Source organism: Arthrobacter sp. Soc17.1.1.1, assembly GCF_036867195.1.
GTDB lineage: Bacteria > Actinomycetota > Actinomycetes > Actinomycetales > Micrococcaceae > Arthrobacter_D.
On sequence record NZ_JBAJII010000001.1, the window covers coordinates 511,158 to 568,828 of the forward strand.

General features: G+C 67.7%; 44 protein-coding genes, 1 tRNA gene and 6 rRNA genes (2 of these 51 cut by a window edge). 28 read left to right on the forward strand and 23 right to left on the reverse strand.

Features of this window, described 5'->3' with window-relative positions; genetic code table 11:
• The 9 genes from V6S67_RS02425 to V6S67_RS02465 all read left to right on the forward strand — a co-directional run.
• Positions 1–367 (forward strand): 16S ribosomal RNA (locus tag V6S67_RS02425); it begins 1,165 nt to the left of the window's first position.
• Positions 368–1,022: 655 nt separating this feature from the next.
• Positions 1,023–4,171: ribosomal RNA gene (locus tag V6S67_RS02430) — 23S ribosomal RNA — on the forward strand.
• 322 nt (positions 4,172–4,493) lie between these two features.
• A 5S ribosomal RNA gene (gene rrf / locus V6S67_RS02435) occupies positions 4,494–4,610 on the forward strand.
• Together the 16S, 23S and 5S rRNA genes form the textbook arrangement of a ribosomal RNA operon.
• 2,838 nt (positions 4,611–7,448) lie before the next feature.
• Positions 7,449–8,983 (forward strand): 16S ribosomal RNA (locus V6S67_RS02440).
• Between the two features lie 659 nt (positions 8,984–9,642).
• A 23S ribosomal RNA gene (locus tag V6S67_RS02445) occupies positions 9,643–12,798 on the forward strand.
• A 322-nt stretch (positions 12,799–13,120) separates the two neighbouring features.
• Positions 13,121–13,235 (forward strand): 5S ribosomal RNA (rrf, locus tag V6S67_RS02450).
• A gap of 174 nt (positions 13,236–13,409) precedes the next feature.
• Positions 13,410–13,958 carry a hypothetical protein gene (locus V6S67_RS02455; protein WP_334208728.1) on the forward strand — a complete coding sequence of 183 codons (549 nt, stop codon included), beginning with the start codon at positions 13,410–13,412 and terminating at the stop codon, positions 13,956–13,958.
• Positions 13,955–15,325 (forward strand): FAD-binding oxidoreductase, encoded by a 1,371-nt coding sequence (locus V6S67_RS02460; RefSeq protein WP_334208729.1) that lies wholly within the window; start codon positions 13,955–13,957, stop codon positions 15,323–15,325. The genes V6S67_RS02455 and V6S67_RS02460 overlap by 4 nt, the downstream gene beginning before the upstream one ends.
• Before the next feature lie 102 nt (positions 15,326–15,427).
• The gene (locus V6S67_RS02465; RefSeq protein ID WP_334208730.1) at positions 15,428–15,952 is read left to right on the forward strand and encodes a DUF4190 domain-containing protein; all 525 of its coding nucleotides are present in this window, start codon (positions 15,428–15,430) and stop codon (positions 15,950–15,952) included.
• Between the two features lie 58 nt (positions 15,953–16,010).
• Here V6S67_RS02465 and V6S67_RS02470 read toward each other — a convergent pair whose 3' ends face one another.
• From V6S67_RS02470 to V6S67_RS02485, 4 genes are all read right to left on the reverse strand, one after another.
• Entirely contained in the window at positions 16,011–17,372 is a 1,362-nt protein-coding gene (locus tag V6S67_RS02470; protein WP_334208731.1) for a DUF4032 domain-containing protein, read from the reverse strand.
• Between the two features lie 141 nt (positions 17,373–17,513).
• Positions 17,514–18,602 (reverse strand): ABC transporter ATP-binding protein, encoded by a 1,089-nt coding sequence (locus V6S67_RS02475; protein WP_334208732.1) that lies wholly within the window; start codon positions 18,600–18,602, stop codon positions 17,514–17,516.
• 133 nt (positions 18,603–18,735) lie between these two features.
• Positions 18,736–19,515 carry a trehalose-phosphatase gene (gene otsB / locus V6S67_RS02480; RefSeq protein ID WP_334208733.1) on the reverse strand — a complete coding sequence of 260 codons (780 nt, stop codon included), beginning with the start codon at positions 19,513–19,515 and terminating at the stop codon, positions 18,736–18,738.
• Entirely contained in the window at positions 19,505–21,001 is a 1,497-nt protein-coding gene (locus V6S67_RS02485) for an alpha,alpha-trehalose-phosphate synthase (UDP-forming) (RefSeq protein WP_334208734.1), read from the reverse strand. The genes otsB and V6S67_RS02485 overlap by 11 nt, the downstream gene beginning before the upstream one ends.
• Before the next feature lie 235 nt (positions 21,002–21,236).
• Between V6S67_RS02485 and V6S67_RS02490 the strand changes: the two genes are divergently transcribed.
• Positions 21,237–21,313, forward strand: a tRNA-Thr gene (locus V6S67_RS02490).
• A gap of 34 nt (positions 21,314–21,347) precedes the next feature.
• Here the strand turns inward: V6S67_RS02490 and rsgA are convergent.
• On the reverse strand, positions 21,348–22,397 hold the full coding sequence (gene rsgA, locus V6S67_RS02495; RefSeq protein WP_334208735.1) for a ribosome small subunit-dependent GTPase A: 1,050 nt from the start codon (positions 22,395–22,397) through the stop codon (positions 21,348–21,350).
• A 221-nt stretch (positions 22,398–22,618) separates the two neighbouring features.
• Here rsgA and V6S67_RS02500 point away from each other — a divergent pair, with 221 nt between their 5' ends.
• The 5 genes from V6S67_RS02500 to V6S67_RS02520 all read left to right on the forward strand — a co-directional run bounded on the left by V6S67_RS02500 (position 22,619) and on the right by V6S67_RS02520 (position 27,078).
• Complete coding sequence (locus V6S67_RS02500; RefSeq protein ID WP_334208736.1) at positions 22,619–23,011, forward strand: tRNA-dihydrouridine synthase; 393 nt, start codon at positions 22,619–22,621, stop codon at positions 23,009–23,011.
• Position 23,012: 1 nt separating this feature from the next.
• Entirely contained in the window at positions 23,013–24,191 is a 1,179-nt protein-coding gene (locus V6S67_RS02505) for a glutathionylspermidine synthase family protein (RefSeq protein WP_334208737.1), read from the forward strand.
• Between the two features lie 360 nt (positions 24,192–24,551).
• Positions 24,552–24,827, forward strand: a complete 276-nt coding sequence (locus tag V6S67_RS02510) for a hypothetical protein (protein WP_334208738.1) — start codon at positions 24,552–24,554, stop codon at positions 24,825–24,827.
• 26 nt (positions 24,828–24,853) lie between these two features.
• Positions 24,854–25,162 (forward strand): hypothetical protein, encoded by a 309-nt coding sequence (locus V6S67_RS02515; RefSeq protein WP_334208739.1) that lies wholly within the window; start codon positions 24,854–24,856, stop codon positions 25,160–25,162.
• 233 nt (positions 25,163–25,395) lie between these two features.
• Positions 25,396–27,078, forward strand: a complete 1,683-nt coding sequence (locus tag V6S67_RS02520) for a GAF domain-containing sensor histidine kinase (protein ID WP_334208740.1) — start codon at positions 25,396–25,398, stop codon at positions 27,076–27,078.
• Here the strand turns inward: V6S67_RS02520 and V6S67_RS02525 are convergent.
• Positions 27,044–27,715, reverse strand: coding sequence for a response regulator transcription factor (locus V6S67_RS02525; RefSeq protein ID WP_334208741.1), 672 nt, complete (start codon positions 27,713–27,715; stop codon positions 27,044–27,046). The two genes, V6S67_RS02520 and V6S67_RS02525, sit on opposite strands and share 35 nt — an antisense overlap.
• A gap of 323 nt (positions 27,716–28,038) precedes the next feature.
• Here V6S67_RS02525 and V6S67_RS02530 point away from each other — a divergent pair, with 323 nt between their 5' ends.
• Entirely contained in the window at positions 28,039–28,950 is a 912-nt protein-coding gene (locus V6S67_RS02530) for a universal stress protein (RefSeq protein ID WP_334208742.1), read from the forward strand.
• A 21-nt stretch (positions 28,951–28,971) separates the two neighbouring features.
• On the opposite strand, the gene V6S67_RS02535 is transcribed toward V6S67_RS02530, so the two are convergent.
• Together V6S67_RS02535 and V6S67_RS02540 are read right to left on the reverse strand one after the other, a co-directional pair.
• Positions 28,972–30,297 carry a multidrug effflux MFS transporter gene (locus V6S67_RS02535; protein ID WP_334208743.1) on the reverse strand — a complete coding sequence of 442 codons (1,326 nt, stop codon included), beginning with the start codon at positions 30,295–30,297 and terminating at the stop codon, positions 28,972–28,974.
• A 93-nt stretch (positions 30,298–30,390) separates the two neighbouring features.
• Positions 30,391–30,894, reverse strand: a complete 504-nt coding sequence (locus tag V6S67_RS02540; RefSeq protein WP_334208744.1) for a metallophosphoesterase family protein — start codon at positions 30,892–30,894, stop codon at positions 30,391–30,393.
• Between the two features lie 130 nt (positions 30,895–31,024).
• Between V6S67_RS02540 and V6S67_RS02545 the strand changes: the two genes are divergently transcribed.
• The 4 genes from V6S67_RS02545 to V6S67_RS02560 all read left to right on the forward strand — a co-directional run bounded on the left by V6S67_RS02545 (position 31,025) and on the right by V6S67_RS02560 (position 33,130).
• Positions 31,025–31,216: a hypothetical protein gene (locus V6S67_RS02545; RefSeq protein ID WP_334208745.1), complete on the forward strand. Its 192-nt coding sequence runs from the start codon at positions 31,025–31,027 to the stop codon at positions 31,214–31,216.
• Positions 31,217–31,257: 41 nt separating this feature from the next.
• On the forward strand, positions 31,258–31,638 hold the full coding sequence (locus V6S67_RS02550) for a hypothetical protein (protein ID WP_334208746.1): 381 nt from the start codon (positions 31,258–31,260) through the stop codon (positions 31,636–31,638).
• A 182-nt stretch (positions 31,639–31,820) separates the two neighbouring features.
• Positions 31,821–32,726: an SDR family oxidoreductase gene (locus V6S67_RS02555; protein WP_334208747.1), complete on the forward strand. Its 906-nt coding sequence runs from the start codon at positions 31,821–31,823 to the stop codon at positions 32,724–32,726.
• 131 nt (positions 32,727–32,857) lie between these two features.
• A complete protein-coding gene (locus V6S67_RS02560) occupies positions 32,858–33,130 on the forward strand; it encodes a hypothetical protein (RefSeq protein WP_334208748.1) in 273 nt (90 codons plus the stop codon).
• A gap of 59 nt (positions 33,131–33,189) precedes the next feature.
• Here V6S67_RS02560 and V6S67_RS02565 read toward each other — a convergent pair whose 3' ends face one another.
• Together V6S67_RS02565 and V6S67_RS02570 are read right to left on the reverse strand one after the other, a co-directional pair.
• Complete coding sequence (locus tag V6S67_RS02565; RefSeq protein ID WP_334208749.1) at positions 33,190–34,977, reverse strand: thiamine pyrophosphate-requiring protein; 1,788 nt, start codon at positions 34,975–34,977, stop codon at positions 33,190–33,192.
• Positions 34,978–34,980: 3 nt separating this feature from the next.
• Positions 34,981–36,135: a baeRF2 domain-containing protein gene (locus V6S67_RS02570; RefSeq protein WP_334208750.1), complete on the reverse strand. Its 1,155-nt coding sequence runs from the start codon at positions 36,133–36,135 to the stop codon at positions 34,981–34,983.
• A gap of 172 nt (positions 36,136–36,307) precedes the next feature.
• Between V6S67_RS02570 and V6S67_RS02575 the strand changes: the two genes are divergently transcribed.
• Positions 36,308–36,517: a hypothetical protein gene (locus tag V6S67_RS02575; RefSeq protein ID WP_334208751.1), complete on the forward strand. Its 210-nt coding sequence runs from the start codon at positions 36,308–36,310 to the stop codon at positions 36,515–36,517.
• A 117-nt stretch (positions 36,518–36,634) separates the two neighbouring features.
• Here V6S67_RS02575 and V6S67_RS02580 read toward each other — a convergent pair whose 3' ends face one another.
• Complete coding sequence (locus V6S67_RS02580) at positions 36,635–36,766, reverse strand: hypothetical protein (RefSeq protein ID WP_334208752.1); 132 nt, start codon at positions 36,764–36,766, stop codon at positions 36,635–36,637.
• Between the two features lie 124 nt (positions 36,767–36,890).
• Here V6S67_RS02580 and V6S67_RS02585 point away from each other — a divergent pair, with 124 nt between their 5' ends.
• Positions 36,891–37,415, forward strand: a complete 525-nt coding sequence (locus V6S67_RS02585; RefSeq protein ID WP_334208753.1) for a hypothetical protein — start codon at positions 36,891–36,893, stop codon at positions 37,413–37,415.
• A 52-nt stretch (positions 37,416–37,467) separates the two neighbouring features.
• Here V6S67_RS02585 and V6S67_RS02590 read toward each other — a convergent pair whose 3' ends face one another.
• A complete protein-coding gene (locus V6S67_RS02590) occupies positions 37,468–38,559 on the reverse strand; it encodes an alkene reductase (RefSeq protein WP_334208754.1) in 1,092 nt (363 codons plus the stop codon).
• A gap of 192 nt (positions 38,560–38,751) precedes the next feature.
• Between V6S67_RS02590 and V6S67_RS02595 the strand changes: the two genes are divergently transcribed.
• The gene (locus V6S67_RS02595; RefSeq protein ID WP_334208755.1) at positions 38,752–40,248 is read left to right on the forward strand and encodes an MFS transporter; all 1,497 of its coding nucleotides are present in this window, start codon (positions 38,752–38,754) and stop codon (positions 40,246–40,248) included.
• A gap of 79 nt (positions 40,249–40,327) precedes the next feature.
• Here the strand turns inward: V6S67_RS02595 and V6S67_RS02600 are convergent, their stop codons facing one another.
• The 3 genes from V6S67_RS02600 to V6S67_RS02610 all read right to left on the reverse strand — a co-directional run bounded on the left by V6S67_RS02600 (position 40,328) and on the right by V6S67_RS02610 (position 42,763).
• A complete protein-coding gene (locus V6S67_RS02600) occupies positions 40,328–40,795 on the reverse strand; it encodes a hypothetical protein (protein ID WP_334208756.1) in 468 nt (155 codons plus the stop codon).
• A 100-nt stretch (positions 40,796–40,895) separates the two neighbouring features.
• Positions 40,896–41,741 carry an NAD-dependent epimerase/dehydratase family protein gene (locus V6S67_RS02605; protein ID WP_334211501.1) on the reverse strand — a complete coding sequence of 282 codons (846 nt, stop codon included), beginning with the start codon at positions 41,739–41,741 and terminating at the stop codon, positions 40,896–40,898.
• A gap of 17 nt (positions 41,742–41,758) precedes the next feature.
• Positions 41,759–42,763 (reverse strand): aldo/keto reductase family protein, encoded by a 1,005-nt coding sequence (locus V6S67_RS02610; RefSeq protein WP_334208757.1) that lies wholly within the window; start codon positions 42,761–42,763, stop codon positions 41,759–41,761.
• 147 nt (positions 42,764–42,910) lie between these two features.
• Between V6S67_RS02610 and V6S67_RS02615 the strand changes: the two genes are divergently transcribed.
• Both V6S67_RS02615 and V6S67_RS02620 read left to right on the forward strand, forming a co-directional pair.
• On the forward strand, positions 42,911–43,984 hold the full coding sequence (locus V6S67_RS02615) for a lipid II:glycine glycyltransferase FemX (RefSeq protein WP_334208758.1): 1,074 nt from the start codon (positions 42,911–42,913) through the stop codon (positions 43,982–43,984).
• A 47-nt stretch (positions 43,985–44,031) separates the two neighbouring features.
• Complete coding sequence (locus V6S67_RS02620) at positions 44,032–45,720, forward strand: threonine/serine exporter family protein (RefSeq protein ID WP_442884682.1); 1,689 nt, start codon at positions 44,032–44,034, stop codon at positions 45,718–45,720.
• 30 nt (positions 45,721–45,750) lie between these two features.
• On the opposite strand, the gene V6S67_RS02625 is transcribed toward V6S67_RS02620, so the two are convergent.
• Positions 45,751–46,578, reverse strand: coding sequence for a uracil-DNA glycosylase (locus tag V6S67_RS02625; RefSeq protein ID WP_334208759.1), 828 nt, complete (start codon positions 46,576–46,578; stop codon positions 45,751–45,753).
• A gap of 109 nt (positions 46,579–46,687) precedes the next feature.
• On the opposite strand from V6S67_RS02625, the gene V6S67_RS02630 reads away from it, so the two are divergent.
• Together V6S67_RS02630 and V6S67_RS02635 are read left to right on the forward strand one after the other, a co-directional pair.
• Positions 46,688–46,987, forward strand: a complete 300-nt coding sequence (locus V6S67_RS02630; protein WP_104051863.1) for a DUF3263 domain-containing protein — start codon at positions 46,688–46,690, stop codon at positions 46,985–46,987.
• Positions 46,988–47,028: 41 nt separating this feature from the next.
• The gene (locus V6S67_RS02635) at positions 47,029–47,667 is read left to right on the forward strand and encodes a LytR C-terminal domain-containing protein (RefSeq protein ID WP_334208760.1); all 639 of its coding nucleotides are present in this window, start codon (positions 47,029–47,031) and stop codon (positions 47,665–47,667) included.
• 162 nt (positions 47,668–47,829) lie between these two features.
• Here the strand turns inward: V6S67_RS02635 and V6S67_RS02640 are convergent, their stop codons facing one another.
• On the reverse strand, positions 47,830–48,570 hold the full coding sequence (locus tag V6S67_RS02640; RefSeq protein WP_334208761.1) for a TM2 domain-containing protein: 741 nt from the start codon (positions 48,568–48,570) through the stop codon (positions 47,830–47,832).
• Positions 48,571–48,907: 337 nt separating this feature from the next.
• On the opposite strand from V6S67_RS02640, the gene groL reads away from it, so the two are divergent.
• Positions 48,908–50,542: a chaperonin GroEL gene (groL, locus tag V6S67_RS02645; RefSeq protein ID WP_334208762.1), complete on the forward strand. Its 1,635-nt coding sequence runs from the start codon at positions 48,908–48,910 to the stop codon at positions 50,540–50,542.
• Between the two features lie 176 nt (positions 50,543–50,718).
• Here groL and V6S67_RS02650 read toward each other — a convergent pair whose 3' ends face one another.
• From V6S67_RS02650 to V6S67_RS02675, 6 genes are all read right to left on the reverse strand, one after another.
• Positions 50,719–51,009: a WXG100 family type VII secretion target gene (locus tag V6S67_RS02650; protein ID WP_334208763.1), complete on the reverse strand. Its 291-nt coding sequence runs from the start codon at positions 51,007–51,009 to the stop codon at positions 50,719–50,721.
• 62 nt (positions 51,010–51,071) lie between these two features.
• Entirely contained in the window at positions 51,072–52,634 is a 1,563-nt protein-coding gene (locus V6S67_RS02655; protein WP_334208764.1) for a sensor histidine kinase, read from the reverse strand.
• Positions 52,635–52,643: 9 nt separating this feature from the next.
• A complete protein-coding gene (locus V6S67_RS02660; protein WP_105031248.1) occupies positions 52,644–53,354 on the reverse strand; it encodes a response regulator transcription factor in 711 nt (236 codons plus the stop codon).
• A 71-nt stretch (positions 53,355–53,425) separates the two neighbouring features.
• Positions 53,426–55,108: a DNA repair helicase XPB gene (locus V6S67_RS02665; protein ID WP_334208765.1), complete on the reverse strand. Its 1,683-nt coding sequence runs from the start codon at positions 55,106–55,108 to the stop codon at positions 53,426–53,428.
• Positions 55,101–57,542, reverse strand: a complete 2,442-nt coding sequence (locus tag V6S67_RS02670) for a helicase-associated domain-containing protein (RefSeq protein WP_334208766.1) — start codon at positions 57,540–57,542, stop codon at positions 55,101–55,103. The genes V6S67_RS02665 and V6S67_RS02670 overlap by 8 nt, the downstream gene beginning before the upstream one ends.
• Positions 57,543–57,634: 92 nt before the next feature.
• A protein-coding gene (locus V6S67_RS02675; protein WP_334208767.1) for a hypothetical protein crosses the window boundary here: on the reverse strand, positions 57,635–57,671 show its 3' end. 245 nt of this gene lie beyond the right edge of the window; only the last 37 of its 282 coding nucleotides appear in the window; its start codon lies beyond the right edge, outside the window; the stop codon is at positions 57,635–57,637.

The window sequence follows — 57,671 nt, forward strand, 5'->3', positions numbered from 1 at the left end:
AGGTGGGGACGACGTCAAATCATCATGCCCCTTATGTCTTGGGCTTCACGCATGCTACAATGGCCGGTACAAAGGGTTGCGATACTGTGAGGTGGAGCTAATCCCAAAAAGCCGGTCTCAGTTCGGATTGAGGTCTGCAACTCGACCTCATGAAGTTGGAGTCGCTAGTAATCGCAGATCAGCAACGCTGCGGTGAATACGTTCCCGGGCCTTGTACACACCGCCCGTCAAGTCACGAAAGTTGGTAACACCCGAAGCCGGTGGCCTAACCCCTTGTGGGAGGGAGCCGTCGAAGGTGGGACCGGCGATTGGGACTAAGTCGTAACAAGGTAGCCGTACCGGAAGGTGCGGCTGGATCACCTCCTTTCTAAGGAGCGCCTCGAATCTTTCGTCCTCGTCCACTGTGGTGGGGGTGGGGTTCGCAGGAGTCAGCCCATAGCGCGGGCGTTTGTTCCGCGATGGGTGCTCATGGGTGGAATATCAATGAATAGGTGTCGTCGCTGGTGTTGGTTCTACTCGAGTACGCCTGGTGGCCTGTGTCGTGTGTCCTGTCTGTCTTCCTGTGTGGGAGGTGGTGGGGTGTGCGGTGTGGGGTGCGGGGTTGGAATGGGCGGGTTGATGTTTCTGGTGGCGGGTATCGTTTGGCACACTGTTGGGTCCTGAGATAACAGGGCCCTTTCGATCGTGGTTGTCGTCTCTGTCCGGTGCGGGTTGTGCTGGGTGTTCGTGGTGTCTGTGTGGTCTGTCCTTTGCGGGGTGGGGTGCGCGGCTGGTGCGGGTGTCCTGGTGGGATCCGGTGTCCGGGGGTTCGGTGATCGTTGGTTGGGGGGTTTGGTTGTTTCTGGTTTCCCGCGCATGCTCTGTCCGTGTCCCGTGAGTGGGGGTGGGTGGGGGTGGACGGGGTTGTTGGTTGAGAACTGCATAGTGGACGCGAGCATCTTAAAAGAAGCAATTTCTATGAATAATCTGGTTTCGGACGTATGTCCGGTGCCTGGTTTTCTCGATATGTTTTTGATCTTAGTGGTCAAGTTTTTAAGGGCACACGGTGGATGCCTTGGCATCAGGAGCCGAAGAAGGACGTGGGAATCTGCGATAAGCCTGGGGGAGTTGATAACCGAACTTTGATCCCAGGATGTCCGAATGGGGAAACCCCGCCCGGCGCGCGAGTGACCGGGTGACCCGTATCTGAACACATAGGGTACGTGGAGGGAACGTGGGGAAGTGAAACATCTCAGTACCCACAGGAAGAGAAAACAATAGTGATTCCGTTAGTAGTGGCGAGCGAACGCGGAACAGGCTAAACCAGTGGTGTGTGATAGTACGGGCGTTGCATCACTGGGGTTGTGGGACTTTCCGTTCCAGTTCTGCCGGACTGGTGAAATGAGTGCGTGCGTATAGGTGAACGGGTTTGAAAGCCCGGCCGGAGAGGTGTAAGTCCCGTAACCGTAATGCGTGACGCCGTTTGGAGAGGATCCCAAGTAGCACGGGGCCCGAGAAATCCCGTGCGAATCTGCCAGGACCACCTGGTAAGCCTAAATACTCCCTGATGACCGATAGCGGACCAGTACCGTGAGGGAAAGGTGAAAAGTACCCCGGGAGGGGAGTGAAACAGTACCTGAAACCGTGTGCCTACAAACCGTCGGAGCAGACTTGTTTCTGTGACGGCGTGCCTTTTGAAGAATGAGCCTGCGAGTTAGTGTTACGTCGCGAGGTTAACCCGTGTGGGGAAGCCGTAGCGAAAGCGAGTCTGAATAGGGCGAGTAAGTGGCGTGATCTAGACCCGAAGCGAAGTGATCTACCCATGGCCAGGTTGAAGCGACGGTAAGACGTCGTGGAGGACCGAACCCACTTCAGTTGAAAATGGAGGGGATGAGCTGTGGGTAGGGGTGAAAGGCCAATCAAACTTCGTGATAGCTGGTTCTCCCCGAAATGCATTTAGGTGCAGCGTTGCGTGTTTCTTATCGGAGGTAGAGCTACTGGATGGCTAATGGGCCCTACAAGGTTACTGACGTCAGCCAAACTCCGAATGCCGGTAAGTGAGAGCGCAGCAGTGAGACTGTGGGGGATAAGCTTCATAGTCGAGAGGGAAACAGCCCAGACCACCAACTAAGGCCCCTAAGCGTGTGCTAAGTGGGAAAGGATGTGGAGTTGCCCAGACAACCAGGAGGTTGGCTTAGAAGCAGCCACCCTTGAAAGAGTGCGTAATAGCTCACTGGTCAAGTGATTCCGCGCCGACAATGTAGCGGGGCTCAAGTACACCGCCGAAGTTGTGGCATTCACATAGATCCCAAGCCGGAGACTTGTTCTCCTGGTTCAAGGATGTGGATGGGTAGGGGAGCGTCGTGTGGGCGGTGAAGTCGCGGTGTAAACCAGCGGTGGAGCCTACACGAGTGAGAATGCAGGCATGAGTAGCGAAAGACGGGTGAGAAACCCGTCCGCCGAATGATCAAGGGTTCCAGGGTCAAGCTAATCTGCCCTGGGTAAGTCGGGACCTAAGGCGAGGCCGACAGGCGTAGTCGATGGACAACGGGTTGATATTCCCGTACCGGCGAAGAACCGCCAATACTGATCGAGGGATACTAACCGCCAGAAGCATGACCGCCCACCCTTGTGGTGACGTGGTTTTTTGTGGATCGCGGGACCTGATCTCGGGAGGTAAGCGTATTAACAGGTGTGACGCAGGAAGGTAGCCGAGCCGGGCGATGGTAGTCCCGGTCTAAGGATGTAGGGCGAACCATAGGCAAATCCGTGGTTCTGGTTTAGATACCGTGCTTGAGATCTGATGGGACCCCCGTCAAGGGGGATTCGGTGATCCTATGCTGCCGAGAAAAGCATCGGCGCGAGGTTCTAGCCGCCCGTACCCCAAACCGACACAGGTGATCAGGTAGAGAATACTAAGGCGATCGAGAGAATTATGGTTAAGGAACTCGGCAAAATGCCCCCGTAACTTCGGGAGAAGGGGGCCCCAACTGTGAAGGCGACTAGCTCGCCGGAGCGGATCGGGGCCGCAGAGACCAGGGGGAAGCGACTGTTTACTAAAAACACAGGTCCGTGCGAAGTCGCAAGACGATGTATACGGACTGACTCCTGCCCGGTGCTGGAAGGTTAAGAGGACCGGTTAGTTTCACGCTTGCGTGGGACGAAGCTGGGAATTTAAGCCCCAGTAAACGGCGGTGGTAACTATAACCATCCTAAGGTAGCGAAATTCCTTGTCGGGTAAGTTCCGACCTGCACGAATGGAGTAACGACTTCCCCGCTGTCTCAACCATAAACTCGGCGAAATTGCAGTACGAGTAAAGATGCTCGTTACGCGCAGCAGGACGGAAAGACCCCGAGACCTTCACTATAGTTTGGTATTGGTGTTCGGTGTGGCTTGTGTAGGATAGGTGGGAGACTGTAGCGTGGACGCCAGTTCACGTGGAGTCATCGTTGAAATACCACTCTGGTCACTCTGGATATCTAACTTCGGCCCGTAATCCGGGTCAGGGACAGTGCCTGATGGGTAGTTTAACTGGGGCGGTTGCCTCCTAAAAAGTAACGGAGGCGCCCAAAGGTTCCCTCAGCCTGGTTGGCAATCAGGTGGCGAGTGTAAGTGCACAAGGGAGCTTGACTGTGAGAGAGACATCTCAAGCAGGGACGAAAGTCGGGACTAGTGATCCGGCGGCACATTGTGGAATGGCCGTCGCTCAACGGATAAAAGGTACCTCGGGGATAACAGGCTGATCTTGCCCAAGAGTCCATATCGACGGCATGGTTTGGCACCTCGATGTCGGCTCGTCGCATCCTGGGGCTGGAGTAGGTCCCAAGGGTTGGGCTGTTCGCCCATTAAAGCGGTACGCGAGCTGGGTTTAGAACGTCGTGAGACAGTTCGGTCCCTATCCGCTGCGCGCGCAGGAAATTTGAGAAGGGCTGTCCTTAGTACGAGAGGACCGGGACGGACGAACCTCTGGTGTGTCAGTTGTACTGCCAAGTGCACCGCTGATTAGCTACGTTCGGATGGGATAACCGCTGAAAGCATCTAAGCGGGAAGCCTGCTTCAAGATGAGATTTCCATACACCTCGAGTGTGAGAGGCCCCCAGCCAGACCACTGGGTTGATAGGCCGGACGTGGAAGCAGGGACTAACGACCTGTGAAGCTGACCGGTACTAATAAGCCGATAACTTACACCACACACCCACCCCCACCGATGGGAGGACGGGCTGTGACACCAGGGACCCAGGCAACTGGACACCCGGCGCCACACCCACCACCAGCGGTGACACACGGGGAGGGTGAAGATCACATGCTACGCGTCCACTATGCGGTTCCCAACCAACAACAGGAACCACCTCATAACTGAATACATCCACAACTGGAGACATCCAGCACACCGCACAAACCCTCCAAGGCACCACGCCCCACAGGGTTACGTGCGGGAGCGATGTAACCCCACAGATTTACCACCCGATCCGAACCCCCTGGGGGCGCCCGGACCGGGACCGGTAGCAAGGGTTACGGCGGTCATAGCGTGGGGGAAACGCCCGGTCCCATTCCGAACCCGGAAGCTAAGACCCACAGCGCCGATGGTACTGCACCCGAGAGAGTGTGGGAGAGTAGGACACCGCCGGACAACCATTACAGGAAACGAGGCCCCACCACCGGTGGGGCCTCGACCCCTTTAACCACCCCCAACACCCCCACCCACCACCCAGGCCTAGGCCAGTGGTAGGCACCCAGCCTGCAGGCATCCCCGGCAGCACGGCACCCCACGGTCCCGAACACGCAGGACGGCAGATGGCACACCCACTCGAACCCGGGTGGCACCCCACGCCAAGGTGCAGCATAAGACGCAGTGGCACGCATCCCGGGGCGGCATGCGGTGGGCGGCCGGGGAGCAGTGTCCTGCCGGGCGGGCTGAGCACGGGCAACGAAGCCGGGCTGCCGACGCTGCACGGTCGCCGTGCCCATGCCGGCTACCGGGAACCAGTACCCCGTCCGTTCGGCGGAGCACGGGCAACGAAGCCATGTAGCTCGGCGGCCAGCAAGGCTGGCATCCGGAGTAGGCCTCCGGCGCGGTGTCTGCGGTCGCGTCGGTGCACGAGGGGGACCTCCGGCGTTCTGGAGGCCGATGTGCCCCTTCCCTTCGACGGGACCGAGCGGCCCTGCCCGCCTCTTTGCGAGCGGCACGCGCCCATCGGCCGCGTGCGCGCGGAAGGACGGTGACAGCCTCGTGAACGCAAGGAGAGGCCTGCACCCTACAGGCTGGACCAGTCGGGTTACTCAAGAGCAACAGGCTCCTGGTAGCCGCCCTGTCCAGGAGCCTCCTGCCCCGTTTCGGCCGGTCTGCCTCGGTATCGTGCGGGCCTCGGTCGGCCGGTTTCGCCGTGCTCTGGCTACCAGCGAGAGGGTGCGGTTCGGGGGTGGCCAGGTATCGACCTGCCGCCTTCTTTTACCGAGGGAAGCTGCAGTGCGGTCGCCCCGGCTTTATGCGCGTCACCCTCGTGGACATCATCGGTGCAAAGAGTGGACACCATCAGGAGGAGGTGACGAGCAGCCACCAGCTGGCTGCCCAGCTTTCGAATGGCGCGGTCCTCAGCTGGGGTCGGGGGCGGGCCTGCCCGCTGGCGCGACCAGCTCGGGGAGTCATCAACCATCGCGCCAGTGGCAATCGAGTGGATAGTTGACGCTTGTCGCACTGTCCTCAGACAACGGGAGAGCTGATATCTCCTCGCGAGGCACAGGAGATTCGGGCGTGCTCCTGAACCGAATGAAGCCGACCACATCACGTCAGCTCCTGTCCTATGTTCATAGGCACTGCCCATGCTGCCTCGGCCGTTGTGGACCCAGGCGGTGATCGGTCGGCGGTGATCGAGGGAGACCGTCCGTCATCCGGATACCGCCGGTCACCCGGATGACGGTGAGGTATACGGCAAAAACTCTCCCGTGCCCTCGGACGGAAGGTGACTGCTGACCTTTCGGCGCAGAGAACGGTCGGAGTGAGGTCTTGTCCCTCGTGGATCGCAACGGGTCGACGGCACCACGTGTCGATCGCCACCGTTCGGCATCATGTATCGCATGGACCTCCACTCCGAGGGAGCCTCTATGCAAGGCAAGGCAAGGCAAGGCAAGGCAAGGCAAGGCAAGGCAAGGCAAGGCAAGGCAAGGCAAGGCAAGGCAAGGCAAGGCAAGGCAAGGCAAGGCACGGCACGGCACGGCACGGCACGGCACGGCACGGCACGGCACGGCACGGCACGGCGCGGCACGGCACGGCCTCGCACCGCACCGCAATGCACTGCACTGCAGTGCGGTGCGGAGCAGCGTACCGCGCGGCAGGACAGAACCCGGCGGCCCGGAGGAGCAGAGCTCGGCCGCCGTCAGAAGGTCCGAGCAGCAGAAGTTCACTGTTCTGAGCGAGCGGGGACTATGGCCGGAGGGCACAGGCCGCGGGCCAGGTGCTACTGGGCTGTACCACCGTCCTTCCGACCACAGCGGGGCATAGCCATCGTGCACGCTCAGCTGATCGGCTCGCCGAGAGACCTCTGACGAGCTAAAGATCAGTGCTGGCCCCGGGACCCCGTGGCGGCTCGCGCATCGTGGGCTTGCGGACCGAAGGGCCGAACGACCGGGCTTCAGGGCCGCGCATCAGGGACGACGTCCAGCCGACTGCTAGCCGGTCGCGACCTGCCGGCGGCGTCCGTCCCACCAGCGGGCCAGCACTCCGGCAGGGCACTGCCGGCTTCGAGGCTGCATCCACTCCTGGCGCAACTGCTCGAGGCGACTCCTTCAGGTGCACCGAGTTCGGATGTGCGGGAGGCGGGAGCCGGAAATCGGGATCAGGGGAGCAGGGGAGCCAGGCACAGGCCGGCGTTCGGCGGCCGGTGATCTGCTGCGCCATCGGGTGTCCCAGCCGGCGCGGAGCAACCTCCCGCTGGAGCGAAGCAGCTCCGCTACCGCGGAACATCTCCCAGGACGGTCGCCGACGCTGGGTGACGCAGGCAACGCCGCTTCGGTTTGCTCGCACGGAGAGTGGCGTGTAATGTTTTATGAGTTGCCCCGGTGAGGGCGACCAACCCCTTCAAAAAACTAGTGGTCGGTCCGTGCGCTCTAAAGCGAATCGGAATTAGGCCTCTAATTGTCATGGGATTGTCTTGTCGTACGTCTTTTTCGCAGGCAGTAAGCCAAAGCGGAGGATTTGACAAGAGAAAAGAGAATGAAATAAGCTGTAAACACAACGGCGAAGGAAAGCAGGCCGAGAAAGCGCGAAAGCGCTGGTCCTGCAAGTAATCGAACGTTCCTGTTGTTTGAGAACTCAATAGTGTGCCAAGTTTGTTGATACCGATTGTTTTTTGATTGGTTGAATTTGCTGGTTGCCGCACCCCGTGTGGTGGCTGGTTTTTTTGGCTGGTTTCGAATTTTGTGCAGCATGGTTCCCCGTTTTCCCGGGTTTCGGTGTTGTGTCTGTGAATCATTTACGGAGAGTTTGATCCTGGCTCAGGATGAACGCTGGCGGCGTGCTTTAACACATGCAAGTCGAACGATGAAGCCAGCTTGCTGGTGGATTAGTGGCGAACGGGTGAGTAACACGTGAGTAACCTGCCCTTGACTCTGGGATAAGCCTGGGAAACCGGGTCTAATACTGGATACGACCTTCCCACGCATGTGGTGTTGGTGGAAAGCTTTTGTGGTTTTGGATGGACTCGCGGCCTATCAGCTTGTTGGTGGGGTAATGGCCTACCAAGGCGACGACGGGTAGCCGGCCTGAGAGGGTGACCGGCCACACTGGGACTGAGACACGGCCCAGACTCCTACGGGAGGCAGCAGTGGGGAATATTGCACAATGGGCGCAAGCCTGATGCAGCGACGCCGCGTGAGGGATGAAGGCCTTCGGGTTGTAAACCTCTTTCAGTAGGGAAGAAGCTGATCTTTTGGGTTGGTGACGGTACCTGCAGAAGAAGCGCTTACTAACTACGTGCCAGCAGCCGCGGTAATACGTAGGGCGCAAGCGTTATCCGGAATTATTGGGCGTAAAGAGCTCGTAGGCGGTTTGTCGCGTCTGCCGTGAAAGTCCGGGGCTTAACCCCGGATCTGCGGTGGGTACGGGCAGACTAGAGTGCAGTAGGGGAGACTGGAATTCCTGGTGTAGCGGTGAAATGCGCAGATATCAGGAGGAACACCGATGGCGAAGGCAGGTCTCTGGGCTGTAACTGACGCTGAGGAGCGAAAGCATGGGGAGCGAACAGGATTAGATACCCTGGTAGTCCATGCCGTAAACGTTGGGCACTAGGTGTGGGGGACATTCCACGTTTTCCGCGCCGTAGCTAACGCATTAAGTGCCCCGCCTGGGGAGTACGGCCGCAAGGCTAAAACTCAAAGGAATTGACGGGGGCCCGCACAAGCGGCGGAGCATGCGGATTAATTCGATGCAACGCGAAGAACCTTACCAAGGCTTGACATGAACCGGAATGATGCAGAGATGTGTCAGCCACTTGTGGCCGGTTTACAGGTGGTGCATGGTTGTCGTCAGCTCGTGTCGTGAGATGTTGGGTTAAGTCCCGCAACGAGCGCAACCCTCGTTCCATGTTGCCAGCGGGTTATGCCGGGGACTCATGGGAGACTGCCGGGGTCAACTCGGAGGAAGGTGGGGACGACGTCAAATCATCATGCCCCTTATGTCTTGGGCTTCACGCATGCTACAATGGCCGGTACAAAGGGTTGCGATACTGTGAGGTGGAGCTAATCCCAAAAAGCCGGTCTCAGTTCGGATTGAGGTCTGCAACTCGACCTCATGAAGTTGGAGTCGCTAGTAATCGCAGATCAGCAACGCTGCGGTGAATACGTTCCCGGGCCTTGTACACACCGCCCGTCAAGTCACGAAAGTTGGTAACACCCGAAGCCGGTGGCCTAACCCCTTGTGGGAGGGAGCCGTCGAAGGTGGGACCGGCGATTGGGACTAAGTCGTAACAAGGTAGCCGTACCGGAAGGTGCGGCTGGATCACCTCCTTTCTAAGGAGCGCCTCGAATCTTTCGTCCTCGTCCACTGTGGTGGGGGTGGGGTTCGCAGGAGTCAGCCCATAGCGCGGGCGTTTGTTCCGCGATGGGTGCTCATGGGTGGAATATCAATGAATAGGTGTCGTCGCTGGTGTTGGTAGAAGCTCGAGTACGCCTGGTGGCCTGTGTCGTGTGTCCTGTCTGTCTTCCTGTGTGGGAGGTGGTGGGGTGTGCGGTGTGGGGTGCGGGGTTGGAATGGGCGGGTTGATGTTTCTGGTGGCGGGTATCGTTTGGCACACTGTTGGGTCCTGAGATAACAGGGCCCTTTCGATCGTGGTTGTCGTCTCTGTCCGGTGCGGGTTGTGCTGGGTGTTCGTGGTGTCTGTGTGGTCTGTCCTTTGCGGGGTGGGGTGCGCGGCTGGTGCGGGTGTCCTGGTGGGATCCGGTGTCCGGGGGTTCGGTGATCGTTGGTTGGGGGGGGTTTGGTTGTTTCTGGTTTCCCGCGCATGCTCTGTCCGTGTCCCGTGAGTGGGGGTGGGTGGGGGTGTGACGGGGTTGTTGGTTGAGAACTGCATAGTGGACGCGAGCATCTTAAAAGAAGCAATTTCTATGAATAATCTGGTTTCGGACGTATGTCCGGTGCCTGGTTTTCTCGATATGTTTTTGATCTTAGTGGTCAAGTTTTTAAGGGCACACGGTGGATGCCTTGGCATCAGGAGCCGAAGAAGGACGTGGGAATCTGCGATAAGCCTGGGGGAGTTGATAACCGAACTTTGATCCCAGGATGTCCGAATGGGGAAACCCCGCCCGGCGCGCGAGTGACCGGGTGACCCGTATCTGAACACATAGGGTACGTGGAGGGAACGTGGGGAAGTGAAACATCTCAGTACCCACAGGAAGAGAAAACAATAGTGATTCCGTTAGTAGTGGCGAGCGAACGCGGAACAGGCTAAACCAGTGGTGTGTGATAGTAGGCGGGCGTTGCATCACTGGGGTTGTGGGACTTTCCGTTCCAGTTCTGCCGGACTGGTGAAATGAGTGCGTGCGTATAGGTGAACGGGTTTGAAAGCCCGGCCGGAGAGGGTGTAAGTCCCGTAACCGTAATGCGTGACGCCGTTTGGAGAGGATCCCAAGTAGCACGGGGCCCGAGAAATCCCGTGCGAATCTGCCAGGACCACCTGGTAAGCCTAAATACTCCCTGATGACCGATAGCGGACCAGTACCGTGAGGGAAAGGTGAAAAGTACCCCGGGAGGGGAGTGAAACAGTACCTGAAACCGTGTGCCTACAAACCGTCGGAGCAGACTTGTTTCTGTGACGGCGTGCCTTTTGAAGAATGAGCCTGCGAGTTAGTGTTACGTCGCGAGGTTAACCCGTGTGGGGAAGCCGTAGCGAAAGCGAGTCTGAATAGGGCGAGTAAGTGGCGTGATCTAGACCCGAAGCGAAGTGATCTACCCATGGCCAGGTTGAAGCGACGGTAAGACGTCGTGGAGGACCGAACCCACTTCAGTTGAAAATGGAGGGGATGAGCTGTGGGTAGGGGTGAAAGGCCAATCAAACTTCGTGATAGCTGGTTCTCCCCGAAATGCATTTAGGTGCAGCGTTGCGTGTTTCTTATCGGAGGTAGAGCTACTGGATGGCTAATGGGCCCTACAAGGTTACTGACGTCAGCCAAACTCCGAATGCCGGTAAGTGAGAGCGCAGCAGTGAGACTGTGGGGGATAAGCTTCATAGTCGAGAGGGAAACAGCCCAGACCACCAACTAAGGCCCCTAAGCGTGTGCTAAGTGGGAAAGGATGTGGAGTTGCCCAGACAACCAGGAGGTTGGCTTAGAAGCAGCCACCCTTGAAAGAGTGCGTAATAGCTCACTGGTCAAGTGATTCCGCGCCGACAATGTAGCGGGGCTCAAGTACACCGCCGAAGTTGTGGCATTCACATAGATCCCAAGCCGGAGACTTGTTCTCCTGGTTCAAGGATGTGGATGGGTAGGGGAGCGTCGTGTGGGCGGTGAAGTCGCGGTGTAAACCAGCGGTGGAGCCTACACGAGTGAGAATGCAGGCATGAGTAGCGAAAGACGGGTGAGAAACCCGTCCGCCGAATGATCAAGGGTTCCAGGGTCAAGCTAATCTGCCCTGGGTAAGTCGGGACCTAAGGCGAGGCCGACAGGCGTAGTCGATGGACAACGGGTTGATATTCCCGTACCGGCGAAGAACCGCCAATACTGATCGAGGGATACTAACCGCCAGAAGCATGACCGCCCACCCTTGTGGTGACGTGGTTTTTTGTGGATCGCGGGACCTGATCTCGGGAGGTAAGCGTATTAACAGGTGTGACGCAGGAAGGTAGCCGAGCCGGGCGATGGTAGTCCCGGTCTAAGGATGTAGGGCGAACCATAGGCAAATCCGTGGTTCTGGTTTAGATACCGTGCTTGAGATCTGATGGGACCCCCGTCAAGGGGGATTCGGTGATCCTATGCTGCCGAGAAAAGCATCGGCGCGAGGTTCTAGCCGCCCGTACCCCAAACCGACACAGGTGATCAGGTAGAGAATACTAAGGCGATCGAGAGAATTATGGTTAAAGGAACTCGGCAAAATGCCCCCGTAACTTCGGGAGAAGGGGGCCCCCAACTGTGAAGGCGACTAGCTCGCCGGAGCGGATCGGGGCCGCAGAGACCAGGGGAAGCGACTGTTTACTAAAAACACAGGTCCGTGCGAAGTCGCAAGACGATGTATACGGACTGACTCCTGCCCGGTGCTGGAAGGTTAAGAGGACCGGTTAGTTTCACGCTTGCGTGGGACGAAGCTGGGAATTTAAACCCCCAGTAAACGGCGGTGGTAACTATAACCATCCTAAGGTAGCGAAATTCCTTGTCGGGTAAGTTCCGACCTGCACGAATGGAGTAACGACTTCCCCGCTGTCTCAACCATAAACTCGGCGAAATTGCAGTACGAGTAAAGATGCTCGTTACGCGCAGCAGGACGGAAAGACCCCGAGACCTTCACTATAGTTTGGTATTGGTGTTCGGTGTGGCTTGTGTAGGATAGGTGGGAGACTGTGAAGCGTGGACGCCAGTTCACGTGGAGTCATCGTTGAAATACCACTCTGGTCACTCTGGATATCTAACTTCGGCCCGTAATCCGGGTCAGGGACAGTGCCTGATGGGTAGTTTAACTGGGGCGGTTGCCTCCTAAAAAGTAACGGAGGCGCCCAAAGGTTCCCTCAGCCTGGTTGGCAATCAGGTGGCGAGTGTAAGTGCACAAGGGAGCTTGACTGTGAGAGAGACATCTCAAGCAGGGACGAAAGTCGGGACTAGTGATCCGGCGGCACATTGTGGAATGGCCGTCGCTCAACGGATAAAAGGTACCTCGGGGATAACAGGCTGATCTTGCCCAAGAGTCCATATCGACGGCATGGTTTGGCACCTCGATGTCGGCTCGTCGCATCCTGGGGCTGGAGTAGGTCCCAAGGGTTGGGCTGTTCGCCCATTAAAGCGGTACGCGAGCTGGGTTTAGAACGTCGTGAGACAGTTCGGTCCCTATCCGCTGCGCGCGCAGGAAATTTGAGAAGGGCTGTCCTTAGTACGAGAGGACCGGGACGGACGAACCTCTGGTGTGTCAGTTGTACTGCCAAGTGCACCGCTGATTAGCTACGTTCGGATGGGATAACCGCTGAAAGCATCTAAGCGGGAAGCCTGCTTCAAGATGAGATTTCCATACACCTCGAGTGTGAGAGGCCCCCAGCCAGACCACTGGGTTGATAGGCCGGACGTGGAAGCAGGGACTAACGACCTGTGAAGCTGACCGGTACTAATAAGCCGATAACTTACACCACACACCCACCCCCACCGATGGGAGGACGGGCTGTGACACCAGGGACCCAGGCAACTGGACACCCGGCGCCACACCCACCACCAGCGGTGACACACGGGGAGGGTGAAGATCACATGCTACGCGTCCACTATGCGGTTCCCAACCAACAACAGGAACCACCTCATAACTGAATACATCCACAACTGGAACATCCAGCACACCGCACAAACCCCTCCAAGGCACCACGCCCCACAGGGTTACGTGCGGGAGCGATGTAACCCCACAGATTTACCACCCGATCCGAACCCCCTGGGGGCGCCCGGACCGGGACCGGTAGCAAGGGTTACGGCGGTCATAGCGGGGGAAACGCCCGGTCCCATTCCGAACCCGGAAGCTAAGACCCACAGCGCCGATGGTACTGCACCCGAGAGAGTGTGGGAGAGTAGGACACCGCCGGACAACCATTACAGGAAACGAGGCCCCACCACCGGTGGGGCCTCGACCCCTTTAACCACCCCCAACACCCCCACCCACCACCCAGGCCGGCACCCAGTGGCCGGCACCCAGCCTGCAGGCATGCCCGGTACGGGCCCGCGCACGCGTCGTGGTCGTGCCCGACGGTAGGGTCGATGCATGAGTGGTTTGTTCTCCCATCCTTCCGGTGCGGCCGATGTCCCCGAGCCCCGGCCGCCGCTGCGGGCCGCCGTTGCGGTCCCCGCGCCGCGCGATCACGCCTGGGCAGGGCTCACGGAGCACCTCCACCTGTGGTGGCCCGCCGGCGAGCTCAGTCGCTGGGGTACCGACAGCTTCTTCGACCTCGAGGACAATGCCCTGGTCGAGACATCGGTGGACGACGACGAGAACGTGTGGGGCGAGGTGATCGGCAGTCAGGCGGGTGAGTGGCTCGAGCTGCAGTGGCGGCACGTCGGATCCGCCTCCACCACGCTGCTGAGACTGGTGATGGAGGGAGCGGCCTCCGCGTCGTCGAGCCCGGCGGCCGCCCTCGCCGGCGAGCCGGCAGAAGGGCAGGGCGGCGCGCACGACGACGGATCCTCCGACACCTCCCTCGCCGTCGTTCACAGTGGCTGGTCCGAGGCCGATCCGCTGGGCGTCTACGAGTTCTACAGGGACTTCTGGCCTCTCGCGCTCTCGCGCTACCGCCGCTTCATGGGAGGGTCATGATCGACGGGGCCGCTTTCGAGGAGCTGGTCGCGGCGCTTCCCGGGCGGACCTCGACGACGCCGGCAGACCTGACCCGGTACTCGCGCGATCAGGGTCCGGTCCTGCAGGCGATCCTTCCCGATGCCGTCGTCCGAGCGCGTTCCGTCGAGGACGTACAGGCGCTTCTGCGGTGGGCGACGCGCCACGGCGTGCCGATCGTCAGCCGCGGCGCCGGCTCCGGGGTGTCCGGCGGCGCCCATGCGACGGCGGGCTGCGTCGTCCTGTCGCTGGAACTGATGGATCGGATCGTTCAGGTCGATCCCGACGATGAGACCGCGGTCGTCGAGCCGGGGGTGATCAACGCCGACCTGAACGCCGCGGTGGCCCGGTACGGACTCATGTACGCCCCTGATCCGGCGAGTTACCGGTGGTCCACCCTCGGCGGGAACGTGGCCACCAATGCGGGCGGCCTTCGCTGTGCGAAGTACGGCGTCACCCGTGACTCCGTGCTCGCCCTCGACGTCGTCCTGGCCGACGGTACGCTCATCTCGACCGGCCACCGGACCTTCAAGGGTGTGGCGGGCTACGATCTCACGGCACTGATCACGGGGTCGGAGGGCACTCTCGGGGTCGTCGTCGGGATCACGGTGCGGCTTCGCTACCTGCCCCGGGCCGTCCACACGCTGGCGGCCTTCTTCGACGACTTCCCGCAGGCGGCCGCCGGGGTCCTCGCGATCGGACGTGCCCGGGTCCAGCCGGCGATCCTCGAACTCCTGGACGGCAGGACCCTCGAGGCGCTCGACGGCGCGCACGGCTCGGACCTCCGGCGCCGGGGCGGCTCGCTGCTGCTGGTGCAGACCGACGGGTACGGAGCCGCGGCGGAGGCGGACGCGGTCAGGGAAGTGCTCACCGGCCTGGGTGCCGTGATCAGCGAGGAGGGGTCGGCGGAGGCGGACCGCCTGATTGACCTGAGACGGCACAGCAGGGGTGACGAGGTCGACGACCTGTACAGGGTGGGGGAGGACGTCGCCGTCCCGAAATCGAAGCTCGTGCCGTACGTGGCGGCACTCGAGGACATGGCCCTCCGTCACGAGGTGAATCTCAAGGTCGTGGCGCACGCCGGGGACGGCAACCTGCACCCGACGTTCTGGGTGGAGCGGAGCGAGGGACCCCAGGCGCAGGAGCGCCTGGAGAAGGCGCTGGACGAATCGGTGACGCACGCGCTCGACCTCGGCGGGACGATCACGGGGGAGCACGGCGTGGGTCAGTACAAGCGCCGCTGGCTCGCCTGGGAGCAGTCGCCGGAGGTCATCGACCTGCAGGCCCGCCTCAAGCAGGTGTTCGACCCCGCCAACATCCTCAATCCAGGCAAGGCGATCGTGTCCTGATCGTCGCGTCGCTGCTCCTCAGCTGCGCTGCCGCCCAGTGATATTCTTCAGGAAACTGCGGGAGATCACTCCGCTTCTTCCACGACTTCCCTTGGGGGCACCATGACCGAGAACGACCCGGGATCGCAGGGCAGCTCGCCCTACGGCCAGCAGAACCAGCCCCAGTACGGGCAGAACCAGCCCCAGTACGGCCAGCAGAACCAGCCGCAGTACGGCGAGCAGAGCGCATCGCCCTACGGCCAGGGGCAGTCGCCCTACGGCCAGCAGGCTCAGTACGGCACGGGGCCGGGCAGCTACCCGGGACAGCAGGGCTACCAGGGCCAGGCCGCGGCGACCCCGGGCCGCACGCTCGGTATCGTCGGCTTCATCCTCGCCATCCTGATCGCCCCGGTCGGTCTGGTCATCAGCATCATCGCCTTCGTGCAGTCCCGGAAGGCGAAGACGGGCAACGGGTTCGCCCTTGCCGGCATCATCATCGGCGCGGTGTTCACGGTCCTCGGCGCCATCCTCATCGCCGTCATCGCGAGTTTCGCCGCCGATCTGGCCGGACAGATCATCGAGGCCTGCGAGGGCCTGCCGTCGGGTTCGCCCGTCACCGTCCAGGGCCAGACGACGACCTGCCCGTAGTCGCTCGGACGAGAAGGGACCGGCAGCCATCGGCTGCCGGTCCCTTTCGCTGTCAGGGCTAGTTGTCGTTGTACTCCGAGTCCTCGTCGATGCCGATCGTCCTGGCATCGGCCGTCAGCATGATGGCCGCCTCGTCGCGCCGGTGCCGAAGCTCGTCATCCAGGTAGGACTGCACGGCCTCCGCCAGAGGGACATTCCTGTCCTGGCGTTCCGACATGTACCACCGGTGCTCCAGCACCTCGTGCACCACCTGGGCGGGCTCGAGCTTCCCGCCCAGCTCGCGCGGGACGGCCCGTACGATCGGCTCGAAGACCTCGTTCACCCAGAGGTGTGCGCTGAACTCCTCGTCGAGCGACGGGTTGCTGTCCGCACGGTAGGCGTCCATGTCGTTCAGGAGCCGCCGGGCCTGGTTCTCCTGTGCGTCGAGTCCGGTCAGCCGGAGGAGGCGCCGGCTGTGGTGCCCTGCATCGACGACCTTGGGCTGGAGCTGGATCTGGGTGCCGTTGGCCGCCGTCTTGATGGCGTACTCCTCGACGTCGAAGCCGAGCTCGTTGAGGCGTCGGATGCGGGCCCCGACGCGCCAGCGTTCGCCGAGTTCGAAGGACTCCTTCTCCGTGAGCTCGGTCCAGAGGCGGCGGTAGCTGTCCATGATGAGCTCGCTCGTCGCCAGCGGGTCCACCTTCTCCTCGATCAGGCCGCCCTCGGCGAGGTCCATCAGCTCGCCGGCGATGTTGACGCGGGCGATCTCGAGGTCGTACTCGCGTTGCCCGGTGGAGAGCTCGGGGTACAGCTCGCCGGTCTCGGCGTCGACCAGGTATGCGGCGAAGGATCCCGCGTCGCGTCGGAACAGGGTGTTGGAGAGGGACACGTCGCCCCAGTAGAACCCGATCAGGTGGAGGCGGACCAGGAGCAGCGCCTGTGCGTCGATGAGGCGGGTCAGCGTGTCACGACGGAGGGTCTGGGAGAACAGCGCCCGGTAGGGGAGCGAGAACTTCAGGTGCCGGGTGACGAGGACGGGGTCGAGCTCGTCGCCCTCGGGGGTGGTGCGGCCGGAGATGACGGCGACGGGCTCCACGCAGGGCACGTCCAGCCGCTGCAGCTTCCGGAGCATGTGGTACTCGTGCCGTGCGACGTGTTCGCTGGTCTCCTTGACGGCGATCACGGATCCGCCGAGGTGCGCGAAGCGCACGATGTGCCGTGAGATCCCGCGGGGGAGGGCGGCGAGGGCGCTGGCGGGCCACTGCTCCAGGGCGACGTGCCAGGGGAGGTCGAGGAGTTCGGGATCGGTGGCCGCCGCGGTGATGTTCAGCGACCCGAGGTTCGGGGTCTCCGCCGACGCGGGACGCAGTCTCGGCAGTTTGCCCGTCTGGTCGTAGTCGGTCGGCTCGTCATGCCACTGGGCGTTCGAGGTCTCGGTCATGGTGCTGCCTCCGTGTCGGGGCGGGAAAGGGCCTGCATCAAGCGTAGATGCCGTTAACGCGGCGGTGGCGCCCGCCGAGCCCCAGAGGAGGGTGCCCGGTGGACGCCACCGTCGTCGTGCGTGGTGCTGAGTCCGGTAGGACTAGACCGTCTCGGCCAGGCGGAGTCCGCTGGTGGTGTCGAACAGGTGCACGTGGCCCTGCTCGGGGCGGACGAACACGGTGTCGCCCTTCATCGGAGGACGGCGACCGTCGACGCGGACCACCATGTCGTGGTCCTTGCCGTCGAGCGTGGTGTGGCCGTAGATGTAGGCGTCGGCGCCGAGTTCCTCGACGACGTCGACCTCGACCGGCAGTCCTTCACCGGTCGCGGAGACGACGAGGTCCTCGGGACGGACACCCAGCGTGACGGTGTTGCCCGCTGCGGCGTCCAGGACGCTGCCGGGGACCGGGTAGACGATGCCACCGAAGATGACACCGCCGTCGGCGACGGGCAGTTCGAGGAGGTTCATGGCGGGTGAGCCGATGAAGCCGGCCACGAAGACGTTCTTGGGACGCTCGTAGAGGTTGCGGGGGGTGTCGACCTGCTGGAGGATGCCGTCCTTCAGGACCGCGACGCGGTCACCCATCGTCATGGCCTCGACCTGGTCGTGCGTGACGTAGACCGTCGTGACGCCGAGGCGGCGGGTCAGCGATGCGATCTGCGTACGGGTCTGCACGCGGAGCTTGGCATCGAGGTTGGACAGGGGCTCGTCCATGAGGAACACCTGCGGGTTACGCACGATGGCGCGGCCCATGGCGACACGCTGACGCTGGCCACCGGAGAGGGCCTTCGGCTTGCGGTCCAGGTAGTCCTCGAGGTCGAGGAGCTTGGCGGCCTCGCGGACGCGCTCCGCACGCTCCTCCTTGGAGACGCCCGCGATCTTCAGGGCGAAGCCCATGTTGTCGGCGACCGACATGTGGGGGTAGAGGGCGTAGTTCTGGAAGACCATCGCGATGTCGCGATCCTTCGGGGGGACGTCGGTGACGTCGCGGTCGCCGATGAGGATGCGTCCGGAGTTCACGTCCTCCAGCCCGGCGAGCATGCGCAGGGAGGTGGACTTGCCGCAACCGGAGGGTCCTACGAGGACGAGGAATTCGCCGTCGGCGATGTCGATGTCGAGCTTGTCGACGGCGGGCTTCTCGGTGCCCGGGTACAGGCGCGTGGCCTGGTCAAACGTTACCGTTGCCATGGTGTTGGTTCCTTTTCACGGGCAGGTACGTGCCCGACGATCCGTAGTGAATGGAAGATTATTCAGTTGTGGTGCGCGGTCGGCCAGCAGTACCGGTGGCTCGGGGCCACGCTCCCGTAGTATGACACGTTCCCTAGCTGCGTGCACCCGGTTCCCGTAGGGCGACGAGTTCATGCAGCACCGCCGAGAAGTCCTCCGGCGTGGCCACGGTGAAACGGGCGGCGGTCGGCCCGGAGCCGATCCTGATGCCGAGGTCGTCCGGGCCCAGCGTGCGCTGGGCGTTCTCGTCGGTGACGTCGTCACCCGCGAAGAGCACACCCGTCGCGCCCGTCAGACGACGGAGGAGGCTCAGGCCCTGCCCCTTGTCCGCCTCGACCACCGCGATCTCGAGGACGCGCTTGCCATCGGTGACGCTCAGGCCTTCCAGCCGCTCCAGTGCGGCGCGGGCGGACGCGACGGCGGCCTCGGCGACGTCGTCCGTGGCCGTCCTGGTGTGGAGGACCACGCCGGCAGGCTTGTATTCCACGCGGGTCCCCTCGTGTGCGTCGACCGTCCGCTCGACGATGTCGACGGCCCGGGCCCGCAGGTCCTCCTGGTCAGGTGTCAGCGCGAGGGGTGCGCCGTCCGGGCCGGTCCATGTCTCCGCCCCGTGGCTGCCGATCAGCATGGTCTCCGGGGGAGGGTCCGCGACGGCCCGGAGGCTGTCGAGGGCACGTCCCGAGATCAGCGCCGTCGTCGTCGCGGGCAGCGCCGCCAGGGCGCGGACCGCCGCGGCCGATGCGGGGAGGGCCCGCGCGTCCTCCGCCCGCTCGACGAGCGGGGCGAGGGTGCCGTCGAAGTCCAGTGCCACGAGCAGGTGCGGTGTGGCGGCGAGGGCGCGGAGAGCGGCGTGCAGCTCCGGGTCAATCGCCATGGGTGGGGCTTCCGGACTGGAGGGCGTTGAGGAACGCCTGCGACCAGCGTTCGACGTCGTTCTGGACCACCTGGCGGCGCATGAGCCGCATGCGTCGCATGGCCTCGACCTTCGGCATGGAGATGGCCGAGACGATCGCGGCCTTCAGGCCGTCGATGTCGTGCGGGTTCACGAGGATCGCCTGCCGCAGCGTGTCCGCGGCGCCCGCGAACTCGCTGAGGACGAGCATGCCGGTGTTGCCGGTGCGGGCGGCGACGTACTCCTTGGCGACGAGGTTCATGCCGTCGCGCAGCGCCGTGACGAGCATGACGTCGGCGGCGAGGTACAGAGCCACCATCTCCTCGACCGGGTAGCTGTGGTGCAGGTAGCGGATGGCCGTGTTCTTCATGGTGTCGTGGGTGCCGTTGATGCGGCCCACGGCGCCCTCGATGTCCTCGCGGAGGAGTCGGTACTGTTCCACGCGCTCGCGGCTCGGGCTGGCCACCTGGATGAGGGCGGCGTCCTCGACGGTGATGGCGCCGTCCTCGAGCAGTTCGCCGTAGGCCTTGAGCCGGTGCCCGATGCCCTTGGTGTAGTCGAGGCGGTCGACGCCGAGCAGGATGTGCTGGGGGTCGCCCAGCTCACGCCGGATCTCCCGGGACCGTTCGATGACGTCCGGGCGGTGCGCCAGTTCCGTGATGGACGCCGTGTCGATCGAGATGGGGAACGCCTCGGCGCGGGAGACGTAGGCGGGGGTCGCCTCGTCGGCCGGCACGTACACCTGCTGGGATTTGATGGTGTAGCCCTTGAACCGGCGCACGCAGCGGAGGAAGTTGCTGGCGTCGCTCGGGCGCTGGAAGCCGATGAGATCGGCGCCGAGGAGGCCCTCGATGACCTGGCGGCGCCAGGGCAGCTGGGCGTAGATCTCCAGCGGGGGGAAGGGGATGTGGTTGAAGAAGCCGATCTTCAGGTCCGGACGCGCCTCCCGCAGCATCTTGGGCACCAGCTGCAACTGGTAGTCCTGCACCCACACCGTGGCGCCCTCGGCGGCGACGGACGCCGTCGCCACCGCGAACCGCTCGTTGACCCTCCGGTAGGAGTCCCACCAGGTGCGGTGGAACTCCGGGGAGGCGATGACGTCGTGGTACAGGGGCCAGAGGGTGGCGTTCGAGAAGCCCTCGTAGTAGAGCTCCACCTCCTCGGCGCTGAGCGGTACGGGCACGAGGCGCATGTTCGACTCGTCGAAGGGCTCGAGTGTCTCGTCCGGCGCGCCGTGCCAGCCGACCCAGGCGCCATCGGCCTTCGCCATCACGGGCGCCAGGGCGGTCACGAGGCCGCCCGGGGACCGGCGCCACGCGCTCTCGCCGTGCTCGTCGACGACGCGATCGACGGCGAGCCGATTGGACACCACGATGAAGTCGAAGTCACCGAACTGTCCCTCGGGTGCGGCCGGTGGCGTGACGCCCGGTGTGGTCGAAGGTTGTGCTGCGCTCAAAACTGGCTCCATCGCATTGGTGTGGTCTCGGAACCGACTCTATCGGTTCGCTCCGTCGGCGTATCGGCGTCTTCCAGGGCCCGGGAGAAGTCGCTGCCGTAGTGCCTGCCGTTCCGCCCTCCCGGAGCCGTGGGCAGCTGATTTCCCGCGGTGCTGGTGCTGGGCTACCCTTAACGAGCGCTCAGCGTCCCCTCCTGCCCGCCGGTCCGGCTCGGGGACGACGACGCCCGCCGGCCCGGGCCGGCACGCCTCCTTAGCTCAGTTGGCCAGAGCACCGCTCTTGTAAAGCGGGGGTCGTCGGTTCGAATCCGACAGGGGGCTCCATCGGACCCGCCCGCCCCGGCCGTCGGCGCCGATCTCACCGGCCCTCCCTGAAACGGTTCCTGTGGTCCTTCGCCAGGGCCGCCTCACGGGCCACCCGCTGGAACGACCGCTCGTGGCGGCGCTGTTCGACGGCGTCCTGTCTCCGGTGGAGGCTCGCGAGCTCGCGCTCCATCTTCCGGTAGCTCAGCCAGCGCCGCTCCTCCAGCGCCCCCGACCCGATGGCGGCCTGCACGGCGCACCCCGGTTCGCTGCCGTGCGCGCAGTCGCGGAAGCGGCAGCCCCCGAACAGCTCCTCGATGTCCCCGAACACCTCGGACAGACCCGCCTCGGCGTCCCACAGGGCGAAGCCGCGCAGTCCCGGCGTGTCCATCACCACCGCACCATCGCCGAGGGGTACCAGCTCGCGCGCCGTCGTCGTGTGCCGGCCCCTCGCGTCCCCGGCCCGGACCTCGCCGGTGTCCCGGCGGGGATCGCCCACCAGGGCGTTGATCAGGCTCGACTTGCCGGCGCCGGAGGGACCGAGCAGGGCCAGGGTCTGCCCGGCGCCGATCCTTCCGCGCAGTTCCTCGAGGCCGTCCAGGTCCTCCGCGGACGTCGTGAGCACCTCCACGCCGCGGGCGCGCTGCACGGTCTCGGCGACGACGTCGTTGAACCGGGTACTGAGATCGGCCTTCGTCAGGACGACGATCGGCACGGCGCCCGAATCCCAGGCCGCGACGAGGGTCCGTTCCAGCCGGTTCGTCGAGAGCGGCCGGTCGAGGGGGACCACCACCCCGAGCAGGTCGATGTTCGCGCCGAGGACCTGCGCCTCGGACAGGGGGTCGTACGCCCGCTTGCGCCGGAGGAGGGAGGACCGGGGCAGGCACCCGATCACGGTCCCCTCGGGCCGGACCGCAGCCCAGTCGCCGGTGACGAGTGTGCTCCCGCCGTCGAGATGGAGGATGCCGTGCCGCGACGCGACCAGCACGCGGCCGCGGTCCGAGCGGATCACGCGCGCCGGCTCCGTGCTGATCGGACCGGGGAAGTGGAAGGAGAAGAGACCGCCGATGCGGTCGGTGAAGCCGTACTGCTCGAGAGTGTTCAACGTGGGTCCTCTGAGGGGAGGCCTCCCACGGCACGCTAGGGCGGTGTCGTCGGGGAGGCGGGGTCGATGGAGTGGGCGGCGCGCAGCGCAACGACACTGACCTTCATGACTCCACCTCCTCGGGACCCTCCCGGCCCGGTGGCCGGAGGACAAACACATGGTAATTCCGTCCGGGCGGGGTGACCAGAGCCGCGTGGCGGTCCGCATGAGAAAATGGGTGCATGAGCCCCACTTCCGGCGCCCGGGCCCGCCGCAGTTCCGGCGTCGCCCTCGGTGTGACCGCACTGCTCGCCAGCGCCCTGCTGACCGGCTGCTCCCCCGAGGGCGAGGTGATCGACGCGGACTACGCCAAGGTGTGCCAGGACCGCACCACCGAGGAGCGGGCCGAGGACAACCGCTGCAGCGAGCAGGGGGTCTCCTCCGGGCTGTACGGCTGGTACTTCCTCGCGATGGGGGCCGGCCGCCGGAGCATCCCCGCGGTCGGTGCCGGCCTCTCCGGTGGCACGACCTCCGTCCCGTCGGGGGCGACCTCCAGGGCGGGCGTCAGCCCCGACGGGGCGTCGTCCGTGTCGCGCGGCGGGTTCGGCAGCAGCAACGGCACCACGGGCGGCTGACGTGAGGCGACGAGCGTCCACCCGCCGGCCGGACTGGCGGGAGAAGATCGAGAGCGTCGGGCTCATCTACTCCACCACCATCACGCCCGACCGCGGCGCCATCGAGTACTGGCACGAGGACGCCTACTACGAGTTCGAGATGAGCGAGGTGGAGGCCCTCGAGAACGTCACCGAGGAGCTGCACCGGATGTCGCTCGAGGCCGCCCGTTATCTCGCCACGGGCGCGATGGGCACCATCGGCATCGGTCGTGATGCGCTGCGCCTCGCCGCGGAATCCCTCGCCACGTCCGACCCCGCGGTCTACGGGCGGTTCGACCTCGCCTACGACGGCCACGGGCCCGCCAAGCTCCTGGAGTACAACGCGGATACGCCGACCGGCCTCATCGAGGCCTCCCTGGCCCAGTACTACTGGCTGCAGGACGTTCGGCCCGGTAACGACCAGTGGAACGGTATCCACGAGGCCCTCGTCGCCTCGTGGCAGAAGTTGTACGCCGCGTCCGGGCTGACCACGCTGCACGTCGCGCACACGGAGGTCGAACCGTCCGGGGAGGACTGGATGACGGCCGCGTACATGCGCGACGTAGCGATGCAGGGCGGCTGGACCACGGTCGGGATCAACATGAGCGACATCGGCTGGGATGCCGCCAGCAAGCTGTTCGTCGACCTGGGGAACCAGCCCATCTCCACCATGTTCAAGCTCTACCCGTGGGAGCTGATGATCAAGGAGGACTTCGGCAGGCACGTCCTGGCCTGGCCCACGTCGACCCGGTGGATCGAACCGGCGTGGAAGATGCTGCTCTCGACCAAGGCCCTGCTCGCGGCGCTGTGGCATCTGTACCCCGACCATCCGAACCTGCTGCCCGCCTACCTCGACTCGCCGCGCGAACTGTCCGAATGGGTGGCCAAGCCGCTGCACGGGCGCGAGGGAGACAACATCCGCGTCCACGCGCACGGCATCGAGATCGAGCAGCCCGGTGATTACGGGGCGGAGGGGTGGTGCTACCAGGCATGGCACCCGTTGCCGTCCATGGACGGCAACCGGCCCGTGCTCGGGTGCTGGGTGGTCGACGGCGAGAGCGTCGGCGTCGGTATCCGGGAATCCGACGGCTACATCACCGACTACTTCTGCCGGTTCGTGCCCAACATCATCAACGCCCCCGCTCCCGTCACCCCTGGGTGACCCCCTCGGACCCCGTCCGGGGGCCCGAGCCGACCTCGCGGACCGTCAGCGCCGCAGGTCGCCGCAGCGGACCGGCAGGGTGCGGCGTGCCCGGGAAGTCGAAGACGCCCAGCAGGGTGCAGGTGATGCTCCGCCGCACCACCGGGGGTCCCGTCGACGAGGAAGCGCATGGTACCGGCACCCACCCTGCGCCTGTCCAGAGGAGGAGGGTACTGGACCTGCGCTTGCGGTAGGGGGCTCGGACGGGACTTTCGACCCTAGCCAGCATCGGGGCTCTGACATGGGATGGGGGCACGACGACGTCGCATCGCGCACAGCGCGCGGAGAGCAGCGCCCCTGAGGTTCGAGGAGGATCCCATCATGACCCTGAACACACTCTGGACCAGGATCGACCCCACCGTGCAGCAATGGCTGCTGGCCAACCCGGGCTGCCTCATGCTGCCCCGGACGCTCGTGAACCGGGTGGAGGCGGCGACGGGGACGTCCCTGGAGACCGACGGTCATGGGGAGCACATCCTGTCCGAGGAGGACCTGGACTTCCTCAAGGACCGACGGCGCGAGAGCATGGCGGGCCATGGCCCGGGCGCACCGTCCGGGGTCCGCGGCGCCGAGCACGCGGAGGCCGTCGACCGATGACCCGAGGCACTCCCCAGGAACGGTCGATGGCGGTGCATCCGTCCGCCGCGCGGCAGAAGCTCAAGGTGCTCGTCAGGGCCGATCCGGACGTCAACAGCATCCGGATCATCGTCCACGGCTGCGTCTCGCCGGTCAACGTGCACGGCCTGGATCTGGTGGTCCGACGGGCCGCCAGCCTGGCGCCCGCGACCGACGTCACGCTCGATCTCGGCGAGGCCGAGGCCTGGGACTCGATCCAGAAGGACCTCGAGGCGGCCTCCTTCGTGTCCCGGCTGGCACCCGGGATGCCGGCCGCCATGGGTCTACGGCTGCGCGTGATCGGCCCCGGGAGCTGAGGCCGCCGGGACCCGCGTGGCGCTGCCCGCCGAACTCCTGACCCCCGGGAGGGTCCGGATGAATCCCATGGGTGTAGTCTCGGCTTCCATAGCGCGAGACGATACAGCGCTGCGCACCTGCGGGAGGGTTCACGAGGCCCGTCGCAGGGATCTGGATGACCGGTCCTAGCGGCCACGGATGGCCGAACCCCACCGAGTCGGGGCGAGCCCCGGGCAACAGGACGGAACGTTCTGTGGATATACGACCGCACTACCTGCCCCCGGGATCACGGGTGCAGTCCTCCACCGCCACGGGTATCGAGAACCTCCTCTCGGCCTTCGCCGCCGTCGCGGACGATCTCGACCTCGACACCGTCCTCGAGCGGGTGGTCTCCGCCGCGTGCGAGCTGGTCGACGCCCGGTTCGGGGCGCTGGGCGTCATCGGCCCCGACGGGATGCTCGGTCCCTTCATCACGGTGGGCCTGGACGACGACGAGAAGAGGAGTATCGGCCCGCTGCCCCGAGGCCACGGGGTGTTGGGGCTCCTCATCACCGACCCGAAGCCGGTACGCCTCGCCGATCTGCGCCGGCATCCCCTCGCGTACGGTTTCCCCGACCAACACCCACAGATGACCTCGTTCCTGGGGGTGCCCATCCGGGTCCACGACAGGGTGTTCGGCAATCTCTACCTGACGGAGAAGCGCGGGGGAGCAGCCTTCTCCGATGCGGACGAGCAGCTCGTCGTCGCCCTCGCCTCCGCGGCGGGCATCGCGATCGAGAACTCACGGCTCTTCGACGAATCGACGCGCAGGGCCCGCTGGCTCGAGGGCGGGCTCGATGCCGCGCGTGAACTGCTCGGACGGCACATCGGGGCCCACAGCGATCTCGAGGTGGTGGCCCAGCATGCGCTGCGCGCGTCGCAGAGCTCCCTCGTGATCGTGCTGCGCGACCTCGGGCACCATCGCGGCCTCATCTGCGAGGCCGCCGACGGGTGCGGAGCCGGGACGCACCTGGGGCGCCACGTGCGGGGAGGCCCCCTCCTGCGGGAGCTCCTGGCGACCTCACCGCCCGCCCTGATCACCGGAGCGGACCTCGCCCTGGTCCTACCCGACGCAGCCGCGGAGAACATCGACGCCGCCCTGTGCTGCAGGCTCCCGGGCAACGGCGAACGGCACTTCCTCGTCATCGGCCGGGCGCCGGGCGCCGTCGCGTTCTCCGAGGCCGACCGCGAGATGCTGCGCTCCTTCACCTCCCATGTGTCGCTGGCACTCGAACTGCTGCGCGCCCACCGCCGGCGCGAGCAGGAGGCCGTGTTCGGCGATCGCGACCGCATCGCGCGGGACCTCCACGACGTCGTCATCCAGCGCCTGTTCGCCGCGGGCCTGAGCATCCAGACCCTGCGGAAATACACGTCGGATACCCATGCACTGGACCGCATCTCCGCCGTCACGACGGAGCTCGACGCGACCATCCGGGAGCTGCGCGACACGATCTACTCCCTCAGGTCCGTCCCGCAGGCGGCCCCGAGCTTCACGTCCACGGTGTTCTCCCTCGTGGCCGACGCCTTCGACGGCCACGACCTCGAGCCGGTCCTCCACCTCTCCGGCCCACTGGACTCGTTCGTGGACGGGGAACGTGCGGACCACCTGAGGGCCATCATCCTCGAGGGGCTCTCCAACGCCCTCCGGCATGCCGACGCCCGGCTCATCACCATCACGCTCGGCGTCGCCGACGGGGCCCTCGACCTCTCGATCGACGACGACGGCCGCGGCTTCACGGAACCCGACCGTGCCAGCGGACTCGTGAACATGAGGCGTCGCGCGGAGCTCTGCGGCGGCACCCTCTCCATCACGAGCACCCCCGGCCACGGCACCCGCATCCATCTCGTGATACCAGTCGACCTCAGGCAGACGGAGAACGCTCCGGGCTGGAGATGAAGACCGCCGCCTGCGTGCGCCGCTGGAACCCCAGCTTCGACAGCAGTGACGACACGTAGTTCTTGACGGTCTTCTCGGCGAGGAACAGCTCGGCGCCGATCTCCCTGTTCGTCAGCCCGGCGCCGATCAGGTCCAGGACCCGCTTCTCCTGGCCCGTGAGCGCGGCCAGGCGCGGGTCCTCCAAGGAAGGGTCGGCGAGCCCGGCGACGATGCGCTCGCGGACCCCTTCCTCGAAGAGGGACCGCCCCTCGGCGGCGAGGCGCACCTTCTCGACGAGGTCCGATCCGAGGATCTCCTTGAGGATGTACCCCGTGGCGCCGGCGAGGATCGCACCGCGCAGCGCCTGGTCGTCGTCGTAGCTCGTGAGGATCACGCAGGCGAGCGACGGATCCACCGAACGGACGTCGCGGCACACCTCGATCCCGCCGCCGTCCGGCAGCCGTGCGTCGAGGATGGACACATCCGGGCTGAGGGCCGGGATCCACCGGACGGCCTCCTCCGCCGACCCTGACTCGCCGACGATCACGAAGCCCTCGTCCTCGAGCAGTTCACGCAGCCCGCGGCGCACCAGCTCGTGGTCGTCGAGGATGAACACCGAGACCTGTCGCCGGGGCGTGTCGCGCTCGATGCCGGACATGTCGTCTCCTCCGCCTCAACACCCTGTGCCTGCGCGAGCAGGCCCCTTGGTGACCATCATGGTCCCTTCGGGGCAGGGTGGGGAGGGCCGAAGGGCCTTTCCATCGGGCCGTTCGGCCCTACCCGACGGGACGTGCCGGAGTCATCATGGAGGACCGTGTCCGGAACCACCGCCCGGGACACCGGGTGCAGCACCGCACGAGACAGAGGAGCAATCGTCATGGATCCTGCCTTCCCGACCGGGAGAAGCCTGACCCTCCGAACCGGTCAATCGGCATGACCCAGGACACGACCGGCGACGGGACCGGCGAAACGACTGGTGGCATGACCGGCGATACGACCGGCGGGATCACCGAGGACACGACCGGTGACATGACCGGTGATACGACCGGCGACATCGGCGGTACTGACCCGCGCCGACCCGTGATCGTCGGCTACGACGGGTCCGACGGCGCGAAGCGGGCCGTCCTGTGGGCATCCCGGTACGCGGTCGCCGCGCAGCTGCCCCTCGTCGTCGTGCACTGCTGGACGTGGCCGTTCTTCACCCGCGATCTCGGTCCGGTGCAGGGAGTGCAGGACAGCGGGTTGCGCAGGGAGGCCGAGAGGCTCATGGCCGAAGGGCAGGCCCTCGCCACCCGGGCGGAGCCGGACCTCCTCGTCCGCACGCGCCTCGTCGTCGGGTTCCCCTCCGAGGCCCTCGTGAGACTCTCCGCGGAAGCGTCCCTCCTGGTGACAGGGACACGAGGGCTCGGGGGCTTCGCGGAGCTGCTGATCGGGTCGGTCAGCCTCCACCTCGCCGCGAGTGCCTCGTGCCCGGTCATGGTCGTGCGGGACGCGCGACCCACCCACGGCACCGTCGTGGTCGCCGTGGACGGATCACCTGCGAGCGACAGGGCGGCGGCCACGGCCGCTGATGTCGCCCGGACGCTGCACAAGCGCCTGCAGCTCCTCCACGTGAACGTGCAGCGCCGCCGCAAGCAGGCCGGAGCGCTTCCCGAGGGCAGGGACCCGGTCCTCGAGCGCGCGGCCGCACTGCTGGCCGGGACCACCGACCTGACCGTCACGGAGGACTCCGCCGCGAGCTCCTCCGCCGCGGGATTCATCGTGCAACGGACCTCGGACGCGTCCTGCGTCTTCCTCGGGGCCCGGGGCAGCCACTCGACGCCGACGAGGCTCGGTTCCACGATCCACGCGGTCCTCCACCACGCGAAGGGGAACGTCGGCGTCGTCCCGTGAGGTCGCCCGACGCCGCGGGTCTCAGCCGCGCTGGTCCGGTCCCTGCGCTTCGACCTGCTCGGCCTCGCGCTCCTCGGTCTCCCCGGCGGACGCGGTCGGTCCCGGCTCCATGCCGTCGCGCTCGCGCCAGCCGCCCCTGCGGTAGGCGGGCGTGCCGGCCGCCAGGATCACGAGGGTGAGGAGGGCGACGGCGAGCATCACGCAGACCATCGCCACTGAGTTCCCGCCGAGGAGCCCGACGAGCGGACTTACCAGACCCGCCACACCGGACTGCAGGGCGCCGATGACGGCGGCGGCCGTGCCGGCCATATGCCCGTAGTCGTGCAGGGCGAGCACGGAGGCATTGGCGGGGATGAGGCCCTGGGTGCCGAGGACCAGCCACAGGCCCGCGACGAGCCCGACGATGCCCCCGACACCGGTGAGGACGAGGGCGAGGAGGATCAGCGCGCACGCGAGCTGCACGATCACGGCGACCCGGAGCACACGGATGGGTGCGGCGCGCCGGACCAGGGCCGCGTTGAGCTGCGCCGACCCCACGATCGCAGCGCCGTTGAGCGCGAACACGGCGGCGAACTGTCCCTGGGTGAGGCCGTACTCGTCCTGGAAGACGAAGGGGGAGCCGACCACGTAGCTCATGATCACGGCCAGGCCGAGACCCGGGATCACCGCGAGGGCCATGAAGTGCCGGTCGCGGAGCAGCGCGAGGTACCCGCCTGCGACCTGGCGCGGGTCACCCGAGCGCCGCTTCCCGCGGGGCAGCGACTCCGGCATGAAGCGCCACACGATCAGGACGAGGACGAATCCGATGAGCGCGAGGGCGTAGAACACCGCCCGCCACTGCCAGGCGCCCGCGACGGCCTGCCCGACGGTCGGCGCGAAGAGCGGCGCCACCCCGATGACGAGCATGAGGCGCGAGAGCAGCCGTGCGGCGTCGGAGCCGACGAAACGGTCCCGGATGACGGCGATGGCCACCACCGAGGCCGCCGCGTTGAAGAACCCCTGGCACACGCGCAGGGCGATCAGGGATCCGATATCCGGTGTCATCGAGCACAGGATCGAGGTCACCACGTGGAGGGAGATCCCGATGAGCAGGGGCAGGCGCCGCCCGAACCGGTCCGAGAACGGCCCGATGACGAGCTGGCCCACCCCGGCACCGATGAGCATGCCGGACATGGTGAACTGCGCCGCGGCCTGCGACGCCCCGAGGTCGTCGGCGACCGCGGGGAGGGAGGGCAGGTACATGTCCGTGGTGATGGCCGGGAGGGCGGCGAGGGCGCCCAGCATCAGGATCCACTTGACGGAGGAGTGGCGGTCGGGCGCGGCCGTGGAGGTTCTCGCGGTAGTCACCCTGAAACCCTAGGCAGATCGTTGACAGGGCGAACAGATGCGCTGCGAATGTGTCGTCGACGGCCGGCCGCTGGACACGCGACCGGACGCGGGCTAGCGCGGTGGCAGCCGGTGCGTGGTGACGTCGAGGCGGCCCTCGGTGATGGTCGCCGTCATGTAGGTGCAGTGCGGCTGGCGGCGGCGGTCGGTGGGGGACCCCGGGTTGAGGAGCCGCAGCCCGGAGTCGGCCCGTGTGTCCCAGGGGATGTGGCTGTGCCCGAACACCAGGACGTCGACGTCGGGGTACAGGGCCGCCATGCGTGCCTCGCGACCCTGCTTCTGGCCGGTCTCGTGTACGACGGCGAAGCGGACGCCGCCGAGCTCCGCCCTCGCGACGAGGGGCAGCCGGCGCCGGAGGTCGGGGCCGTCGTTGTTGCCGTAACAGGCGATGAGCCGGTGCGAGCGGGTTTCCAGTTCCTCCAGCAGTGCGGCCTCCGTCCAGTCCCCGGCATGCACGACGACGTCTGCGGACTCCACCGCCGCCCAGACCTGATCCGGGAGGTGCCTCGCACGTCTCGGCAGGTGGGTGTCGGCGAGGAGCGTCAGGCTGAGGTTCATGCAGCCCATTCTCCGGCGTCCGTCGCGGGTGGGCGCAGCCGGGGCGGGCACCCGTGACATCGGGGGGACCCTGTGCCATGCTTCCCTAAGCACGCTTAGTAATAGCGTCCGGGACTACGAGGAGGCATCAGTGCAGATTGACAAGTCGCAGATCATCGACCTGCTGAAGAGCCAGGGCAAGCACGAGCACGCCGATCAGGCGCAGACCGAACTCCCGGACCAGGTGGACCCGGAGCAGCACTCGGACCTCCTTGCGAAGTTCGGTATCAACCCCAAGGACCTGCTGGGCAAGATCCCCGCCCTGGGTGGCTTCGGGGGCTAATCGGTCCGGCGCCCAGGCGCCGACGAGCAGAGGAGTCAGCAATGGATACCACTCAAGTGGTGTGGATCGTCGTCGGGATCGTCGTCCTCCTGGCCATCATCGCCGTCGTGGCGGTCCTGGCCCGCAAGCGCGGCACCGCCCAGCGGCAGCGCCAGCAGGAGAAGGACAGGCATCGCGCCGCGGAGATGCGTGAGCAGGCCAAGGCGACGGAGCTCGAGGCGCGCGAGCGCGAGGCCAAGGCCTCCATGGCGGAGGCCGAGGCACAGCGCGCCGAGGTCGAGGCGGAGCGGCTCCGGCAGCAGGCCCAGGAACGGCAGGGCGACGCCCAGGGGTTGCGGGACAAGGTGACCCACCATGTCCAGGCGGCGGACGAGGTGGATCCCGACGTCACGACGGACAAGGACCGGCGCCGCGGCTCCTGAGCCCTGCCGGCGTCCGGACCACGGAAGGGGGCACTCGACGGGTGCCCCCTTTCCGTGTGTCGGCCCGTCGCCGCTCCGGGGGTGGGCGGCGCGCAGAAGTGCGTGACAATCCGGGGGCGGCCCCGAAGACTCGGAAGGAAGCCCGTGCCACTGCCCGGGCCGGTGGAACGGGAGGCAGGCGAATGGGCGAAGGCATCACCGTGGTGATCACGGGGGCATCGAGCGGCATCGGACGGGCGACGGCGCGCCTCTATGCGGACGACGGGGCCCGCCTCGTCCTGGCCGGCCGGGACGAGGGCACGCTCGAGGCCGTCGCGGTCGAATGCCGGGGCCGGGGGGCCACCGCCATCGCCGTCCCCACCGACGTGTCCTCCGAGGCCGACGTCGACCGGCTCGCCGATGCGGCCGTCGAGCGCTTCGGCGGCATCGACGTGTGGGTCGGCAACGCCTCGCTCTACAGCTTCGGCACGTTCGAGCAGACGCCGTCGGAGGTGTTCGACCGGCTCATCGACGTGAACCTCCTGGGCCAGGTGTACGGGGCCCGCGCAGCACTGCGGGTGTTCCGCCACCAGGGCCGGGGCGTCCTGGTCTCCGTGGCATCCGTCTACTCGCGGATCACCTCACCCCTCGTGAGCCCCTACGTGACGAGCAAGTTCGGGCTCCTCGGCTTCCTCGAAGTGCTGCGCATGGAGTTGCGGGGCGCGCCGGACATCCACGTCTGCGCCGTCCTGCCGGCGACCATCGACACCCCGATCCACCAGCACGCAGCGAACTACACGGGCCGGCCCGTGCGCCCGCTCCCGCCGGTCACCGATCCCGTCCGTGTGGCGCGGGCGATCGTCAGGGTCTCCCGCAGGCCCCGGCGGCTCACGCAGGTGGGCCGGATCCAGTCCCTGTTCGTCCATGCCAGGGCCCTGGCGCCCGCCCTCTACGAACCCGTCGTCGCCCGGGCCTACGTGGCGCTCGCCCTGAAGCGCGGCTCGATGCCCGAGGCTCCCGGCAACGTGTTCCAGCCCGATCTCGATGCCACGGGCGTCACGGGTGGGTGGCGGATCCTGCCCTGGCTGCGGCGGACGCCGGGGCGCTGAGGCTGCTGCACTGCAAGGCCGGATCCTGCCGGCGGCCGGACCGTCGAGCACGGCCCCGGAGGGCTGTCAATGTGAGGGACACGATATCCGCGGCGCGCAGGGCCGGAGGGCCGCCCGGTAATAGTTGACCTATGAATCAATGGCAGGGCCTCCTGGCGCAGTGCGCCCGGAGCATGGGCTTCGACCGGGGGCACCGCCGCGCGGCCTACGCGCTCCTCGGCGTCGGGGTGTTCTGGGCGGTCGGACTGTTCGGCGGGCTGCGGGTGCTCCACAGCGCCTCGTCACCGATGACCACCCTGGTGCTCCTGTACGTGATGCTGGCCGTCGTCGCCCTCTCGCTGGTCATCGCCGCGGCCGCCGTGGCCGAACTCGGGCGGCAGGCCGCCCAGAGGCGCCGCCGCTAGGCGGGACCTCCGCTCCTGCCGGCCCCGAGCCGCAGGATCCGGCCCACGGGTGCGGCCGCTCAGGACGATCTCGAGCCTGTGCCCTCCTCGATCTCCGCGTAGCGCTGGAGAAGCCCGGCCGCGCTGCCCGCCGGTTCCTGCCCGATGGCACCCCGCATGGATCCGAGCTTCGCTGCGCCCGCGGGGAAGGGCGGCAGCAGCGGCACGTCCGGGTCGGTCACGACGTCGAGGACGAACGGGCGGTCCGCGGCGAAGGCCTGCCGCCAGGCGCCGGCGAGATTCTCCGGGTCGTCCACCCGGATGCCGTCGAGGCCGAGGAGCCGGGCGTGCGCCGCCACGTCCACGGCGGGCAGCGCCTGGCTGGCCGCGAAGCGCGGCTCCCCCTCCATCTCGCGCTGCTCCCAGGTCACCTCGGCGAGGTCGCCGTTCGAGAAGACACACACGACGAAGCGGGGATCCGCCCAGTCCCGCCACATCCCGGACACCGTCACGAGTTCGGCGAGACCGGCCATCTGCAGGGCGCCGTCGCCGGCGAGCACGACGACGGGCCGGTCAGGGCGCGCCAGTTTCGCGGCGATGCCGTAGGGCACCCCGGCGCCCATGCAGCCGAGCGTGCTGGAGAGGTGGGCGGGTACGCCGCGCGGCAGCCGCAGCTGGCGTGCGTACCAGTAGACACAGCTACCGACGTCGATCGCCACCTGGGCGTCGTCCGGGAGCACGGCGCTGAGTTCGTGCACGACGCGCTCCGGGTTCACGGGGACGGCGGGCGTCATGGCGCGCTCGGCCGCGACCCGGTGCCACTGCTGCACCTGTTCCTCGATCTCCGCGCGCCACGAGTGGTCCTGCTGTCCGTGCAGGAGGGGAGCCAGGGCGGCGAGCGTTGCCGCCGCGTCACCGTTCACGGGGACCTCCACGGGGTAGCGGTTGCCGATGGCCTTCGGATCGATGTCGATCTGGACGGCGCGGGCCTGGCCGGGGGCGGGGTAGAACTCGGTCCAGGGGTCGTTGGATCCGATGATGAGCAGCGTGTCGCAGTGGTCCATCAGGTACGCGCTCGCGGTCGTGCCGAGGTGGCCCATGGTGCCCGTGGCGTGCGGCAGGGACTCGTCGACGAACGGCTTCCCGAGCAGGCTCGTGGTGATCCCGGCGCCCAGCCGGTCTGCGATGGCCACCACCTCCTGCTGGGCGTGCGCCGCACCCTGCCCCACCAGCAGCGCGACCCTCCGGCCCGCGTTGAGCAGTGCGGCGGCGTCGTGCAGATCCGTCTCCCGGGGGGACAGGAGCCCCGGGGACCATGCCGGCGACGAGGGCACCACGCCGTGCTCGTGCGGCATCTCGGGCGCGGGTGCCTGCTGGACGTCGTGCGGCAGGATCACGACGGCAGGCGAACGCGTGGCGAGGGCCGCCTTGAAGGCGTTGTCGAGGACCATGGGCAGCTGCTCGGGGCTCGCCACCTGCTGCCGGAAACCGGCGACGTCCTTGAACAGGTTCGGGAGGTCGATCTCCTGCTGGTAGCCCGAACCCAGCACGGTCCGGTTCTGCTGTCCGACGATCGCCACGACCGGGACGCTGTCCATCCTCGCGTCGTACAGGCCGTTGAGCAGGTGGACGGCACCGGGGCCCTGGGTCGCCATCACCACGCCCACGCCGCCGGTGTACTTGGCGTGGGCCACCGCCATGAAGGCCGCGGCCTCCTCGTGGCGCGCCTGGACGAACGCAGGCGCCCCTGCCCGGCGCAGCGCGCCGAGCAGGGGGTTGATGCCGTCGCCGCTGTAGCCGAAGATCCTCTCCACCCGCCAGGCGGCGAGGCGGCCGACGACGAAGTCGGCTGCGGTGCCGTCCGCCACCGGCTATACCGCTGCCGGCACGTCGGGTCCTGTGGGCCAGCGCAGGAGGGCGGCGATGGGCTTCTCCTCGAGAGCCCCGGACGGGTACATGGTGACCTGGGCGTCGGTGAGCGCGGCGGCGCGGAGCAGGCCGGCCACGGCCGGCACCTCACCCAGGATGCCGGCGCCGGCGGTGTCCGCCTCCGACGTCGCGATCCACGGCGCTGCGTCGAGCGCGAGCAGCGTCTCGCCGTCCCAGGCGGTGGTCTCGAGGAGAAGTGACTCCACCTGTGCCTGCTGCAGTGCGGTGATCACCGCGCCACGGCCGATGGCGGACGTCCGCGTCCCCTGGCCCTCCTTCTCGGCCAGGCGTTCCAGCAGGTCGTGCTGCCGGTCGGCCATGGTGAGTGCCACGAGCTGCTGCACCTGCTCGAGGAAGGTCTCCTCGTCCGCGCCGTCGGCGCGCGCATTGCTCTCGATGATGCTGAGTTTCGCCCGGGACTCCTGCGAGACCTCGTCGGCGACCAGCTGCCGCGCGCGGATGTCGCCGGCCACGATGATGAGCTGGGCGTCGTGCTCGGCCGAGATGCGGCCGATCTCGGACGCGACCTCGCGGGAGTTCATCTTCCAGACCTTCTCGGCGTGCTGCTGCATGCGCCTGTGGCCCCACCCGCCGCTGCCGAGCTTGCGGGTGTGCATGGTGTCACCCTCCACCGTGGAGTCCGGATCACCGGACGTGATGTGGCCCTCGTCGCCGTCGGCGTACCGCAGGTACACCTCGCCGCCGTGGTGTCCCACTTCCGCGACGATGTACGCGAAGTCCTCCGGTGTGTGCCGGACGAGGGGGGTGAGGTCCGGGATCGGTCCGGTCGCGGTCACCGTGAGCCCCACGAGGTTGCCGGGAAGGAACTCGTTGACGACGGCCTCCCCGTTGTTGACGAGGAGGTACCGCGTCACCGGGTCGGGCAGGCCCTTGGCCGTCATGCCGAGCGCGGCCACCGCCGCGTCGACGTCCTCGGCGGGGGCGCCGGCGGCCTTCATCTCCTGGGCCACGCTGCGGGGGAGGATCTCGTCGTTGGCCAGGCCGTCCACCGTACCGGTGCTTCCCTCGACATAGATGGTGGTCCATGGGCCGGGCAGCTCGAACAGCTGGGAGTGGTCTTTGAGTACGTTCGTCACGTAGATCCCCTGTCATGTCAGTGGTGGTCATCCCGATACAGGTGTCCGCACCGGAACACTAAGGACCCTTATGGTCTACCACTCAGGGCGGGAGGCGAGAAGATGCGATGCATCTGCGCCCGGGGTTGAAAATCGCTCGGCAGGCGTGGGTGGCGGCGGGTAGCGTGAGGTCATGCTCACCGTTCCCGAGAACCTCCCGCCCGCCTACGTCGCGTTCCTCGAAGCCCAGGACGAGGGCTTCGCCGAGACCGTGCTGATGGTCATGAAGCAGTCCGTCGCCGAGGGCAAGTACGGCGTCCTCGTCAGCAGCCACGCCCTTGACCGGCAGGCGGAGCTGTCGCAGGAGGTCCCATTCGGCGAGGTCGTCGAGGGTACGCGCTGACCTGTCGGAGTCGGCCTGTCAAGCGGCCGGGCCCGCCTGCGCTCGTGTGATCGGCCCCGGACGCACGAGCGCCGGCCCTGGGGCCGGCGCTCGTGGCTCTCGTACGGTGGGGGCTGCCTACGAGCCGTCGCCCGTCTTCTCCTCGGAGTCCGCGCCCTCAGCGGGCTCGTCGGGGTGGGCTCGCACGGTCTCGGGGTAGTCGTCCGAGGCGCTGTCCGCAGAACCGTTGTCGCCGGGATTCTCTGACATGTGTTCGTCCTTTCGGTTGCGGGGAAGGTAAGCCCCCTTATGGTCAGTCTACGGACCGGGTGGCCCGAACATAACCCGTACCTTCGGCGTGACGCCGGGTCGTCAGCATGCTTACCATCAAGGTATGGAACCCGCTGCGGACACCGCGTCCCGCCCTGCCGATCGCGCCCCGAGGCTCCTGCGCTCCGCCGGTGCAGGGATCCTGTCCGTCGGCCTCGGGCTGGGCGCGCACACCCTGTCCGGAGGCTCGCTGCCGAGCGTCCCGATCCTCGGCTGCCTCACGGCACTCGCCGTCCTGACGGCCACCCTCGTGACGCAGGTCCGGCTGCCGGGCTGGGCGGTCCTGCTGCTGCTCGGTGCCGCGCAGCAGGTGCTGCACTGGCTGCTCGGCGGCCTCGGCGCCGGGACGTCGTCGACCATGTCCGTCACGGGCGTGCACCACGGCGGCGAGGTCCCGATCGGGGCCGGCGAGGTACAGGGGCACTCGCCGGAGATCATGCTGATGCTCCACACGCACCTCGCGGCCGCACTCCTGATCGCCTGGGCGGCCGCGCAGTCCCCGAGGCTGAGGGCCCGGTTGTCCCGACCTGTCCGGAGCGGCGACATCCTGCAGACGCCACAGATGCAGGAAGGCGCCCCCGCCGGATGACGGGAGCGCCTCTCCGGTGCCGGGCCGAGCGGCCCGGCGCGGACCGGCCGGACTAGTTGGCGCTGACCGACCCGTCGTAGAACGGGTAGTCGGTGTAGCCCTCGGGCCCGGTCGAGTAGAACGTCGCGGGGTTCGGCTCGTTCTCCGGGAGGTTCTCGCGCCAGCGGCGCGCCAGGTCCGGGTTCGCGATCGCGGGACGGCCGACGACGACCGCGTCACCCACGCCGTCCTCGAGGATGGCGATGGCTTCCTCGCGGTTGGTGATCACGCCGAAGCCACTGTTGATCAGTACGGGTCCGCTGAAGCGCTTCCGGAGATCCTGGATCAGGTCACCCGTGGGCTCCGCATGCAGCACGCTGAGGTACGCGAGATCCAGGGGCGCGATCGCGTCGACGAGCGTGCCGTACGTGGCGGAGACCTCGGAGGCCTCCGTCTCGAGGGCGTCCTGGATGTTGTGCGCGGGTGAGATGCGCAGGCCCACCTTCTCCGCGCCCACCTCCGCCGCGACGGCGGTGACGAGCTCGATGACGAACCGTGCGCGCTTCTCGGGGGTGCCTCCGTAGGCGTCCGTCCGCTGGTTCGACTCCGGCGAGAGGAACTCGTGCAGCAGGTAGCCGTTGGCGCCGTGGAGCTCCACGCCGTCGAAGCCGGCCTCGTCGATCGCCCTGCGCGAGGCCGTGACGAACTCGTCGATGATGCCGGGAAGTTCCTCGGCGGTGAGGGCGTGGGGCACGGGGTAGGGCTGCTTCCCGGTGCTCGTACGCGTGGTGCCGTCGATGGCGATGGCGCTCGGGGCCACGACCTCGTAGCCGCCGTTGGTGTCGCGGTGGGTGACGCGTCCGGCGTGCATGACCTGTGCCACGATGCGTCCACCGTCGGCGTGGACGGCGTCCGTGACGCGCTTCCAGCCCGCGAGCTGCTCGTCCTCGACCAGGCCCGGCTGTCCCGGGAAGCCCTGGCCCGCGTGGCTCGGGTACGTCCCCTCGCTGACGATCAGGCCGAGGGAGGCGCGCTGGCGGTAGTGCTCGACGACCATGTCACCGGGGACGCCCGCCTCGCCCGAGCGGACCCGGGTGAGCGGCGCCATGACGACGCGGTTGGGGAGTTCGAGCGTGCCGAGGGTCAGGGGGGAGAACAGCTTCACGAGGCCTACTTCCGGGTTGGTTTCCTACCGGGCGGTAACCGGGCAGTGCGGGGAGCTATTCCGGGTGTGGTCCGTCTCACGCCCGCGCCGGTGCCCCCGGCCCGTCGGGTGGGGATGACGCGGGGACGATGCCGGTGCGACACTGTGCGTGATCCCGCGGCCCGGCGGGTCGGGCGGACGGACGGGGAACTCATGAGCCGGATCAGGATGGGCACGGCGCCCGGACGGTGGGTCCTGCTGGCCACGGTGCTGGGCTCCGGCCTCGCGGGGATCGACGCCACGGTGGTGAACGTCGCCCTGCCCACCATCGGAGCCGAGCTCGGCACGGACTTCGCCGCCCTGCAGTGGATGGTGACCGGCTACACCCTCACGCTCGCGTCGTTCATCCTGCTCGGAGGCTCCCTCGGGGACAGGTACGGGCGGAGACGGGTCTTCGTCATCGGGGTCGTCTGGTTCGCCGTCGCGTCCATGCTGTGCGGGCTCGCCCCCGATGCCGGCCTGCTCATCGCCGCGCGCGCGCTGCAGGGCGTGGGCGGGGCGCTCCTCATGCCGGGAAGTCTCGCCATCATCCAGGCCGCGTTCTCGGGCGAGGACCGCGCACGGGCCATCGGCGCGTGGTCCGGCCTCGGCGGAGTGGCCACGGCCATCGGGCCCTTCCTCGGCGGCTGGCTCGTCGAGAGCGTCTCCTGGCGGTGGGTGTTCCTCATCAACGTGCCCCTGGCCGCCGTCGTCGTCCTGATCGCCGTGCGGCACGTGCCGGAGAGCCGCGATGCGGAGGCGACCGGACGGCCCGACATCGCCGGGGCGGTCCTGGGCGCCCTCGCCCTCGCCGGCACCACCTATGCGCTGATCGAGGCGCCGGGCCGGGGCCTCGGCACGCCGTCGGTCCTGGTGAGCGCCCTCCTGGGTCTTCTCGCAGCCGCGGCGTTCCTTCTCGTGGAGTGGCGTACGGCGCATCCGATGCTCCCGCTGCAGATCTTCGCGAACCGCCAGTTCAGCGCGACGAACGCCGTCACCTTCCTCATCTACGCGGCCTTCTCCGGCATCTTCTTCCTGCTCGTCCTCCACCTGCAGGTGGTGGCGGACTTCAGCCCCGTCGCGGCGGGGACGGCGATGCTGCCCGTCACCGCCCTCATGCTCGTCCTGTCGCCGCGCGCGGGAGCGCTCGGTGCGCGGATCGGGCCGAGGCTCCCGATGACGCTGGGGCCGCTGCTGTGTGCCGTCGCACTGGTCCTCATGCTCCGGATCGGGCCGGGAGCGTCCTATGTCGCGGACGTGCTGCCGGGCGTGATCGTCCTGGGCCTCGGACTCTCGCTGCTCGTCGCCCCCCTCACGTCGGCGGCTCTGTCCGCGGTGCCCGAACGCCAGGCAGGCCTGGCCTCGGGGGTCAACAACGCCGTGGCCCGCGCGGCAGGCCTCGTCGCCATCGCCGTGCTGCCGGCCGCCGTGGGACTCACCGGCGACGCCTACAGCGATCCGGCGGTCTTCCGGGCCGGGTTCGACGCCGCGTGCCTCATCGGCGCCGGGGTGCTCGTGCTGGGCGGCGTCCTCGCGGCCGTCACCATTCGGAACCCCGCCGCCCGGGCGGCGGTCGACGCGGCCGACGAGCATCCCGCCCACTGCGCGATCGAAGGACCACCGGCCGCCCCGGGTGCCCTCCACGGGGTGCCCCGAGGGGCGGCCCCGTGACGGATCCGTGACGGATCCGGGCAGAACGAACCCCCGGGCGGTTGCACGGGGGGTTCGATGGTCCACGGCAGATGCCGGGCTACGTGACGTCCTGCTCGTCCATGGCACTGAGCGGCGAGCCGCCACGGTTCGCGGGATCGTCGCTCGCGTCGACCTCGTCGTCCTCCATCATGCCGAAGTCGACGTCGGCGGCGGCCTCGCCCATCATCGGCTCTCCCGGCGGGATCTGCTCGTCGCCGTCGGCGAAGCGCACATCCGACGTCTCGTCGCGGAGCGTCTGGTCGCTGAGGTAGCCCTCCTCGCCGATCGCGGAGACGCCGTTCTCGTCGAAGTCGTTCTCGTCGTCGCCACTCTCGGTCGTGCCCGGCTCGTCCTGCAGGAGGGGATCCTCCTGCCAGCGGTCCGGGTTGTTCTCCGCAGCACCCTCGTACTCGTCCGGCTGGCCCTCGAGGACGGGGTCGAAGGCCTCGGGAGCGAGCGAATCGTTCGGCGTCTCGGGCTCCTCGCCCACGATGGTCAGTTCCTCATCGGGAAGGTTCTCGGTCATCTTCTCTGCCTTTCGTCGGTGCGCATCCTTCGATCATCAGCCTACTGATCTTCCCGGCCGGGCGACAGTCGACGCTGCCGCCCGGCCGGACGCGCGGGCGCTAGACGTGATCGCGCCAACTGTGCCGGGGCTCGTACCCCAGGACCCGGCGCGCCCTGTCGATCGAGAGGAGGGTCCCGGTGCCGGCCACGTCCCGGGTCAGCTCGACGCCGGGGAACACCTCCGCCGCGAGGTCGGCGCTCGGACGCGTCATGACGGTGTCGGCGGCGGCGATGATGAAGCGGTCGAACCCAGGAGCCGCGTTCTCGAGCGCCTTCGCGACGGCCTGCGCGCCGTCGCGTCCGTCGATGTAGCCCCAGAGGTTCCATTTGCGGGCGGTGGCGTCCGCGTCGAAGGACGGGAACTCCGCGTAGTCCTCCGGATCCATGACGTTCGAGAACCGCAGCGCCGTGATGCTCAGCTGCGGGTCCCAGCGCGTCAGCTCGACGGCCATCTGCTCCTCGAGGTGCTTGACCAGCGAGTAGGTGCTCTCGGGCCGGGCCGGGTAGTCCTCGTCCACCGGGATGTACGGGGGAGGGGTATCGAACGGCAGCCCGAGGACGGTCTCGCTGGAGGCGTAGACGATCCGCTTGATACCCGCGCGGCGGCACGCCTGGAAGACGTTGTAGGTGGCCGTCATGTTGTTGTGGAAGGTGGCCACGTCGGCCTGCAGCCCCGGCGCCGGGATGGCTCCGAGATGCACGACGGCGTCGAACCCGCTGTGCCGGTCGTCCACGCCGAGGAGGGCGTCGACCACCTGGCCGTAGTCCCGCAGGTCGATCCGCAGGAACTCCGGGCTGCGCTCGCCGTGCTGGTCCAGTTCGAGGACGGTGTGCCCTGCCTCGCGCAGTCCGCGCACCACGCTGCGGCCCAGCTTGCCGTTGGATCCGGTGACCGCGACGTTCAGCGGTGCCTGCTCCGCCATCAGGCGGGCCGCTTCGCGGGGGAGACGGTCTTCGCGACGTCCGTCTCGGCGAGGTCGCCGATGGCGTCGTCGATCGCCTTCATGACGTCGTCCTCGAGCTTCACGCCGGCCGCTGCCGCATTCGACTCGACCTGCTCGGGGCGTGACGCGCCGATGATCGCCGAGGCGACGTTGCTGTTCTGCAGCACCCAGGCGATCGCGAGCTGCGCCATGGTGAGGCCCACGCCGTCGGCGATCGGCGCGAGCTTCTGGACGCCGGTGAGGACCTCGTCGCCCATCCAGCGCTTGATCATGTCGGCGCCACCCTTGTCGTCCGAGGCCCGGGTGCCCTGTTCGGGCTGCTGGCCCGGCCTGTACTTGCCGGTCAGCACGCCCTGGGCGACGGGTGACCAGACGATCTGGGACAGCCCGAGCTCCTCGGAGGTCGGGACCACCTCGCCCTCGATGACGCGCCACAGCATCGAGTACTGCGGCTGGTTGGAGATGAGCTGGAACCCGAGGTCCTTCGCGAGGGCGTGCCCGTCACGGATCTGCTGTCCGGTCCATTCGCTGACGCCGATGTAGAGGGCCTTGCCCTGCCGCACGATGTCCGCGAACGCCTGCATCGTCTCCTCCAGCGGCGTCGCGTAGTCGTACCGGTGCGCCTGGTACAGGTCCACGTAGTCGGTCTGGAGACGCTGGAGGGAGCCGTCGATCGACTCCATGATGTGCTTGCGCGACAGTCCGACGTCGTTGTGTCCCTTGGGGCCCGTGGGCCCCCAGACCTTCGTGAAGATCTCGAGCGACTGCCGGCGCTCGCCCTTCAGCGCCTCGCCGAGGACGGTCTCCGCCGCCGTGTTGGCGTACACGTCCGCCGTGTCGAAGGTGGTGATGCCGACGTCGAGCGCCGCGCGGACGCACTGCGTCGCCACGTCGTTCTCGACCTGCGAGCCGTGCGTGAGCCAGTTGCCGTAGGTGATCTCCGAGATCTTGAAGCCGCTGTTGCCGAGGTGTCTGAAGTCCATATCGCCGATGCTAGCCACCGTGGTGGAGCGAGTACAGAAAATCCTGTTTCCCGTGGCAACGAGTGTGCCGTGCGACCCGGAGGGGTACGGCGCAGCCGCTAGACTTGAGGGCGTCCTTCTGTAGCCACCCCCACCGAATGAGGAACCTTGGTCGACTTCAGCGCTCGTTTCGCCACCGGGACGGAGCAGGAGAACTGGGATTCCCTCGTGACGTCGAACCCCGGCGGGGGCAACATGCTCTCCTCCGCGGCGTTCGCCGAGGTCAAGTCGCACCACGGCTGGAGGCCGCGCTTCGTGGTCCTCGAGGGGCCCGGCTACACCAGCCACACCCTCGTCCTCGAGAAGAAGGTGCCCCTGATCGGGGCGCTCTGGTACCTCATCAAGGGCCCGGCCGTCACGGAGGCCGCCCACGTGCCCGCTGTGGCGCGTGCCGTCGCGGATCTCGCGCGGAGGGAGGGGCACAGCGTCTTCGCGATCAAGGTGGAGCCTGACCTCGTGGACGGCCCGGAGGTGCGCAGTGCCTTGGCGTCGGCGGGGCTCGTCAAGACCTTCAACCTGCAGCCCAACGACAGCACGGCCATCCTGGACACCACGCCCGAGGCGAACCAGCTGCTGCGGAACCTGCATTCGCGTGGACGCAACGCGGTCCGCAGGGCCATCCGCGAGGGTGTCGAGGTGCGCCGCATGGAACCGACGCAGGAGACCTTCCGGGCCATGTACTCGCTGATGGCGCACATCGAGGACCGTTCGGCGGCCCGGATGCGCTCGTTCGAGTACTACAGCCGCTTCTGGCAGAACTTCGTGGACGCCGGGCAGGGCCGCTTCTACTTCGTGTACGAGGACGGGCAGCCCTCGGTCGGCGCGTTCGTGATCAACTACGGGACCAAGGGCACGTACAAGGACGGCGGCTCCCGCCCCGGCCGGACCCAGTACGGGGACTCGCACCTCGTCCAGTGGCAGGCCATCACCGATCTCAAGGACGAGTTCGGGATCGTGGAATACGACTTCTGCGGCACCCCGCCGAGCGACCAGCTCAAGGACAAGGACCATCCGCACCACGGGCTGGGACTGTTCAAGACGAGCTTCACCAAGACGGTGACGGACTTCGCCGGCTGCTACGACTTCGTGGTCAGCGGCTGGAGGTACCGGGTGTGGAACACGATCGCCGAACGCGTGGCGCGCCAGATCCACTGGCGGCGCACGCACCAACCCTTCTACTGAGAGGACCCCCGCGGAGCGCCGCGGGGATCGACGCACGAAAGGCCGCTGTGAAAGACGGTTCGACCCCGGCGGACGGCCCCTGGCCGACCGACCCCTCGCCCGTGGCGGAGGCCCTGCCGGTGATCCAGCGCCCCTTCGACCCGTCCGACGACGAGAAGTCGAAGCTGGCGGCGGGCACGGCAGGGGCGGGCAGGAAGGGCAACAGGGCCGGGGGCGCTCCCAAGCGACCCGCACCGGAACCGAAGGTCCCTCGTGCGGGCCGTCAGCGGCAGCAGGCCCCGCGCCCGACGGACGCCCTGCCCACGACCCCCAGGAGCGTCCCGGCGTCGAGCCGGTCCAATGCGGCCGCCCGCACGGTGCTCCGGCGCCTCGTGCAGGGCGAGGCGCCGCCTACCCAGGCCATGAGCATCGTGGAGCGGCTGGCCGGCAGCCCCTACGCGAACCCGATGATCCATGTGGGCGGCCCGGACGCGAGCGCGCGCAAGGCCCTCGACTTCGCCCTCAACCTGGCCGAGACCATGTTCCGCTACGGAGCCGGGGCCCTCGAGGTCGAGACCAGCATCATCGCCGTCACGGCTGCGTTCGGACTGGACCACATCGAGGTGGACATCACCAACCAGTCGGTGGTGATCAACTACTCCGCCAAGGACCAGACACCGACGACCGTGCTGCGGGTGGTGCGCTCGTGGACCAACAACTACGCCGGTCTCACGGCCATCCACCGGCTCGTCTCCGACATCGCCGACGGCGGGGTCTCGCGGACCGAGGCGGCACAGCGGCTCGACGAGATCACCCACCGGCCCAAGCCCTTCCCACGCTGGATGGTGACAGCAGCCTTCGGGATCTTCTCGGCGGCCATCGTCGGCTTCGTCGGCGGGACCCCGCTCGGATCACTCATCGGATTCGTCAGCTGCATCCTGGTGGACCTGGTGAGCCGCAAGCTCGGCGAGTGGCGCGTGCCGGAGTTCTTCTCGGTCGCCATGTCGTCCGCACTCGTCACGCTGATCGCCATGCTGTTCTGGTGGTTGCAGGTGCCGATCTCACCGGCGCTGGTGGTGGTGGGAGGGATCCTGCTGCTCCTGCCGACCGGCCGGCTGGTCTCCGCGACCCAGGACGCCATCAACGGCTTCCCTGTCACCGCCGCGGGGCGCTTCCTCTCGGCGATCCTCGTCTTCGCAGCGCTGGTGGCCGGTATCGCAGTCGCGCTGGTGGCGGGAGCGGCCCTGGGGATCCCCGAGCTCGAGGTGCTCGAGTCCTCGGGCAGCCAGTACCCGTGGCCGGTGGTCGCCCTGCTCACGTTCGTCGCGGTGGCCATGATCTGCGTCGCCGAGCAGACGGACGTGAGGCTGGTCCTCCCGACGTCGCTCGTCGCCGTGGCGGGCTACCTCCTGATGATCAGCGCCATGGCCGCGGGGGCGGGGTACCGGCTCGCACCGGCCCTCGCGGCGATCCTCATCGGGGCGCTCTCCCGCGTCGTCGCCCTCCGGCTCGGAGCCCCGCAGCTGGTCGTGGCCGTACCGGCCGTGCTGTTCCTGTACCCGGGACTGACCATCTTCCGCTCGATGTACGTGCTCACCACCGATTCCGGGGTGGCGAGCGACGGCGTGTTCGGCCTGTTCAACGCCCTGACCATCGTCCTCGCCGTGGCGGCCGGGGTGGTCCTGGGTGACAACCTGGCCCGACCGTTCACGAGGAAGCTCAGTTCCGACGATCGGCAGAGGAACCGGCGGCGCTAGCGGTGCAGCGCCCGCCGGGAACGGCCCGTCCTAGGCGTCCGCCGCCGCCGACGTGTGCGACCAGTCGATCGGGTCGGCGCCCTGCTGGGCCAGGAGCTCGTTCACGCGGCTGAACGGGCGTGAGCCGAAGAACCCCCGGGAGGCGGAGAGCGGGCTGGGGTGCGCCGATTCGACGGTCGGCGTCGCGCCGAGCAGCGGCTTGAGGCGCAGGGCGTCCTTGCCCCACAGGATCGCCACGAGCGGTCCGCCCCTGGCCGCGAGTGCCCGGATGGCCGCGTCCGTCACCAGTTCCCAGCCGATCCCGCGATGCGAGGCCGTTTCTCCCGCGCGGACCGTCAGCACCCGGTTGAGCAGGAGGACGCCCTGCTCGGCCCAGCCCGACAGGTCGCCCGTGGCGGGCGGCGCGGCCCCGGTGTCCGAGGCGAGCTCCCGATAGATGTTCGCCAGGCTGCGCGGGATGGGACGCGTGGCGGGGTCGACGGCGAAACTGAGCCCGACGGCGTGACCGACCGTCGGATAGGGGTCCTGCCCCACGATGACGACCCGCACGCGATCCAGGGGCGTGGTGAAGGCGCGCAGGATGGCGGGTGCCTCGGGCAGCACCCGCAAACCCTTGTCGAGGTCGGCGCCGAGGGACTCCGCGAGCTGGTGGAGCACGGGCTCCACGGGCTTCAGGGCCGCCGCCCAGTCCGCGGGGAGGAGGTCACCGACGTCCGCGGGTGCCGCGAAGGGGAAGACCGAGGCGTTCGGCGAGGGAGCGGAGGGTTCCGCGTTCCTGCCGGCCCCGCGATCACGCGGGGACCCGCCCCTGGGAAGGGTCTCGGGAAGGTCGAAGAGTGCTCCGTCGTCGTGGCTCATGGGCCCATTCTTGCGTGCTCCTCCCGCGGCCGTGTCCGGAATGACACCGGTGTAATTCCCCTCTACCATGGGATGACAGTTGTGCCGGCAGATGGAAGGCGGTGGCGCGATGGCCGATCCGCAGAGGCACTCGGACACCTCCGGGCAGGACCCGAAGCCGGCCCTGGGCGACCGCGAACAGCGCATGCTCGCCCTCGAGCGCGAATGGTGGAAGTACTCGGGCGCGAAGGAGCAGGCCATCCGCGACCTGTTCAACATGTCCGCGACGCACTACTACCAGGTGCTCAATGCCCTGATCGACACCGAGGCAGCCCTCGCGCACGACCCCATGCTCGTGAAGCGACTGAGGCGCCTGAGGTCCACTCGCCAGAAGGCACGCTCCGCCCGCCGCCTCGGCGCGGACATCTGATCCAGCCCGCCACGGTCCACGAGCGAAGGACATCCTCATCCATGACTGATCACCCACGGGACGAGTTCGACAGGGTCCCGGAGGCTTCGGCGCGCCAGGGCGTCCACCGCGAGCGGCTCATCCCGGCGCGATCAGGCGGTCTGGGACTCAAGATCACGGTGGGAGTGCTCGCCCTCCTGATCGGCCTGGGAGCGTACTTCCTCCTTCCCCGGCTGGGCTTCACCGGGGGCGACGGCGCGACGGCGGTGCTGCCCACCAGCGCACCCAGCGCGGCTGCGACGCAGGACGACGAGGCATCAGGTGGTCCGTCGGCATCGTCCGGGGCCACCCAGGACCCGGACGCCGAGGCGACCGACGAGCCCGGCTCGGAGGCGACGTCGACGGCGGGCGCGGACGGGGAGGAACCCGACCTGGCGCAGACGGTCAACGTGCTCAACGGCACAGGGTCTCCCGGGCTGGCCTCGGTGGCCGCGGCCCGTCTGGCGTCCGAGGGCTGGGTGTCGGTGCTCCCCGGCAACTGGGCGGGGGCACCGCTCGACACCTCCGTGGTCTTCTACAACGGCGAGGAGCAGCGCTCCGCCGCCGAGTCGGTGGCGGCAGACCTGGGCATCGACGATCTCGCCGACAGCCCCGGGATCTCGCCGTACATCTCCGTGGTGCTCGGGCCCGAGTTCCAGTAGGTACCCGGCCCGCCCCGTGGGCCGGCCGCCCCCGGTCGGTCAGTCCCGTGGGCCGGCCGGTCCCGGTCAGTCAGTCCCGTGGGCCGGCCGCCCCCGGTCAGTCAGTCCCGTGGGCCGGCCGCCCCCGGTCGGTCGGTCCGTGAGCGGTCGGCCCGGGAGCTCTCAGTCCCTGAGCGGGATGCCGCGTGCGTCCGTCCGGAACGATCCTGATCCGACCAGGATCAGGATGCCTTCGACGAGTCCCCAGATGCCCGCCGCGATGGCGCTGAGCCCGAACGTCAGGAACACCCCGACGGTGGACATGAGGACCAGGACGACACCGATCGTGGTGTAGCCGAGGTAGAACCTGTGGATGCCGAGGGAGCCCAGCAGGATCCCGAGGACTCCGGCGACCACGCGCGACTTCTGGGGCGCGTACGGCTGGCCGTACTGCCCCTGCGGGTAGCCGCCCTGGTTGTACCCGGCCTGGTTGTACCCGGCCTGGTTGTACCCGGCCTGGTTGTACCCGGCCTGTCCGGGGGAGGGCTGTCCCTGGGGCCCCTGCGGGTACCCCTGGATGTAGGGGTTCGAGGCGGGCGACTGGTGCGCGGACGGGTTCTGGGGGGACGGCTGGGCGTACGGGTCGCGGGCCGGTGCCTGGCCGCTGGGCGCGTCCCCCGACGACGGCTGCGCGTACGGGTCCTCGCTCACGGGCGTGTAGGGCCGCGTGACCGGCTCCATCGGCGAAGTGCCGGCGTCGCCCGCCCTCGAACGATCGGGGGACGGGTCCTCCGGGGCGGTCGGGCCCTGCCCCGCTCCGTGCGGGGTGCTTCCCGGAGCGCTGCCGTCCTGCTCCTGCCCGTCGGAGTGCTCGTGCGATGACCCGTCGGGCTGCCTGTCCGAACCGTTTGCTGACGACGACACTGTGTCTCCCCTTCTGCTCGATGTACGCCCAACCTATGCGCTCGATGCTCTCCGCGCTACGCCTCCGGCGCGGCGGTTCCCCGAGGCGCTGCAAGGTCGCCGTCACGGGCCACGGCAGGTTGCACTCAGGTGGTGAGAGTGCTAATTATTGAGTTGGCACTCACGCGCGCAGACTGCTAAATCTGCGGGTGGAGAGGCAGGCAAACCTCTGTGGTGGGGATGGCGCCCGGAACGTGAAAGAGATCGTTCAGGCGTCGTCCGGCCGTCGCGGGCACCGCACACAGGCAGAGCATTCAAGTGCTTCAGATGCAACCGTCCCGAAAGGACCTAAGCCGTTATGGCCAAGATCATTTCTTTTGATGAAGAGGCCCGCCGCGGCCTCGAGCGAGGCCTCAACATCCTCGCTGATGCCGTCAAGGTAACGCTCGGCCCCCGTGGCCGTAACGTGGTGCTCGAGAAGAAGTGGGGCGCCCCCACCATCACGAACGACGGCGTGTCCATCGCCAAGGAGATCGAACTCGACGATCCGTTCGAGAAGATCGGCGCCGAGCTCGTCAAGGAAGTCGCCAAGAAGACGGACGACGTCGCAGGCGACGGCACCACCACCGCCACCGTGCTCGCCCAGGCCCTCGTCAAGGAAGGCCTGCGCAACGTCGCTGCCGGCGCGGACCCGCTGAGCCTGAAGCGCGGCATCGAGAAGGCCGTCAAGGCCGTCACCGACGAGCTGCTCGCCTCCGCCAAGGAGATCGAGACCAAGGAGCAGATCGCTGCCACGGCGTCCATCTCCGCCGGCGACACGCAGATCGGTGACCTGATCGCCGAAGCCCTCGCCAAGGTGGGCAAGGAAGGCGTCATCACCGTCGAGGAGTCGAACACGTTCGGCCTCGAACTCGAACTCACCGAGGGCATGCGCTTCGACAAGGGCTACATCTCGGGCTACTTCGTCACCGACGCCGAGCGCCAGGAGACGGTGCTCGAGGATCCCTACATCCTGATCGTGAACTCGAAGATCAGCAACGTGAAGGACCTCGTCGCGGTCCTCGAGAAGGTCATGCAGTCCGGCAAGCCGCTGCTGATCATCGCCGAGGACATCGAAGGCGAAGCCCTCGCGACCCTCGTGGTCAACAAGATCCGTGGCACCTTCAAGTCCGTCGCCGTGAAGGCTCCGGGCTTCGGTGACCGCCGCAAGGCGCAGCTCGCCGACATCGCCATCCTCACCGGTGGCCAGGTCATCGCCGAGGAAGTGGGCCTCAAGCTCGAGACCGCCACCCTCGACCTGCTCGGTACCGCGCGCAAGGTCGTCGTGACCAAGGACGAGACCACGATCGTCGAGGGAGCCGGCGACGCCGACGCCATCGCCGGTCGCGTGGCCCAGATCCGCGCCGAGATCGAGAACTCCGACTCCGACTACGACCGCGAGAAGCTGCAGGAGCGCCTGGCCAAGCTGGCCGGCGGTGTCGCGGTCATCAAGGCCGGCGCAGCCACGGAGGTCGAGCTCAAGGAGCGCAAGCACCGCATCGAGGACGCCGTCCGCAACGCGAAGGCAGCCGTCGAGGAAGGCATCGTCGCCGGTGGTGGCGTCGCCCTCATCCAGGCCGGTGCCAAGGCATTCGCCAACCTGGAGCTCTCGGGTGACGAGGCCACGGGCGCCAACATCGTCCGCGTCGCCATCGATGCACCGCTGAAGCAGATCGCCTTCAACGCGGGCCTCGAGCCCGGCGTCGTCGTCGACAAGGTCCGCGGCCTGCCCGCAGGTCACGGCCTCAACGCGGCCACCGGCGAGTACGAGGATCTCCTCGCAGCCGGTGTCAACGACCCCGTGAAGGTCACCCGTTCGGCGCTGCAGAACGCGGCCTCGATCGCGGGCCTGTTCCTCACCACCGAGGCCGTCGTGGCCGACAAGCCGGAGAAGGCAGCTCCTGCCGGCGGCGGCGACGACATGGGCGGCATGGGCGGTATGGGCGGCTTCTAGCCCCCCACCGGCTACCCGCCGACGCAGTCCGAGAAGGGCGGCACTCCCCGAAGAGGGGGTGCCGCCCTTCCCTTGTCCGTGGCCCGGACCGAACCCTGTCCGCGGCCCGGACGGAAACCGCGAAGGCGTCGTCCTGCCCCGGGGAGGAGGCACGGATCCGGTGTAGCCCGGCGGGGTCAGCTCATGAACATGCGGGCGTTGCTCTGCTCGGCATCGGCGTACTGCTGGGTGGCGACGGTGAGTGCCTCGTTGATGCCGGTCAGGGACTCCTCGACCTGCTGCTGCGTGGCCCTCCACTGCAGGATCACCTGCTGGAAGTTGGTCGCCGCCTGGCCCGTCCACAGGCCCTCGAGCTCGCGCAGCCCGGCCTGCATCGAATCGACCTCCGCCCGCAGCCTCGTGATGGTGCCCTGCACCTGGCTGCTCCTGGCGGCGAGGCCGTCGGTGTCCACGTTGAAGAATGCCATTGCTGAGCTCCCTGTCCTCGTGCCTGCGTGATGCCCTCACGCTAGGGCGCGGCGGAGAGCGGTCAGCGGTCCTCGCCGGGTTTGTGGACAACCGGCTTCGTGGCGGGCGCCTGTGGAGGAGTGATGCCGTTCGAGTAGGCGTGCTCCCCGTCGCGCGGGGTGGACTGGCCCGAGGGATCGGCGTCGTCGTCCTGGCCCTCGACGGGTGCGTACGGCAGGCGGATCGACAGCGTCGCCCCACCGCCGGGGGTCTCCTCCAGCCGTACGGAGCCGTCGTGCTGTGCGACCAGCGCCGCGACGATCGCGAGGCCGAGCCCCGTGCCACCCGTCTCCCGATGACGGGAGGTGTCGGCGCGGTAGAAGCGCTCGAAGACCTTGGCGGCGTCGTCCTCGGAGATCCCGGGCCCGTGGTCCCGAACCTCCAGCACGGCGTCGCTGTGGCCGTGCAGCACGGGTGCGACGCCGACCGCGAGCTCGATCGGCGAGCCCTCGGGCGTGTAGCGGAGGGCGTTGGTCATGAGGTTCGCGACCACCTGGCGCAGGCGGGCCTCGTCGCCCCGGGTGGGTGCGGAGCGCGGGTGGCCGCCGTCGAGCCCGACGACGGTGACGGTCCGGTCCGGTGCCGTGGCGCGGGCGTCGAACGCGGCGTCGTGGCCGAGCACCATGAGGTCCACGGGCTTCACCTCGAGGGGACGCTGCTCGTCGATCCTCGCGAGGGTCAGGAGGTCCTCGACCAGTTGACCCATGCGGATCGCCTCGCTCTCGATGCGCCCCATGGCAGCCGCGACGTCCTCCTCCTTCTGCAGGGCGCCGTGCCGGTAGAGCTCCGAGTAGCCGCGGATGGTGACGAGCGGTGTCCTCAGCTCGTGCGACGCGTCCGCGACGAAGCGCCGCATCTTGGTCTCCGACGTCGTCCGGGCGGCGAACGCGCGCTCGATGTGCGCGAGCATGGCGTTGAGGGACCGGGACAATCGTCCGATCTCGGTGGCGGGACGCTCGACGGCGACGCGGCGGGAGAGGTCACCGGCGGCGATGGCGGCAGCGGTGCGCTCCACCCGGGCGAGGGGTGCGAACTGCCGGGTCACGGCGACGAAGGCGATGAGGGAGGCCAGCGCCGTGGTGATCAGGCCCGAGGTGAAGATGATCTCCCCGGCTTCCTGCAGCGACTCGTTGACGGTGTTGAGCCGGGAGGCGATGGCGAGGTAGCCCTCGGTGTTCGCGAACCGGAAGATCCGCACGCGCCAGCCCTGGCTGTCGTCACCGGTGCTGGCGACGTCGAAGCCGGCACCGTCGAGGGCGATGATGCGTTCCTGCGTGATGCCCTCGAGATCGGGGATGTCCTCGGCGTCGTCGGACTGGTTCGCCACGAGCTTGGTGCCGTTCCGGTCCAGCACGGCCGCGTAGTACCGCAGGACGGCGCCGTCGGCCTGCGGCTCGGCGGTGTAGATCTCGGCGGCGACGGCGCGGGCGTTGCTCTGGAGGTCGGCGTCCACCCGGTCGATCAGGCCGTCGCGCAGGAGCGAGACCGTGGCGAGGCCCGTGATGCCCACCGTGACGATCATGAGGAGCATGATGATCGCCACGAGCTGCGAGCGGAGCGACGCCGCGTTCCAGCGCTTGATCAAGAGGCCGCGCTACCGCTTGTCGGCGGTACGGAGCAGGTATCCCACGCCGCGCTTGGTCTGGATCAGCGCCACCGCGTCGGGGTTCCGGTCGATCTTCCGGCGCAGGTAGGAGATGTACGACTCCACGATCGAGGCGTCGCCGTTGAAGTCGTACTCCCAGACGTGGTCGAGGATCTGCGCCTTCGAGAGCACGCGGTTCGGATTCATCATGAGGTAGCGCAGGAGCTTGAACTCGGTGGGGGAGAGGTCGATCGTCTCCCCGCCGCGGCGGACCTCGTGCGCATCGTCGTCGAGTTCGAGGTCGTCGACGCGGATCACGGCGTCGTCGTCCTCCAGGGGGTGTGTGCGGCGCAGCACGGCCCGGATGCGGGCCACGACCTCGTCGAGGCTGAACGGCTTCGTGACGTAGTCGTCGCCGCCCACCGTCAGGCCGGTGACCTTGTCGTCGGTGTCGTCGCGGGCGGTCAGGAACACCACGGGGAAGTGGCGACCGGCGGCGCGCAGCCGCCGCGTGACGGTGAAGCCGTCCATGTCGGGGAGCATGACGTCGAGCACGGCGAGATCGGGGTTGTGCGTCTCGGCGGCGGCGAGGGCGTCACGACCGTTCGCCGCAGCGACGACGTCGAAGCCGGCGAACCGGAGCGAGGTCGACAGGAGCTCGCGGATGTTCGGTTCGTCGTCGACGACCAGCAGTTTCGCTTCGGGGGCTGTTTTCTTCATCGCACCAGTATCCGCACGTTGTCTGTGAGTTGGCTGGAGCATCGCTGTGCGGTTGCTCCCTGCACGCTGGGCTACTTCTCGCCGGTCGGGGCGTCGCCGCGCTCCTTGTCCGGTGCCTCCCCGATCGACGCGGTATCGAGGATCCGATAGGCGTAGCCCTGCTCGGCGAGGAACCGCTGGCGCTTCGCGGCGAAGTCCTGATCCAGGGTGTCCCGTGCGACCACGGTGTAGAAGCGGGCGGCGCGGCCGTCGGTCTTGGGCCGGAGCAGGCGGCCCAGGCGCTGTGCCTCCTCCTGCCGTGATCCGAACGAACCGGAGACCTGGATCGCCACGGATGCCTCGGGCAGGTCGATCGAGAAGTTCGCGACCTTCGACACCACGAGGACGTGCACGTCGCCCGCCCGGAAGGCGTCGAAGAGCCGCTGCCGCTCCTTGACCGTCGTCTCGCCCTTGATCACCGGGGCGTCGAGCCGTGCCGCGAGGTCGTCGAGCTGATCGATGTACTGGCCGATGACGAGGAGCTGCTCGTCCCTGTGCGCCGCGACGAGCTTCTCCACCACGTCCGACTTCGTGTCCGACGTCGAGCACAGGCGGTACTTGTCGGCGTCCTCGGCCATGGCGTAGGCGACGCGCTCGTCGCGCGGCAGGTCCACGCGCACCTCCACGCAGTCGGCCGGGGCGATGTAGCCCTGTGCCTCGATGTCCTTCCACGGTGCGTCGTACCGCTTCGGGCCGATCAGCGAGAACACCTCGCCCTCCCGGCCGTCCTCGCGGACGAGGGTGGCCGTGAGGCCGAGCCGGCGGCGCGCCTGGAGGTCGGCGGTCATCTTGAAGATGGGGGCCGGGAGGAGGTGGACCTCGTCGTAGACGATCAGGCCCCAGTCGTTGGCGTCGAGCAGCTCGAGGTGCGGGTAGAGCCCGCCGCGCCTGGTCGTGAGGACCTGGTAGGTCGCGATGGTCACGGGCCGCACCTGCTTCACGGCACCGGAGTACTCTCCGATCTCCTCCTCGGTGAGCGAGGTGCGCTTGAGCAGCTCGTCCTTCCACTGCCGTGCCGACACGGTGTTGGTCACGAGGATCAGCGTGGTGGTCTGGCTGGTCGCCATCGCGGCGGCTCCCACGAGTGTCTTCCCGGCGCCGCAGGGCAGGACGACGACGCCGGAGCCGCCCGACCAGAAGTTCTCGACGGCGAGCTGCTGGTAGGGACGGAGCGCCCACCCGTCCTCGTCGAGCACGATGGGGTGCGGTGTGCCGTCCACGTACCCCGCGAGGTCCTCGGCGGGCCAGCCGAGCTTGAGCAGCAGCTGCTTGAGCTGGCCGCGCTGCGAGGAGTGGACGACGACGGTCTCGCCGTCGATCCTCGGGCCGAGCAGCGGCTGGATCTTCTTGGCGTGCAGGACCTCCTCGAGCACGGGGTAGTCGGTGGTGCGCAGCACGAGCCCGTGCTGCGGGTCCTTCTCGAGGCGGAGGCGGCCGTACCGGGACATGGTGTCCTCGATGTCGATGAGGAGGGCATGCGGCACCGGGAAGCGCGAGTACTTCAGGAGGGTGTCGAGGACGCGCTCGGCGTCGAGCCCTGCAGCGCGTGCGTTCCACAGGCCCAGCGGCGTGAGGCGGTAGCTGTGCACGTGCTCGGGGGCGCGTTCGAGCTCCGCGAACGCGGCGATCGCGTGCCGTGCCTCGGTGGCCTGCTCGTGGTCCACCTCGAGCAGGATGGTCTTGTCACTCTGGACGATCAGCGGCCCGTCAGCCATCGGCGATGCTCCCTTCGAGGATCTCGACGTCCATGACACGGTGCACGGACACCACTTTCTCCACCTGCGTCTCGGGGTCGACCACGCGCAGGCGGCCGCCCGACACCGACAGTGGAACAAGGACCTGGCGCACGTGATTCCCCTCGCTGTCGGCGGTACCGAGGCGGATGCGGCTGCGGGACCGGATGGCCGCACGCAGTGTCTCCAGCCCGAGGAGCGTCTCGCTGTCGGAGCCGCCCGCAGGGTCCGCGGTGACCGGCCTCGCCGAGCGGAGGGCCTCGACCTGTGCGGCGATCTCCTCCTCGGCCACGGACCAGGGGTTCAGCCGTGATCTCAGCTGCTCGGGCGGTACGCGGGCTGCCGTGACCGGCTCGCCCGGCGCAGGGGAGGGGCCGACGGCGGTGGCGTCCGACGCGGGGGAGAACCCGAGATCCCGCAGGAGCGCGGTCAGCTCCGGCGCGGACGCCGGCGAGACCAGGACCGTCGGCGCGATCCGGACGACGCCGAGCACCGCGGCCCGCGGATCGGCCAGCACGGCGGCCGCCACGGCGTCGTCCTCCGTCCGGAGATAGCTCCCGGCGCGACCGACACGGAGCCTGCCGTACCGCGACGCCGTGTCCTCCACGAGATACGTCAGGGCCTGCGGGATCTCGGTGATCGACGAGGAGCGCAGGAAGGCGAGGATCGACGGCGCGTCCTCGCCGGCGTCGAGCGCCGCACGGACGGAGTCCGCGGAGAAGCGGTAGGTGGTGGCCGGGCCCTGGCCCTCGGGCGTGGCCATGCGCAGCAGGCCGCGGGCGATTTCAGGCCGCAGGTACCCGGGTGCCACGGCGGTGAGGTCCGCCTGCAGCACCACCTGCGAGACCGGTTCGGGCAGGGCGTCGCGCACGGCGAGCGCAGCATCCTCGAAGCGGCCCTCGGCAATCAGCCGGCCGGCCCCTGTGAGGGCGCCGCTGCCGGTCAGCCCGAGGGATGCGGCCTCGGTGAGCATGCCGGGCAGCAGGCGGGCGAACCGCCGGTGCAGGCGGGGCTGGTGCCAGGAGGCGAGGCCCACGACGGAGGGCTCGTCGAGGACCGGCGCGGCTGCGGGGCGGTCAGGCGCGTCGTCCGTACCGGTGGCGGCGTCCGTGCCGGTCGCCCGGTCGCCGCTCGCGGCCCCGGAGAGTTCAACGGCGACGGCCAGGAATCGCTGGCGAACCATCGGGGCGTCGGGCCGGGACGCCTCTGCGGCGAGGGCGTTGATCGCGGTGCCGTCGGGCATCCGGGAGCCCACGAGGGCCGGTGCACGGTCCACGGCCAGCCACCCCTCGACGAGCAGGAGCCACTGGGCATCCCGGTCCAGCGCCTCCCAGGCGTCGAGACGCGACGTCTTCCAGCGCGAGTCGTCCGGATCGAGGGTGAGGAGTCCGACGGCGGCAGCCAGTTCCAGCAGCCACGCCGCCGTGCCGTCGTCGGTGCGCAGCGCCTCGCGGACACGTCGGAGTTCACGCACCCCGACGCCCCCGGACCGCAGCGTGGTGACGGGCGTCGACGCGACGGAACCGAGGAGGGCGGTCATGAGCCGGAGGGTCTCCGCGATGGCGCCGAACGCCGCGTTGTCGCGCAGGCTCGCCCGGGTGGTGCTCCCCGTGGCGGTGGGCGGTGCGATCTCGAGGGACGCGAAGACCGCGTGTCCGCGCAGCGCCATCCCGACGCTGCGGGGCAGCTCCACGTGCAGGGCGTCCAGCGGTGCGAGCAGGCACCGGTCCTGCAGCCAGCGCACTGCGGGCTGGGAGACGCCGTCGCCTCCCGCCGCGGTGGAGCCGACCGGGGTGTCCCTCAACCGTCGGAGGAGGGTCGCGGCAGCCTCGGGGGCGTCGGCCAGGACGCGGTCCCAGGCCACCCGGTCCGAGGTCAGGAGGGTGAGGGCCTGCGCGGCGGACGCGCTCGTCATCGTGTCGTCCGCTGCAGCAGGGTCGAGGAGCGCGACGGCCTGGATCAGCGTCGGGCCGAAGCGGGGGATCGACCGGGCGAGCGCGCGGAAGGACCTGCCGAGGCCGGCGGGGTAGGGGCCGACGGCGTCGGGCAGCGCGCCGACGGGCAGGAAGCCCTCCGCCACGGATCCCGTGATCAGGGCACGACCGAGGAGATCCGCGAGGACGGCGTCGATGGCTTCGGGATCCGGGTCAGCGAAGGCACCGGTGAGGCGGTCCCGTGAGACGGGGCGGGCGTCGTCGTCGCTCAGGACGACGATCGTCTCGATGACCTGCAGGTGCGGTCGGGAGATGTTCTCGAGGGCGCGCTGCAGACTGGCGCGGGTGGACGCCCGTGCCGCGAGCGCGGCGAAATCGGGCACCGGGGGGAGGATGAGATCGGGCCGGACGGCGAGCAGGCCGCGCAGGTCGTCGTCGCTCCTGCGGGCCAGGTGTTCGGCCAGTGCTCGGATGGCGGACATTCCTTCAAGCGTACCTGCCACCTCCGACACCGGCCCGGTCGATCGTGCGCCTCGGCTCGCGCTCGCCGGAGCGGATGCGGCTGTGGATGCGGTCAGGATCTGCGGCGGGAGACAGCCGACCAAACGACG

Bases quoted from the DNA above. Each gene is read 5' to 3' on its own strand.
- V6S67_RS02650 (WP_334208763.1), bottom strand. From the start codon at position 51,009: ATGGCATTCTTCAACGTGGACACCGACGGCCTCGCCGCCAGGAGCAGC.
- V6S67_RS02660 (WP_105031248.1), bottom strand. From the start codon at position 53,354: ATGAAGAAAACAGCCCCCGAAGCGAAACTGCTGGTCGTCGACGACGAA.
- V6S67_RS02530 (WP_334208742.1), top strand. From the start codon at position 28,039: ATGACCGGCGATACGACCGGCGGGATCACCGAGGACACGACCGGTGAC.
- V6S67_RS02460 (WP_334208729.1), top strand. From the start codon at position 13,955: ATGATCGACGGGGCCGCTTTCGAGGAGCTGGTCGCGGCGCTTCCCGGG.
- V6S67_RS02515 (WP_334208739.1), top strand. From the start codon at position 24,854: ATGGCGGTGCATCCGTCCGCCGCGCGGCAGAAGCTCAAGGTGCTCGTC.
- V6S67_RS02455 (WP_334208728.1), top strand. From the start codon at position 13,410: ATGAGTGGTTTGTTCTCCCATCCTTCCGGTGCGGCCGATGTCCCCGAG.
- V6S67_RS02665 (WP_334208765.1), bottom strand. From the start codon at position 55,108: ATGGCTGACGGGCCGCTGATCGTCCAGAGTGACAAGACCATCCTGCTC.
- V6S67_RS02525 (WP_334208741.1), bottom strand. From the start codon at position 27,715: ATGTCCGGCATCGAGCGCGACACGCCCCGGCGACAGGTCTCGGTGTTC.
- V6S67_RS02575 (WP_334208751.1), top strand. From the start codon at position 36,308: ATGCTCACCGTTCCCGAGAACCTCCCGCCCGCCTACGTCGCGTTCCTC.
- V6S67_RS02560 (WP_334208748.1), top strand. From the start codon at position 32,858: ATGAATCAATGGCAGGGCCTCCTGGCGCAGTGCGCCCGGAGCATGGGC.
- V6S67_RS02630 (WP_104051863.1), top strand. From the start codon at position 46,688: ATGGCCGATCCGCAGAGGCACTCGGACACCTCCGGGCAGGACCCGAAG.
- V6S67_RS02635 (WP_334208760.1), top strand. From the start codon at position 47,029: ATGACTGATCACCCACGGGACGAGTTCGACAGGGTCCCGGAGGCTTCG.
- V6S67_RS02595 (WP_334208755.1), top strand. From the start codon at position 38,752: ATGAGCCGGATCAGGATGGGCACGGCGCCCGGACGGTGGGTCCTGCTG.
- V6S67_RS02485 (WP_334208734.1), bottom strand. From the start codon at position 21,001: ATGGAGCCAGTTTTGAGCGCAGCACAACCTTCGACCACACCGGGCGTC.
- V6S67_RS02500 (WP_334208736.1), top strand. From the start codon at position 22,619: ATGAGCCCCACTTCCGGCGCCCGGGCCCGCCGCAGTTCCGGCGTCGCC.
- V6S67_RS02540 (WP_334208744.1), bottom strand. From the start codon at position 30,894: ATGAACCTCAGCCTGACGCTCCTCGCCGACACCCACCTGCCGAGACGT.
- V6S67_RS02555 (WP_334208747.1), top strand. From the start codon at position 31,821: ATGGGCGAAGGCATCACCGTGGTGATCACGGGGGCATCGAGCGGCATC.
- V6S67_RS02585 (WP_334208753.1), top strand. From the start codon at position 36,891: ATGGAACCCGCTGCGGACACCGCGTCCCGCCCTGCCGATCGCGCCCCG.
- otsB (WP_334208733.1), bottom strand. From the start codon at position 19,515: ATGGCGATTGACCCGGAGCTGCACGCCGCTCTCCGCGCCCTCGCCGCC.
- V6S67_RS02470 (WP_334208731.1), bottom strand. From the start codon at position 17,372: ATGACCGAGACCTCGAACGCCCAGTGGCATGACGAGCCGACCGACTAC.
- V6S67_RS02670 (WP_334208766.1), bottom strand. From the start codon at position 57,542: ATGTCCGCCATCCGAGCACTGGCCGAACACCTGGCCCGCAGGAGCGAC.
- V6S67_RS02625 (WP_334208759.1), bottom strand. From the start codon at position 46,578: ATGAGCCACGACGACGGAGCACTCTTCGACCTTCCCGAGACCCTTCCC.
- V6S67_RS02510 (WP_334208738.1), top strand. From the start codon at position 24,552: ATGACCCTGAACACACTCTGGACCAGGATCGACCCCACCGTGCAGCAA.
- V6S67_RS02475 (WP_334208732.1), bottom strand. From the start codon at position 18,602: ATGGCAACGGTAACGTTTGACCAGGCCACGCGCCTGTACCCGGGCACC.
- V6S67_RS02550 (WP_334208746.1), top strand. From the start codon at position 31,258: ATGGATACCACTCAAGTGGTGTGGATCGTCGTCGGGATCGTCGTCCTC.
- groL (WP_334208762.1), top strand. From the start codon at position 48,908: ATGGCCAAGATCATTTCTTTTGATGAAGAGGCCCGCCGCGGCCTCGAG.
- V6S67_RS02580 (WP_334208752.1), bottom strand. From the start codon at position 36,766: ATGTCAGAGAATCCCGGCGACAACGGTTCTGCGGACAGCGCCTCGGAC.
- V6S67_RS02465 (WP_334208730.1), top strand. From the start codon at position 15,428: ATGACCGAGAACGACCCGGGATCGCAGGGCAGCTCGCCCTACGGCCAG.
- V6S67_RS02610 (WP_334208757.1), bottom strand. From the start codon at position 42,763: ATGGACTTCAGACACCTCGGCAACAGCGGCTTCAAGATCTCGGAGATC.
- V6S67_RS02600 (WP_334208756.1), bottom strand. From the start codon at position 40,795: ATGACCGAGAACCTTCCCGATGAGGAACTGACCATCGTGGGCGAGGAG.